General features: G+C 27.5%; 59 protein-coding genes and 1 pseudogene (1 of these 60 only partly in view). 1 reads left to right on the plus strand and 59 read right to left on the minus strand.

The genetic code is table 11. From position 1 onward, the window contains the following. The 11 genes from ABDZ60_RS14165 to ABDZ60_RS14215 all read right to left on the minus strand — a co-directional run. Positions 1-490 carry the 5' portion of a DedA family protein gene (locus ABDZ60_RS14165; protein ID WP_047000687.1) on the minus strand. 11 nt of this gene lie to the left of the window's left edge, so 490 of the gene's 501 nt are visible here — the first part of the coding sequence; its start codon is at positions 488-490; the stop codon falls past the left edge of the window. 105 nt (positions 491-595) lie between these two features. Beyond that, positions 596-1633 carry a M42 family metallopeptidase gene (locus tag ABDZ60_RS14170; protein ID WP_343778917.1) on the minus strand — a complete coding sequence of 346 codons (1038 nt, stop codon included), beginning with the start codon at positions 1631-1633 and terminating at the stop codon, positions 596-598. Between the two features lie 306 nt (positions 1634-1939). Further along, positions 1940-4243 carry a bifunctional glutamate--cysteine ligase GshA/glutathione synthetase GshB gene (gshAB, locus tag ABDZ60_RS14175; protein WP_343778919.1) on the minus strand — a complete coding sequence of 768 codons (2304 nt, stop codon included), beginning with the start codon at positions 4241-4243 and terminating at the stop codon, positions 1940-1942. Then, positions 4218-5555 carry an MATE family efflux transporter gene (locus ABDZ60_RS14180; RefSeq protein ID WP_343778921.1) on the minus strand — a complete coding sequence of 446 codons (1338 nt, stop codon included), beginning with the start codon at positions 5553-5555 and terminating at the stop codon, positions 4218-4220. The genes gshAB and ABDZ60_RS14180 overlap by 26 nt, the downstream gene beginning before the upstream one ends. A 19-nt stretch (positions 5556-5574) precedes the next feature. Continuing rightward, positions 5575-5892, minus strand: coding sequence for an ArsR/SmtB family transcription factor (locus ABDZ60_RS14185; protein WP_343778923.1), 318 nt, complete (start codon positions 5890-5892; stop codon positions 5575-5577). A 192-nt stretch (positions 5893-6084) separates the two neighbouring features. Continuing rightward, positions 6085-6888, minus strand: a complete 804-nt coding sequence (locus ABDZ60_RS14190; RefSeq protein WP_343778925.1) for a RelA/SpoT domain-containing protein — start codon at positions 6886-6888, stop codon at positions 6085-6087. 43 nt (positions 6889-6931) lie between these two features. Beyond that, positions 6932-8977: a YgiQ family radical SAM protein gene (locus ABDZ60_RS14195; RefSeq protein WP_343778927.1), complete on the minus strand. Its 2046-nt coding sequence runs from the start codon at positions 8975-8977 to the stop codon at positions 6932-6934. Between the two features lie 274 nt (positions 8978-9251). Next, positions 9252-10055, minus strand: a complete 804-nt coding sequence (locus ABDZ60_RS14200) for an ABC transporter permease (protein ID WP_343779283.1) — start codon at positions 10053-10055, stop codon at positions 9252-9254. After that, the gene (locus tag ABDZ60_RS14205; RefSeq protein WP_343778929.1) at positions 10027-10926 is read right to left on the minus strand and encodes an ATP-binding cassette domain-containing protein; all 900 of its coding nucleotides are present in this window, start codon (positions 10924-10926) and stop codon (positions 10027-10029) included. Before ABDZ60_RS14205 ends, ABDZ60_RS14200 begins: the two co-directional genes overlap by 29 nt. A gap of 152 nt (positions 10927-11078) precedes the next feature. Then, positions 11079-12635, minus strand: coding sequence for a HAMP domain-containing sensor histidine kinase (locus ABDZ60_RS14210; protein ID WP_343778931.1), 1557 nt, complete (start codon positions 12633-12635; stop codon positions 11079-11081). Continuing rightward, a complete protein-coding gene (locus ABDZ60_RS14215) occupies positions 12635-13303 on the minus strand; it encodes a response regulator transcription factor (protein WP_016206071.1) in 669 nt (222 codons plus the stop codon). Before ABDZ60_RS14215 ends, ABDZ60_RS14210 begins: the two co-directional genes overlap by 1 nt. Before the next feature lie 298 nt (positions 13304-13601). Between ABDZ60_RS14215 and ABDZ60_RS14220 the strand changes: the two genes are divergently transcribed. Next, positions 13602-13757 (plus strand): hypothetical protein, encoded by a 156-nt coding sequence (locus tag ABDZ60_RS14220; protein WP_016206072.1) that lies wholly within the window; start codon positions 13602-13604, stop codon positions 13755-13757. A 225-nt stretch (positions 13758-13982) separates the two neighbouring features. On the opposite strand, the gene ABDZ60_RS14225 is transcribed toward ABDZ60_RS14220, so the two are convergent. The 48 genes and pseudogenes from ABDZ60_RS14225 to ABDZ60_RS14455 all read right to left on the minus strand — a co-directional run bounded on the left by ABDZ60_RS14225 (position 13983) and on the right by ABDZ60_RS14455 (position 57636). Continuing rightward, positions 13983-15065 carry a hypothetical protein gene (locus ABDZ60_RS14225; RefSeq protein WP_343778934.1) on the minus strand — a complete coding sequence of 361 codons (1083 nt, stop codon included), beginning with the start codon at positions 15063-15065 and terminating at the stop codon, positions 13983-13985. Further along, on the minus strand, positions 15055-15549 hold the full coding sequence (locus ABDZ60_RS14230; protein WP_343778936.1) for an RNA polymerase sigma factor: 495 nt from the start codon (positions 15547-15549) through the stop codon (positions 15055-15057). Before ABDZ60_RS14230 ends, ABDZ60_RS14225 begins: the two co-directional genes overlap by 11 nt. A 219-nt stretch (positions 15550-15768) precedes the next feature. Then, positions 15769-16431 (minus strand): hypothetical protein, encoded by a 663-nt coding sequence (locus ABDZ60_RS14235; protein WP_016206075.1) that lies wholly within the window; start codon positions 16429-16431, stop codon positions 15769-15771. A 59-nt stretch (positions 16432-16490) separates the two neighbouring features. Further along, positions 16491-17120, minus strand: coding sequence for an HAD family hydrolase (locus ABDZ60_RS14240; protein WP_016206076.1), 630 nt, complete (start codon positions 17118-17120; stop codon positions 16491-16493). 13 nt (positions 17121-17133) lie between these two features. Next, positions 17134-19878, minus strand: coding sequence for a sigma 54-interacting transcriptional regulator (locus ABDZ60_RS14245; RefSeq protein ID WP_343778940.1), 2745 nt, complete (start codon positions 19876-19878; stop codon positions 17134-17136). 121 nt (positions 19879-19999) lie between these two features. After that, a complete protein-coding gene (locus ABDZ60_RS14250) occupies positions 20000-20968 on the minus strand; it encodes an SIS domain-containing protein (protein ID WP_343778942.1) in 969 nt (322 codons plus the stop codon). A gap of 65 nt (positions 20969-21033) precedes the next feature. Continuing rightward, entirely contained in the window at positions 21034-21864 is an 831-nt protein-coding gene (locus tag ABDZ60_RS14255) for a PTS system mannose/fructose/sorbose family transporter subunit IID (RefSeq protein WP_343778944.1), read from the minus strand. Positions 21865-21888: 24 nt separating this feature from the next. Beyond that, positions 21889-22656, minus strand: a complete 768-nt coding sequence (locus ABDZ60_RS14260) for a PTS mannose/fructose/sorbose/N-acetylgalactosamine transporter subunit IIC (protein ID WP_016206078.1) — start codon at positions 22654-22656, stop codon at positions 21889-21891. A gap of 24 nt (positions 22657-22680) precedes the next feature. Further along, entirely contained in the window at positions 22681-23151 is a 471-nt protein-coding gene (locus ABDZ60_RS14265) for a PTS sugar transporter subunit IIB (RefSeq protein WP_047000665.1), read from the minus strand. Then, positions 23148-23567, minus strand: coding sequence for a PTS sugar transporter subunit IIA (locus ABDZ60_RS14270; RefSeq protein ID WP_016206080.1), 420 nt, complete (start codon positions 23565-23567; stop codon positions 23148-23150). Before ABDZ60_RS14270 ends, ABDZ60_RS14265 begins: the two co-directional genes overlap by 4 nt. Before the next feature lie 265 nt (positions 23568-23832). Then, positions 23833-26679, minus strand: a complete 2847-nt coding sequence (locus tag ABDZ60_RS14275) for a VWA domain-containing protein (RefSeq protein WP_343778947.1) — start codon at positions 26677-26679, stop codon at positions 23833-23835. Between the two features lie 14 nt (positions 26680-26693). Beyond that, entirely contained in the window at positions 26694-28481 is a 1788-nt protein-coding gene (locus ABDZ60_RS14280) for a BatA domain-containing protein (RefSeq protein WP_343778949.1), read from the minus strand. 27 nt (positions 28482-28508) lie between these two features. After that, complete coding sequence (locus tag ABDZ60_RS14285; RefSeq protein ID WP_343778951.1) at positions 28509-29393, minus strand: DUF58 domain-containing protein; 885 nt, start codon at positions 29391-29393, stop codon at positions 28509-28511. A gap of 3 nt (positions 29394-29396) precedes the next feature. Further along, positions 29397-30380, minus strand: coding sequence for an AAA family ATPase (locus tag ABDZ60_RS14290; RefSeq protein WP_343778953.1), 984 nt, complete (start codon positions 30378-30380; stop codon positions 29397-29399). A gap of 12 nt (positions 30381-30392) precedes the next feature. Next, entirely contained in the window at positions 30393-31940 is a 1548-nt protein-coding gene (locus ABDZ60_RS14295; protein WP_343778955.1) for a pectinesterase, read from the minus strand. Positions 31941-31944: 4 nt separating this feature from the next. Further along, on the minus strand, positions 31945-32838 hold the full coding sequence (locus ABDZ60_RS14300) for an ABC transporter permease (protein WP_047000659.1): 894 nt from the start codon (positions 32836-32838) through the stop codon (positions 31945-31947). A gap of 15 nt (positions 32839-32853) precedes the next feature. Then, positions 32854-33777, minus strand: a complete 924-nt coding sequence (locus tag ABDZ60_RS14305) for an ABC transporter ATP-binding protein (RefSeq protein ID WP_343778958.1) — start codon at positions 33775-33777, stop codon at positions 32854-32856. Continuing rightward, positions 33777-36185 (minus strand): hypothetical protein, encoded by a 2409-nt coding sequence (locus ABDZ60_RS14310; RefSeq protein WP_343778960.1) that lies wholly within the window; start codon positions 36183-36185, stop codon positions 33777-33779. The genes ABDZ60_RS14305 and ABDZ60_RS14310 overlap by 1 nt, the downstream gene beginning before the upstream one ends. 593 nt (positions 36186-36778) lie before the next feature. Continuing rightward, the gene (locus ABDZ60_RS14315) at positions 36779-37291 is read right to left on the minus strand and encodes a hypothetical protein (RefSeq protein ID WP_047000656.1); all 513 of its coding nucleotides are present in this window, start codon (positions 37289-37291) and stop codon (positions 36779-36781) included. A gap of 155 nt (positions 37292-37446) precedes the next feature. After that, on the minus strand, positions 37447-37746 hold the full coding sequence (locus ABDZ60_RS14320; protein WP_343778963.1) for a hypothetical protein: 300 nt from the start codon (positions 37744-37746) through the stop codon (positions 37447-37449). 91 nt (positions 37747-37837) lie between these two features. Continuing rightward, positions 37838-38335: a zf-HC2 domain-containing protein gene (locus ABDZ60_RS14325; RefSeq protein ID WP_343778965.1), complete on the minus strand. Its 498-nt coding sequence runs from the start codon at positions 38333-38335 to the stop codon at positions 37838-37840. Positions 38336-38345: 10 nt separating this feature from the next. After that, positions 38346-38864: a zf-HC2 domain-containing protein gene (locus ABDZ60_RS14330; protein ID WP_047000653.1), complete on the minus strand. Its 519-nt coding sequence runs from the start codon at positions 38862-38864 to the stop codon at positions 38346-38348. Next, the gene (locus tag ABDZ60_RS14335; RefSeq protein WP_084820729.1) at positions 38854-39342 is read right to left on the minus strand and encodes an RNA polymerase sigma factor; all 489 of its coding nucleotides are present in this window, start codon (positions 39340-39342) and stop codon (positions 38854-38856) included. The genes ABDZ60_RS14330 and ABDZ60_RS14335 overlap by 11 nt, the downstream gene beginning before the upstream one ends. Positions 39343-39479: 137 nt before the next feature. Beyond that, the gene (locus ABDZ60_RS14340; RefSeq protein WP_242849795.1) at positions 39480-39764 is read right to left on the minus strand and encodes a hypothetical protein; all 285 of its coding nucleotides are present in this window, start codon (positions 39762-39764) and stop codon (positions 39480-39482) included. After that, on the minus strand, positions 39742-39876 hold the full coding sequence (locus ABDZ60_RS14345; RefSeq protein WP_343778968.1) for a hypothetical protein: 135 nt from the start codon (positions 39874-39876) through the stop codon (positions 39742-39744). Before ABDZ60_RS14345 ends, ABDZ60_RS14340 begins: the two co-directional genes overlap by 23 nt. Before the next feature lie 231 nt (positions 39877-40107). Then, a complete protein-coding gene (locus ABDZ60_RS18690) occupies positions 40108-40302 on the minus strand; it encodes a hypothetical protein (RefSeq protein WP_052953920.1) in 195 nt (64 codons plus the stop codon). 571 nt (positions 40303-40873) lie between these two features. Beyond that, entirely contained in the window at positions 40874-41098 is a 225-nt protein-coding gene (locus ABDZ60_RS14355; RefSeq protein ID WP_343778971.1) for a hypothetical protein, read from the minus strand. Between the two features lie 141 nt (positions 41099-41239). Further along, a pseudogene (locus tag ABDZ60_RS14360) lies at positions 41240-41697 on the minus strand (IS3 family transposase); the annotation flags it as partial. 168 nt (positions 41698-41865) lie between these two features. Further along, a complete protein-coding gene (locus ABDZ60_RS18695; RefSeq protein ID WP_486187735.1) occupies positions 41866-42147 on the minus strand; it encodes a transposase in 282 nt (93 codons plus the stop codon). Then, positions 42123-42797, minus strand: coding sequence for a helix-turn-helix domain-containing protein (locus ABDZ60_RS14365; protein WP_343778973.1), 675 nt, complete (start codon positions 42795-42797; stop codon positions 42123-42125). Before ABDZ60_RS14365 ends, ABDZ60_RS18695 begins: the two co-directional genes overlap by 25 nt. Before the next feature lie 33 nt (positions 42798-42830). After that, complete coding sequence (locus ABDZ60_RS14370) at positions 42831-43133, minus strand: hypothetical protein (protein ID WP_343778975.1); 303 nt, start codon at positions 43131-43133, stop codon at positions 42831-42833. Between the two features lie 526 nt (positions 43134-43659). Beyond that, the gene (locus ABDZ60_RS14375) at positions 43660-44097 is read right to left on the minus strand and encodes an HlyD family efflux transporter periplasmic adaptor subunit (protein ID WP_052953919.1); all 438 of its coding nucleotides are present in this window, start codon (positions 44095-44097) and stop codon (positions 43660-43662) included. Between the two features lie 2 nt (positions 44098-44099). Further along, on the minus strand, positions 44100-44285 hold the full coding sequence (locus tag ABDZ60_RS14380; RefSeq protein WP_343778978.1) for a hypothetical protein: 186 nt from the start codon (positions 44283-44285) through the stop codon (positions 44100-44102). 127 nt (positions 44286-44412) lie between these two features. Next, on the minus strand, positions 44413-44604 hold the full coding sequence (locus ABDZ60_RS14385; RefSeq protein WP_343778980.1) for a hypothetical protein: 192 nt from the start codon (positions 44602-44604) through the stop codon (positions 44413-44415). Positions 44605-44652: 48 nt separating this feature from the next. Next, complete coding sequence (locus ABDZ60_RS14390; protein WP_343778982.1) at positions 44653-45030, minus strand: hypothetical protein; 378 nt, start codon at positions 45028-45030, stop codon at positions 44653-44655. Between the two features lie 138 nt (positions 45031-45168). Next, a complete protein-coding gene (locus ABDZ60_RS14395) occupies positions 45169-46281 on the minus strand; it encodes an HlyD family secretion protein (RefSeq protein WP_343778984.1) in 1113 nt (370 codons plus the stop codon). Next, positions 46268-46765 (minus strand): hypothetical protein, encoded by a 498-nt coding sequence (locus ABDZ60_RS14400; protein ID WP_343778986.1) that lies wholly within the window; start codon positions 46763-46765, stop codon positions 46268-46270. The genes ABDZ60_RS14395 and ABDZ60_RS14400 overlap by 14 nt, the downstream gene beginning before the upstream one ends. Beyond that, entirely contained in the window at positions 46752-47921 is a 1170-nt protein-coding gene (locus ABDZ60_RS14405; protein ID WP_343779287.1) for a peptidase domain-containing ABC transporter, read from the minus strand. The genes ABDZ60_RS14400 and ABDZ60_RS14405 overlap by 14 nt, the downstream gene beginning before the upstream one ends. Before the next feature lie 10 nt (positions 47922-47931). After that, positions 47932-48609, minus strand: a complete 678-nt coding sequence (locus ABDZ60_RS14410; RefSeq protein WP_343779289.1) for an ABC transporter transmembrane domain-containing protein — start codon at positions 48607-48609, stop codon at positions 47932-47934. 27 nt (positions 48610-48636) lie between these two features. Next, positions 48637-49008, minus strand: a complete 372-nt coding sequence (locus ABDZ60_RS14415) for a cysteine peptidase family C39 domain-containing protein (RefSeq protein WP_343778988.1) — start codon at positions 49006-49008, stop codon at positions 48637-48639. Positions 49009-49144: 136 nt separating this feature from the next. Beyond that, entirely contained in the window at positions 49145-49840 is a 696-nt protein-coding gene (locus ABDZ60_RS14420) for a hypothetical protein (RefSeq protein ID WP_343778990.1), read from the minus strand. A 270-nt stretch (positions 49841-50110) separates the two neighbouring features. Beyond that, a complete protein-coding gene (locus tag ABDZ60_RS14425) occupies positions 50111-50821 on the minus strand; it encodes a LytR/AlgR family response regulator transcription factor (RefSeq protein WP_343778992.1) in 711 nt (236 codons plus the stop codon). 256 nt (positions 50822-51077) lie between these two features. Then, on the minus strand, positions 51078-51896 hold the full coding sequence (locus ABDZ60_RS14430) for an FAD binding domain-containing protein (protein WP_343778994.1): 819 nt from the start codon (positions 51894-51896) through the stop codon (positions 51078-51080). Beyond that, a complete protein-coding gene (locus ABDZ60_RS14435; protein ID WP_016206100.1) occupies positions 51890-52357 on the minus strand; it encodes a (2Fe-2S)-binding protein in 468 nt (155 codons plus the stop codon). The genes ABDZ60_RS14430 and ABDZ60_RS14435 overlap by 7 nt, the downstream gene beginning before the upstream one ends. Continuing rightward, complete coding sequence (locus tag ABDZ60_RS14440) at positions 52357-54471, minus strand: xanthine dehydrogenase family protein molybdopterin-binding subunit (protein ID WP_343778996.1); 2115 nt, start codon at positions 54469-54471, stop codon at positions 52357-52359. Before ABDZ60_RS14440 ends, ABDZ60_RS14435 begins: the two co-directional genes overlap by 1 nt. A gap of 180 nt (positions 54472-54651) precedes the next feature. Further along, the gene (locus ABDZ60_RS14445) at positions 54652-55575 is read right to left on the minus strand and encodes an NTP transferase domain-containing protein (RefSeq protein WP_343778998.1); all 924 of its coding nucleotides are present in this window, start codon (positions 55573-55575) and stop codon (positions 54652-54654) included. A 254-nt stretch (positions 55576-55829) separates the two neighbouring features. Next, positions 55830-56750, minus strand: coding sequence for a DUF2935 domain-containing protein (locus ABDZ60_RS14450; protein WP_343779000.1), 921 nt, complete (start codon positions 56748-56750; stop codon positions 55830-55832). A gap of 73 nt (positions 56751-56823) precedes the next feature. Then, the gene (locus tag ABDZ60_RS14455) at positions 56824-57636 is read right to left on the minus strand and encodes a dimethylarginine dimethylaminohydrolase family protein (protein ID WP_047001044.1); all 813 of its coding nucleotides are present in this window, start codon (positions 57634-57636) and stop codon (positions 56824-56826) included. Positions 57637-57671: the final 35 nt, after the last annotated feature.

Below are 57671 nucleotides of genomic sequence, written 5' to 3' on the forward strand. Positions count from 1 at the left end.
AATACCCAAAAGCATACCCTGCATATATAAATACCGCATTCCAAATAGCTATTCCTATTGTTGAATATATTGAAAATTTTATTATGTTCATTCTAAACATCCCAGCTACAAAAGGTATTAGAGTTCTTCCCACTGGAATTAACCTTGTTATTAAAACTCCTTTATCACCATAATTCTCTACATAAAAGCATACTTTATCAATAGATTTCCGAGATTTAGGAAATTTATTATACACTTTTGTTAATATAGGTCCTCCAAACCAATAAGATAGGGCAAATAAAATATAACTTGCTAAGGCTCCTGCTAAGATAGATATTCCTAAAGCTACAAAAAAATTTATTCCCGCCTTAGCAATTGCTATTCCTAGCGCAGGCATTATTATTGCTGCCCCTAATCCGGGGAAATTTAAATATTCTAAAAATATAACTACAAACAAAAATATTAATCCATATGTTGAGAAATATTCTATTATTATTTGTATCTTATCCATATTTATTTACACTCCAAATTTATATTTAATGAATGTTATTATACCCTATCTTTCTTAATATTAAATATAAAGATTCTTAATATTTACTTAACTCTATCTGTATATTTACTGAATTATATATCCAATAAGTAGTTTTATTGTATTTTCTAAAGCCTCATAGTGGGTTCTCTCCATTCCATGAGATGCATGAACTCCTGGTCCTATAAGTGCTCCTCTTATATCATTCCCACCTCTTAATGCAGCTCCAACATCTGAACCATAAAACGGATATATATCAACAGCATAACTTAATTTATTTTCTTTTGCTATATTTATCAAATTAGTTACCATATTATAGTCATAAGGTCCACCTGAATCCTTAGCACAAATTGATACATCATATTCTGTGCAAGTTAAATCATCACCAATACATCCCATATCTACAGCTATCATTTCAGTTATATCTTGTGGAATATATGATGAGCCATGACCAACCTCTTCATATGTTGAAATAAATATTTTAGTTTTATATTTAGGTATTACTTTTTCTCTGTTTAAGAATTCTAATAACCCCATCAATGCAGCTACGCTACCCTTATCGTCTATAAATCTTGATTTTATAAATCCACTTTCTGTTATAATTGTTTTTGTATCTATGAATATAAAATCTCCTGAACAAATTCCTAATTCTTCAACATCTTTTTTACATAAAACTCTTTCATCTATTCTAACTTCCATATTTTCTGGATCACGCTTTTTGTCCTTACTATCTGCATAAACATGAGCAGCTGGACTTGTACTTAAAAATGTTCCTGTATATATTTTTCCTTCTCTTGTTCTTATTTTACAATACTCACTATCTAAAGTTGCAGGTATTGGACCTCCAAGCAATGTAAACTTCAAAGTCCCATTATTAGTTATGGATCTCACCATTGCACCTAAAGTATCAACATGAGCAGAAAGTCCTATAACTTTCCCTTCTTGTTGACCTTCAATAGTAATTATTCCACAACCTTTATTTGTTCTTTCAAATTTATACTCAAAGCTTGTAGCTATTTCCTCAATAATATTCATAATATCAAAACAAAATCCAGTTGGACTATCAAATTCTAATATTCTCTTTGCTGTATTTAATACATATTCCTTATTAATCTTAAAACTCATATATTTACTCCTCCTCCATTAATTTTCTAAATCAATTTTATCATTATAATATTATTATTTCTATAACTTTAATATTTAATAAATCAATTTTATAAAATGCGAAGTAAGATAGTGAAAAGAGCCTTTAATACAATATATTTTGTACTAAAAGCTCTTTTGCTCTCTAAAACTCTTCAACGTTAACTATATAAATTTCTCCAACTGACAACTAACTAAACTGTTACTTTATCGAAGAAACTGTGCACTGTGAACCAACTAAACCTGTTCTCTTATTTAAAAGAAACTATATCTAATATAAGTTTTAGGCTAAATAAAATTTAATAACTCAAGTATTCCCTTGGCAATCTCTCTTTCTTCTCCTTTATATGGATATGAGTGAATATGAATAGCAGGATTAAAATTAAGCTCTATTATTGCATAATTTGAATTTTCATCTTTGTAGTCTTTTATCATCATATCAACACCACAAATATTAGCACCTACAGCTTTTGCTGAATTTACTGCTATATCCTTAAACTTTTTAGGTATTAAATCTGTATAGTCTATGCTATCTCCACCAGTACTAATATTAGAATTTTCTCTAAGATATACAATTTCATCCTTTTGAGGAATGTATTCAAAATCTTTATTTTCTTGCTTTAAAAATAACTTTACATTATTGTCTAAATTGATTTTTTCTAGTGGGGTTTTATATCCCTTACCTCTTAGTGAACTTTTATTCTTTTCTTCTACAAGTTTTGTTATAGTGCTTTTTCCATCTCCTATAACATTAGCTGGAACTCTGTGAAGTATTCCTGGAACTTCATCTCCAACAACTAAAAACCTATATTCTTTTCCCTCTATAAATTCTTCAACTAGAACTGTAGTATCATTTTCAAAAGCAATTTTAAAGGCTTCTTTAATATCTTCTTCTCCTGCTCCATCTTTAAATATAGATATTCCTATACCAAAATTTGTTGACTTAGGTTTAACAACTATTGATTTATTTACAAATTTATTAACACTTTCAAGTGCTTCATTTAGAGAAAAGAATTCAAAACCTGAAGGAACTTTAATATTATTTTTATTTAAGATTTCTTTTGTAACAACTTTATTTTCCATCATTAGAATTGTTATATAACTATCTTTAGAAGTTTTTGTTGCTTGTTTTACATATTCTATATGATTTCCTTTTTGTAATGAAATAAAATTTTCACTTCTATCTATTAAATCGACTTTTATACCTCTTTTTATGGCTTCTTTCATTAGTATTTGTGTTGATAATTCTAAATCCTCAAAACCTTCTAATTTAAACCTGTTTTTATAGGCATCTTCACGATATTCTTTTGCTAATTTAATATGTCCTTCTAAAAATCCTTCTTTCTTAACCATTTCTGAAAGTTTATATGCATAGGTTAATTTAGGATTTAATACCTTTTCTATCATGTTATCTACTACTTCTTCCTTACCTAAACATAACTCATTATTCATAACTCTGATTTCGCTTAATATCTCTAAAGCCCAGTCTTTCTTAGATATAGTCTTTCCATTTTTATTTAAAACCACATCCATTTGCCCATACATAGAAATTATATTTTGATTATTTTGAGCTTCTTGTTGCCAAGTTTCATAAGAACTTTCCTCTTTTATAAGTAAGTATATAGTGAATATATTTATAAAATTCAAGTCTTCTAAGGATATTCCAGCCTTACTAAATGGATTTATATCTATACTTCTTATTTCCAAGTAATTTATTCCATCATTTAATAAAGACTCTAAGAATTTTGTGTTATCTATTGCTTTTAATCTTATCTGTGTATATAACTCTTTATGACTATCTATAAGTTTATCATCTATAAATCTATTAACACTTGTAACATAATCTTTAACTGAACTGTAGTCTGGATATAAATCTATAGGATTTTTATATCCACATTCACTATTCCTATAAGATACTACTCCATCATTACTAAAACCATCTTTTGATACTTTATCTAAGTTTACTACGCACTTATCACCAAAGCTTTCATGCATTATAGTAGTTCCACCTAATAAATATATAAGAAGCCATCTATATCTTAAATAGTTTCTAACTACTTTTAAGTAAATATTATCTCTAAACTCTCTATAGTCTTCTTCTTTTCTCAAAAGTTTATATAAGTCCTTTATTAATTCTTCATTAAAGGAAAAATTATAATGTATTCCTGATATTAATTGTTTTTTCCCACCATATTTTTTTAGTAGCTTTTTTCTATAGTCACTTGCACCTTTCCCGTTACCACAATCTCCATAATCTGCAACTGGAATAAAATCATCTTCTGGAATACTGCATGGCATAGATTGAGGCCAAAGAAGTTCATCTTTTATTTCTAAAGCTGTAATATCATAAAGTAAATTTAAAAAACTATAGGTCTCTTCTACTGTATTTACGGTAGGAGTTATAAGCTCTATTTGACTTTCTGAAAAATCAGTTGTTATATATGGATGACTGATTTTACATTCAAATACTTTAGGATGCTTAGTTAATGCCAATTTCCCTTCTCTATCTATTCTAAGTGTTTCACGCTCTACCCCAAAATTTCCTTTTAATAATTTATTTTTATATTCAAGTGATTTGATCACATTTAACATCTTTGTACTCCTTCCATATTCTTAATTTATAAATCAAATAAGATATAACTCCTTTTAAAATACTTGAAATTGATATTGCTAGCCATATTCCATTTACATCAAAAAACCTTATTAGTATTAAAGCTATAGGTATCCTTAGTATTGTAAAAACTATACTTATTATTGCTGGGATTTTAGGTAATCCAAGGCCTGTAAAAACTCCATTCGATATCATTTCTATAGTTGAAAATATCTGAGATACTCCTATAATTCTTAGATAATTACTTGCAATATGAATAGTATTTTGTTCCCTAATAAATAATTTGACTAAAACTTCTGGAGTAAATATAAAAATTATTGTTATAAATAAAGAATATATAGCTCCAATACCTACTGATGTATTATATCCTTGATTTATTCTTCTAAATTGCTTTGCTCCATAATTTTGTCCTACAAAACTTGTTATGGCTCCATTTAATCCACCAATAACCATATAAATTATTGATTCTATTTGAAGTCCAATTTTTTGTGCAGCTATTGCCTCTGATCCAAATCCTCCAACTATCCTAGCTAAAATTATATTTATTAATGTAAATAAAATTCTTTGCATGGCCATTGGAGTCCCTAAAATTGTTATTTCTTTTATCTTTATTATATCTATTATATTTTCCTTATTTATTTTTAAAACTGTTTTTCCATTATATAAAAGTAATAGAAAAACTATTACTGTTCCTATTAAAGAAGCTATAGCAGCTCCACTTACTCCTAATTTTAAGCCATATATAAATATAGGATCTAAAATTATATTTACTACTATACCTATAATATTTATTATTAAAGCACTTTTATTATTTCCAAAACTATTAAAAATTCTAATAAATAAAGTATTAAAGAATGAAAAGAATAAAATTGGTCCATTTATAGCCAAATACTTATATGCTTCATTTTCCACTATAGGATTCCCTGTATTTAAAAATCCTATAAGATTTCTACCAAATATTAAAACTACAATACAATATATTAATGCAACAAACAAATTTAGAATTATGCCTGAAGATATATACTCCTTAACTTCATTTTCCTTTTTTTCACCTATTGCATGAGATACCTTTATTCCTGTACCTATTACAACAAAAGAGTTAATAGAATTACCAAGTCCAATAAAAAAACTCGCCGAACCTATACTTGCTACTGCATCACTCCCAAGATTTCCAACCCATATCATATCAATTATATTATATGCAAATTGTAGAAATGAACTTGCCATTATAGGAATTGCTAAAGTTATCAAAACATTAAGAACTTTCCCTTTTGTAAGATCTATCTTTTTCATATTTTCTCCTACTCTAAATTTATTCTGACTTTTTATTTACGCTACATATACATTTTTCTTTACTATTTAATATTATATTTAGAAATTTCATAAGATCATTACAAATTTCATTATCTAAGCTATAATATATCCAGGTTCCTTCTTTTCTACATTTTACTATTCCACAATCTATTAAAACTTTCATATGATGTGATAATGTTGGTTGAGTAAAATGAAAACTTTCTAATATTATGCAGGCACATTTTTCACCACTTGATAACATATCTATGATTTTTACTCTATTTATTTCTCCAAGAGCTTTAAATATTCTTATATTTTTTTCATAGTTTTTAATCATAGTAACCTCCTTATATAGATATGTGTCTATATATTAATCTTAAAATATATAGACACATATCTATATATATCATACTTAAATATAGATTATTATCTATATTTAGTCAATATAATTTCATTAATTGTATAATAAAATTATAAAATAAAAGTGATATTATATCTTTATATAAAAATATAATATCACTTTACCTTGCTACTTTTTACTTAAACTTTTTAGTTTATCTAGCTCTTCTTTTTGCTCTTCTATAACTTTTAAAAATTCTTCCTCTTTGTTAAACCATTCTTTACTAAGATCATTAATTAAAGATGCCATTTCATCAGCACTTCCTACAATTCTGTTAAATAAAAGAAGATTTGATTTTAATATTTCCGGTATTTCTATATGTGAGTATCTTAATCTATGATCTATTTCACCATATCCCTCTTCAAATATTGTTCTAACTTGAATTTCAGCTATAACTTTTTCATTAGTTGGATAAAACTCAACTAAATAATGAACAGATCTATATCCTGATATTCTTGATCTTACTTCAATATCTAGTTCTTCAAACTTCTTAGTATTATCCCCTTCTCTTACATTTGCAGTAACCTCAATAACCTTCCAAGTCTTAGTGATAAATTCATGAATATCTTGCCATTGATCTTTAAATATGTGTATAACCCTAATCCCAATTAAATCATTTATTTCATTTTTGTAATTTTCTAAAGTGAATTGAAAGTCATCACCATATTTTAGTTTTCTATCTTGAGTTTTTCTTATAACTTTTTCGATTAACCTATCTGGATCCTTTATTCGTGATTTTACGGAATGGATTGCCGGCTGAGATCGTAAAATATTAGATATAAAATCTGCTTGATTGTCATAAGACATCTCATAAGCTACAAAATCATTATAAATATCCTTTAAAACTTCAATATCTATACTGTTTTCTTTAATTATTTTTTCTATATATGGATATTTTAATATAAATTCATCTATTCTAAAACTCTTTTTCATTTACTTATTCTCCTTTGGCTATAGGATTATTATATATTTCAATTTATCTTCCTTGTCTACTAATACTCTTGCTATTTCTTGGACTAGATTTTTTCCCTTTAAACCCATCATGTTTATCTCTAGTAGTTAATTTTCCATTTGAAGTAAGTTTATTTTCTTTTGCATTTGATTTTACTCCGGACCTTGAGGAAGAGCTTGATTTTGAGTTTAACTTAGAGTTTGATTTTCTTGATTTTGAATTTACTTTAGATATTGATTCTTCTTTTTTCATTTTAGAAATATATCTATCAGCTTTCGATTTTATTAAGCACTTAGGACCATTTCCTATTAAATCTTCTCTTCCTGCTTTAACTAGAGCATCATGAACTAAATTATAGTTCTTAGGATTTTTAAATTGAAGAAGTGCTCTTTGCATAGCCTTTTCTTCTCTTGTCTTAGGAACATAAACATCTTCGCCAGTTATAGGATTTATACCTGTATAAAACATAGCAGTTGATAAAGTTCCTGGAGTTGGATAGAAATCTTGAACTTGCTCTGGTTGATATTTGGTATCTCTTAAATATTCAGCTAGTTCTATTGCTTCGTTTAATCCACTACCTGGATGGCTTGACATCAAGTACGGTATTAAATATTGTTCTTTTCCTAATTGCTTATTTATCTTAAAGAACTTTTCTCTAAACCTATCATAAGTATCACCCGATGGCTTACCCATATATTTTAAAGCATTAGGTGCAACATGTTCTGGTGCGACTTTTAACTGTCCACTAACATGATGCTCAACAAGTTCTCTAAAGAATGTATCGTCCCTATCTGCCATTATATAATCATATCTTAAGCCTGAACGAACAAAGGCCTTCTTTACTTTAGGAAGCTTTCTTATTTTTCTTAATAGTCCTAAGAATTCACTATGATCTACTATTAAGTTTTTACATGGCTTTGGAGTTAAACATTGTTTGCTCTTACATGCACCTATAGTAAGCTGAGTTTTACAAGCTGGCTTTCTAAAGTTTGCTGTTGGTCCTCCAACATCATGTATATATCCCTTAAAGTCTTTAAGATTTGTTATTTCAACCGCTTCATCTAATATAGATGATTCACTTCTACTTTGAACTGCTCTTCCTTGATGAAATGTAATTGCACAAAATGAACAGTTACCAAAGCATCCTCTTGAGCTTACTATACTAAATTTAACTTCTTCTAAAGCTGCAATTCCTCCAAATTCATCATATATAGGATGACATTCTTTAGTATAAGGAAGAGAATAAACCTTGTCTAATTCTTCTCTTGTAAGTGGCATCTCTGGAGTGTTACAAACTATATATCTATCTCCATGCTTCTGCACAAGAACTTTTCCTCTTACCGGATCTTGCTCTTCGTACTGTATTTTAAAAGCTTCAGCATATTTCATCTTATCCTTTGTAACTTCTTCTCTTGAAGGTAACAATTTATAATCACCATAAATTTCTTCTAATGAATCTATTGCATATGTAGTTCCATTTATATGTCTTATGTATTTTGCTTCAAATCCATCATTTAACGAATTTGCAACTTCTACAATTTGCTTTTCACTCATTCCATATATTAAAAGGTCAGCACCACTATCTATAAGTATTGAATTTCTTACGTTATTATCCCAATAATCATAGTGAGCTAATCTTCTTAAACTGGCTTCTAGGCCACCTATAACTATATCTATATTTTTATAAGCTTCTTTTATTTTATTACAATAAACTATTGTAGCTCTATCTGGTCTTGCACCCATTTTCCCACCTGGGGTATAAAGATCTTTATCTCTTTTTCTCTTACTTACAGTATAATGATTAACCATAGGGTCCATATTTCCACCATTAACTAAGAAAGCAAGCCTTGGTCTTCCAAGTTTCATAAAGTCATCTGTACTATGCCAATCCGGCTGTGGAATTATACCCACTTTGTATCCTGCACTTTCTAAAACTCTTGAAATAATTGCTGTTCCAAAACTATGATGATCTATATAAGCATCACCTGTAACTATAATAAAATCACATTGTTCCCATCCACGTTCTTGCATATCTTCTTTACTGATTGGTAAAAATCTGTTATTTGACATTTAAACACCCACTTTTTTAAAATTGACAATTGATACTTAAAGTTTTCGTATTACTCTTCTACATATCAATATTAACATTACGTCTAATGATTATAACATTTTAAATCAATTTAAGCATTTATTTTTTATATTTTATTAATCCACACAAAAAATAAATTATTAATCATTTATAAACAAATAATAAAAAAATAAAAAATGAAAGAATTAAGATTGCTCTCCATAACTCTTTCATTTCTCATATATAATTTTATTTCACAAAATTTAAAATTAACTTCTATTTACTTACTGAAATCTTATCCTTATGGATATATCTAGAATCCTTATTTATTGCTAAAAACATAATTATTGCTGCTATTGATGCAAGTAGAACTAAAGATTGTATATACGGCATAAAGTTATAGCTTCCTTTTTGCCAGAAATCAATAAAATCACCACATATATAAGTTGTTGGTAACAAATATGCAACTTTCATTAATAACTCTGGAAAATCTTTTGCTTGTACTCCAAACATTCCACTTAAAATCATTATTGCAAAATAAAGTAACATTGTTATAGAATAAGTTGGTCCAAACTTCTTAAAAAATAAAGATATCCCATGAGCCAATGCAAAAAATATTATAGCAAGAAAATATAGTGAGCCTATTAAAACTAATGCTGAAGAAAATGATGGAACCTGTATTTTTAATGTTAAAAAAGATACTATTCCATAAATAATTATAGCTACTGTCATAAAAATTAAATAAGCTAATATTTTAGATATAATCAAATCTTTTTCACGATATCCAAACAATCTAAAACGAAGAGGAATTCCTTTTTCAAGTTCTTGTGAAAAAGTTGCTGAATATGATACAAATACAGTAGCTAATGGAATCATTAAACTATTACTTATAAAAATACTCGTCATTATAACTTCTCTAAATTCTTCTGGAGATTTTGAAGAAATTATATTTCCTAAAAAAATTGACATAAATATTGGAAAAATAACTCCAAATACTATTGAAAATATATTTCCTACTAAATTCCTTAATTCATACTTAACTAAATTATATCTAACTAATTTTGCTTTCAAGAGTTTCACCATCCTTTTGATAAACTTCATTTTTGCTTTTAGCATTAATGCTCATTATTTCTATATCTGAATTGCTTCTTTTAAAGCTTATATCTTTTTCTATTAAGAGCTTTGATATTTCTAATTCTTCTTCTATACTAAAACTAGGAATTGCTATTAAATGCTTTGGAGACTTTATTCTTCTAAAATTCTTTGTAATTTCAATATTTTCACTTGTGTTAGATAAAGTTATAATTGAATTTCCACAATATTTTTTAAACAATTCTTCTTTACTTCCAAAATCAATAACTCTGCCACTTTCTAATATTAATATTTTATTAGTTAACTGTTCTAACTCTTCATAATAATGAGATACTATACAAATAGTTGTATTTTTATTTCTATACCATTCTTCAATTTTACTCATTAATTGCTGTCTTGTTTCAAAATCAAGTCCTGAAGTAACTTCATCAAAAAATACTAGTGGTGAATCTTGAATTAAAACCAATATTATAGTAAGTCTTTGTTTTTGCCCTCCTGAAAGTGCACTATACTTTTTATTTAAGCACTTATCAAAGTCGAAAAAATTAATTAACTCTTGTAACTTTTTATTCTTCTTAATTTTTGTATCTAAAACAGCTTCTATTATATGCTTAACTGCCATTGTCTCTACATAATTGTTGCTTTGCATATGTGCAGATATGTCCTCAGGCCTTATATTAGTATTGATAGATCCGTTATAATTAATAAGTCCTAAAATTGATTTAACTAAAGTAGTTTTTCCTGCACCATTTGAACCTATTATTCCAATTCTATCTCCTGCCTCAAATTTAATAGGAGATTTTATTAATAAAGCTACTTCTTTTCCATATTTAACTTCTAAGTTATTTATAGTAATCACTATTGCTCCCCCTTTGTCTTAATTTCTATACTCTAAGTATATTACCTTGGTATGAATTTCCTGTGAATTTAATATGCAAATGTTCTGTAGCTTTAATTCATGTTAATAGGAATTTATTAAAGATTATTCAAAGGGTAAGTTTTTATAAATTCCTAAAAATTAAAATATACTATTGCTTCTACTCCATTGCTTATATTATTAATTTCTATCTTATAACCTAATAAATTTGAATAATAATATGCTATATAAAGCCCTAAACCACTTCCCCTATTTTCTGAATTACTTGATACAAAAGCATCAAATATATTAGGCAAAAGTTCTTCATCTATATGAGCTCCATAATTTACCATTATAAGGCTGCCTTCATTTAAAGTTATTTTTATATTATTTTCTCTATCTGTGTATCTTACTGCATTTGCAATTAAATTATCTATAATCTTATACATTAAATGATAATCTGTATCTAAGTTTATATTCTTTAATTCTCTTTCTACATTTATAAATTTCTCTTTTATTTGGATTTCATGTTGAATTAATATTTCTTCTATTAAATCATTTATATTAATCATTTTCTTATTTATATCTTTATTATTAAGGTTTAATATTTCATCAATAATCTTTCTAATCGATTGGAGTTGAGCTTTAACTTTTGGCAAATATTCCTTTGTATTTTTATATTTTCCTACTTCATCTATCATTCCTTCTACAAGTAAAAGCGATGCAGCAACTGGTGTTTTTAATTGATGCGAAGATGCCCTTAAAAATACATCTTGTCTTTTATTTTCAGTAATCAATAATTTATTTTTTTCTTCTAAACTTTTAAAGCTTTCATTTAATTTAATATATAGTTCGTTTAATGTATTTCCTAAAACCGAAATTTCATCTTCTCCTTGAATTTCTATAGGATAAATATTATTTATGTTATTATTTTTTATAAATTCAGCATGATTAGCTAACCTTTTTATTGGAACTATTATTTTTCTTGAAAAATAATATGTTGAGAGCAATATTATTAATATAAGTACTGATACTATCATTGGTAAGCTTTGAAATACTATTGATGTAATTTCCTCTATCTTTGGAGTCATTACAGATAACAATGAAATTATAATATCTCCATTTCTTATTGTAATTGCAGAGTAAACTGTATAATAATTTATTCCATCAAAGCTATTAAATTCATAAATAATAGTATCATCTGAAGCAATACTCATTTTACTTGAATCCTCAGTAAATACATTAACATTATTACTTTTACTAAATTCAAATTTTACTGGTAATTCTTCAATAAATACTTTTTTATTGAAACTTTCTTTTAATGTATCCAAAACCTTAACATCATAATTTTCAAGTTCTTTAATTTCATCAATATTATTAGAATAATATCTAAACTCATCTATTAATTTAATTAAATTATTATCTTTAATGGTAAACTTTGCTGTTCCAAATCTATTAGCCGCATATACATTATCTCCACTTGATGGAATCATAAGACTTATTGTACCTGATGGATTAGGTGAGTATATACTATTATAATCCTTATTTTCAATATAGTTCTCTTGAATCTTCTTTATAGATTGATAATGACTTTTTCTCAAATGATCAATATATAATGAGGGTAACATAACCACAAAATAAATTATTATTAGTGATACAATTGTCCCTACAAGTATAGAACTATAAATAAAAGTCTTTTTAGATAAGTTCATCAAATATCCTCCTTGTTAAACTGGTATCCTACACCAATTACAGTCTTAATATAATTATGAGGTAGTTTTTTCCTTAAGTTTTTAACATGCGCATCTATTATTCTATCATTTGAAATATAATCTTCATTGAAAATTCTCATTATCAATTGTTCTCTATTAAAAACTCTATTAGGTTCTTTCATTAAAGTTTGTAATAATAAAAATTCACTTAATGTTAAATTTAAACTTTCGCTTTTATAATAAGCCTGATAAGTATTATCATCTATATAAAACTCAGTATCATCGTTATCAAATTTACCTTCTGTTAAACTCCTTCTCAAAACCGCTTCAATTCTCTTTAATAATAATAATGGAGAAAATGGTTTAATAACATAATCATCTGTCTTAAGGTTAAATGCTTTAAGTTGAGTTTGTTCATCTCCAAGTGCAGTTAACATAATTGTCGCCATATTCCTTTTGCTTTTATTTATATATTCAAGTACTTCTAAACCATTAACCTTAGGTACCATTATATCTAAAATAGCTAAATTGAAATCTTCATTTTTTAAAATTTCTAAGGCATCTTGTCCATTATTAACACAAGTAACCTCATAGCCTTGCATCTTCATATATTCAGTTGTAACCTCAAGTATATTTGGTTCATCCTCTAAAAATAAAATTTTAATCATGTCTATTCAATCCCCCAAAAAAATAAATTATATATTAATTATACAATAAATATATAATTTATTTATTGTTTGTTTTAATTTACCAATATAAAAACTATGGTAAATTATATCATTTCATAACTGAAGTTGTTACCTGTTCCCTGATAAATGTTACTTTATCTAAGAAACTGTGAACTTTGCCTTGTGCACTGTGAACTATATAAATTCTTTCAATTTTTCAATTTTATTTACTCTAATAATTTTCTATTAATTTTCTAATACTATATATGTAATCTATCTTATTTAGGAGGGAACATTTATGAAAAATGATAATAAAAGAACTCATTCAAAAGAAAATGTGCTAAGAAATGGGACAAAAACACAAAATCAATCTGCAAATAGTTCATATAACTTTACAATTAAGGAACCTGGAATAAATGAAAGTGGTGAAGAAGCAAAGAAAAGAGGCTTTTAGGTCCTAATGCACAATGACTACGTAATAGATAATTAAGTTGCAAACTTCTTTCGTAGTTTAAAAAAATAGTTAGTTTTGTTTTTATACAAAACTAACTATTTTTTTACAATCTTAATTTAGCATATGCAAATTTATTATAATTTTCATTTGGTCATCACGTGACTTTATTGCAAATTTAGATTTCCTAAGCCTACGTATATAATTTATTTTTATTACTATAATATTTTAATTCAATTTATTCCACATATTATTAAAGGATTCTTCATCTAATTTAAAAGCAAAATTTAATCCTGAATAGTATATATATCCACTTTTAAATAGTCTTATTTCTGCTTTTGTTCCATCTTTCATTTTCAAAAAAATAAATTTTTGACTTTCTTCATTTATATCAGCATAATCTTCTTCGCTTGAATAGTTACTTTCTTTATCAAACAATTCATTTCTTAAGCTTTCATCCTCTAGTGAATATGGTGTTCCTTTATACATAGAATCTATAAAACTATTTACTGTATCATCTATAGTAATTTCTTTTTCTTCTATTATTCCATTATTCCAGTTATTAAAGCTTTTCCATGTAGCACTCCCTAAGTTTTCTCTTATATTCATCATTCCAAAAACATAACTACCATCAGCTAATATAAAGTCATTTAAACATTCCCATAGATTAACATATTCTCCGTATTCATTTTTAGTATAGGTTATTAATCTAAAGCTTTCATCATAGCCCTTTGCTGTATAAACTTCATCACCTTCGCTTATGCTTGCAAAATCCTTTAAAGCTTCTAAATCTATATATCCTGCTGAAGTTCCATTATCCTGAATTTCACTCATTAGGTCCCATGTAACTCCTATTTTTTTATCTATTAATTCCTTCCCTATTTCCAAAGGAAACTCTACACTTTGGGTGGTATATATTCTTCCTTTATATACTAAAGTTGCTATCCTACAAGCTTGAATATTTGGATCAATTATTCCAAGTTGTTGTTTAGGCACATATATTCCATCTTTAATAGAATCTCCATTTATATTGTCATCAATTTTATTTTCTTTATTCTGATTTTCACCAATATTATTTAAATCATTATTTGCTAAAATATTTTTTAATCCTATTTTTTCTTTAGCAAAAATTAAAACTGAAAAAATTAATAAAGCTGCTACTATTGAAAATGCTAATTTATAACTAACCTTACTTTTTCGCATAACTTTAGACGCTTTATTATTTTTTACCTTATCTGATAAACTAAGTAAAACTTCTTTTCTTGGTTTAATTTTTTCATTGTCCTTTTTATAACTATCCTTAAAATTCAAAGCACTCATCTCCTTTTATTTTTTCCTTAAGCATATTTCTTGCTCTATGAAGCTGAGAACGTACTGTTGATTCTTTGATATTTAATATCTCTGCAATATTAGCTGTAGTCATATCTTCATAATAAAATAGATGTATAACTGTTCTATACTTAGTTGGTAAATCTAATACAAAGCCATATACTTCACTTTCTTCCTTTATTACTGCAACTATATTCTCATCTAAAGCTGTAGTCTTCTTAAACCAAGCTGATGTTAATAAATTCTTACTTAAATTTATAGTTAATTTTATTAACCAAGCTTTTATATGATTATAACTTTCAAAGTTAATATTGCAATTTATAAATTTTATAAATACATTTTGCATTATATCCTCGGCATCATGGACACTTTTGGTCCTTGAAATAGCTAATCTATATACTGTATTTGAATACTTTTCTATAACTCTCAAAATAAGTTCTTCCCTAGGTAAAGAAAACTCATTCATTTTCTCTCCCCCTTTCACCTTTAATACAATTTAACTCTTTAAAATGTTGCATAAATAAAATAATTTTTTATGTTTTAAATTTTATATTTTTATAGTTTACTACATTATGTTAATTACATTAATTTGGCTGCCACAAGGACAGCCAAATTAATGTAATTAATAATCAAAAAATTATTAATAAACAATTATTAGTTTAATTTTTATACGCTAGCAGATTCACTATCTTCTACTTCTATGATGTCTACTACTAGAAGATTGTCTTCTTCCATTATTTGAGTTAGCATTAGCATTATTATTTGCATTACCACCATTCATGGAATTAAAAAGCATTGCTAATGGGTCCATTTGAGCATTGCTATTATTATTTTGAGAGAAATTATTTGCGCTATTTGTATTACTTGAACCATTTCCATTCATTAGCATACTAATTAATTGATTCATATCTACAGTTCCATTATTTGAGTTTCTTTGCTGAGTTCCTGATTGACCTTGATTCATCCCATTCATTAAAGCAGCAAGTGGATTGTTAGCATTGGAATTATTATTAATATTATTCATTCCACCTCTATTTTGATTTAGCATATTTAATCCATTACCACCCATTAGCATACCTAACAATTGATTAATTCCATTTCCTTGCTGATTCATGGGATTATTCATAGGGTTATTTCCCCTATTCATTCCTCCCATTCCATTCATCAGCATAGATAATGGATTATTAGCTCCATTCATTTGGTTTTGGCCTCCCATCATGGAGCCCATTAACATATTCATAAGTGGATTTCCTCCGCCTAGTCCACCTAAAGGATTTCCTCCTCCCATATTAGGCATTCCCATTCCGCCACCCATAAGACCTTTAAAAAGCATGTCCATCATTTGCATATGGCTTTCTCCTATTAAATTATTGTTACTATATAAGTATTTTATATTAACTTGTTTTGCTACAAGTATTTTATTATTTCATCTAAATCTGATATTGTGTATGTTGCCTTTGATTGGTCTAAATCGTAATCTTTTTGTTTTACTCCTACTACTTCTAAGCCAGCTGATACTGCTGAGGCTATTCCTAATGTTGAATCTTCTATAGCTAATGCTTCTTTAGGTAATATATTTAAAGCTTCAATAGACTTAATATATATTTCTGGATTTGGCTTACTCTCAGTACATTCCTCTCCACTTATTACGAAATCTATATATTCAGTTATCTCACATTCATTCATCATTCTTAATATTTCTTTTTTTTCTGATGATGAAGCAATAGCAACTTTTATATTTTTATCTCTTAGATTTTTAATTATATATTTAACTGATTTATTCATGACTTTTTTAAAATTAATTTTATTTATCTCTCTATACTTTTTATATTCTTCTCTTAATCTTTCTCTTTTATTTTTATCATCAATAATAAGCTTTTCCCATATCATACTATCACTTAATCCAATAAAATCAGTGAAATTTCTAGTTCCTGGTTCAATTCCAATACTATCAAAAAATTTCATTCTTCTTAAAAAATAAGCATATTCACTATCAATTAAAACACCATCCATATCAAAAATAACAGCCTTTTTCAATATTTATCCCCCTTTAATAATTAAATACTATATCATGAACTAATCTAATTTCTAAATCTGAAATATTTATACTGTATTCCTTTTGTACTTCTAAAAAGGAATATTTAATAATATCAACTTTCTCTTTTTGTTTATCTAAAAACTCTTGAATATCTAACTGTTCATCTAGTTTTTCTTTTCTTAAAATTCTCTCTATCATACAACTACAATGAAGATACAATAGGAATCTTATGTTATTAGATAACTTAATATCTAGTTTTTCTTCCATTTTATCTACTGCTTGTTCTATAGATTTTAATACTTTTTCAACATCTAATATTGTTAAATTTCCTATTATTTTCTTTATTGAAAAATTAAATAATATGTCCTTTTTTAATTTATCTTCATCGATTTCGAAGTTTTTCTTTAATATATTAATAAAATCTTGAATTTCTTCTCCACTAATTAATTGATCCAATCCAATATACTTAACTCCATCTATTTTAGGATCTGCTGTACCTATAATTGCAAGAACATCGTAAATTTGAAATGGCATTTCTTTTTGTTTATTTTTTTGTAGCTTATGATAATCATATGGAATAATTGCAAATGAATCTTTTGTTTCATTTAAGCTTTTATAAAGTATATCTTGTATTTGAACGGCACTCCCCATTCCAGTATAACAACATGTTAATATAGCCCTCTTCTTATTTCTATTTGGATATACTAGTTTCTTATTAATTTTTATATCCTTTAATATTTCATCATTTATTTCATTAATATTTTTTTCTTGTAATAATAAGCTACCTATCTCTAATACTATAGGTGTTGATACATAATCTATTATTAATATAGGTCCCTTTATTTTATCTTTTAGTCTATTAGTTAAGTCAGAAAGAGAGCCCATGTCTACTAATAAAATCAATCCATTTTCAGTATTATAATTATCAATAAACTCTATAACCTTATTTTCAATATCATCTATTGTTGTATCTATAGGCATATCTATTGCTTGGAAAAAATTCTTCTTTAACATTCTATTTGCAACATTTGCTATACTACTTGCTGTAGAATACCCATGAGCTAAAATTATACTGTTTACTTTATTTTTTATTTTAGGCATTTCTGTACTATTTAGATAAAATGTTATAAATATCAAATCTTCATCTAAAAATCTATAATCTAGATATTTGCTTAAGTTGTTTAACATAAGTTTTGCTAACCATAGAGAATTTTCCATATGAGTTCCAATAAACAAAAGTAATTTAGCTTTTACACTATTCCAATCTGGATGATTAATTAATATTTCACTTTCACCCTTAAAATATAAAAGATTTGCAATAGATAATATTTTATTTCCATCTTGATTAAATCCGTAGTTTTCTTCAAGATATTTGAAGGTATATCTTATATTAAATGTTAGTACTGAAAACAAACTTTGCTCTTTAGTAAATCCAGAATTGAAAACAAGATCATCTAATAATATATTTACATTGTTTGTCATTTTATTTATAAAGTGTTCCCTTGTTATATTATTTTTTTCTAATTGCTTAAACTCTTCTATAAATTGGAAGTATGTTGTAGCAATACTCTTTTGTTCATTACTACTTACATTTAATAGTTCAGGACATTCGAAATCATATAATCTATCTTGATATTTGTTAGTAAAATTATAACTATCTTTAATTCTATCTTGACATTCAATAGGTAAATCAGTAGTTTTTACTTTTATTACGTCTTCAGTTCTCATTCTTGCATAACTACTTCCACAGCTATATTTAACAATATTTCTTATTTTTCCTACATTTCCTTCATAGCTACTTGAAAGCAGAAATGAAATAACATTTTTAGATACTTTTATAGTCTTTTTTAATATTTCACTTTCTATTAGAAAAAAGCTATCGATTAAATTAAGCCTTTCTTGTTGAGGCCTTTCCATAAAACTTGGAATATTAACTATGACAGGTAACCTACGGATAAATGTTGGTAAAAAAGTAGATTGTATTGATTCTGTTGTGGCAAAAATTAATCTTACCCTTGATGTTTTCTTTATACTATTATCACCTATAGGCGAATATTCTCCTGAATCCATAAAAGTAAATAGCTTTTCTTGTCCCTCTTCTGTTAATCTGTGGACTTCATCAAGAAATAACACTCCTCCATCAGCACTTTCAAGAAGTCCTTTTTTATCCTTATCTGCACCAGTGAAAGTGCCTTTAATATATCCAAATAATAAACTAGATAGTAACTCAGGGTTATGATAATATTGAGCACAATTTAATGATATAAATTTTGATTTTTTATCTATTAACTTTTCATTAATACAATAATCATATATACATTTAGCTAAATAAGTTTTTCCAGACCCACTTGGCCCTAAAAGCATTATAGGTAATCCATTGCTTGGATATAAGGATGCTGTTTTTATTTGTTCTATTTGCTCTTTTAAGCTTCCTCTCGCTCCTATAATATTACTTAATATATCCTTATTACATGTTGTTCCTTTATCTTCTTCAAAAAGTTCCTCTAATGATTCGTATTCATTTAAACCTGCTTTAAAATATAGAGTAGAAAAGGTTTCTTTATCTAAAAAAATAACAGGATATTCCTTAACCTTAATAATATTTCCTTCTTTTACTTCTTTATTAAGATAACTACTTACAGTACTCCTACTTAAATTAATTTTTTCTGCTATATTATTTGCTGAAAATAAATTTAGATTATCTTTATTAAATTTTTTAGTTAACTCTTTTAAATAACTAGATATATCTATTTTCAATTACAAATCCACCTCTTTTCCTATAAGAATGTAAATATTATAATAATTTTATACTATTTTGTATTATTTAAAAAGCAAAGAAATCATATATATTTGATTTCTTTGCTAAATTAAATTTATCTTAATATTCTAACTTCCACATATATCTTCTCTTTGTTAATGGATGTTGACGTGCTTCTGACAACTCCTCAGCGTATACACGGAATACTGCTGTAAGTATCATAGGATTAAAATAATCAATTACAGTTTTAGGAATAACAGCTGATAATCCATAATCTAAAGCATCTACAACTGTTGCTTTAGCTTCAAAACGTTCTAAGAAAGTTAATGCACGTGAATCAATCTTACGAGTTCTACCATCATTCATCAATAATATAAATGGAACATTTTTGTCTACTATTTCAAATGGTCCATGGAAAAATTCTCCTGAATGGAATGTTCCTGAATTAATCCATTGCATTTCCATCATTAAGCAAATTGATGTAGAATAAGCTACTTCATGAGTTGCTCCACTACTCATAACATATATTACTGGAGAATCTTTATATTCATTTGCAAATTTCTTTGCATCTAGTATTGCTGATTTTGCTGCTGTATCTGCTAAATCATATATCTTACTAAAAGCTAATTGCATATCTTCATAGTTATCATAACCTTCAAATTGTTGTAATATCTCAACTGCTAATTCTAAAGCAAATCCCATTTTTTCTAATTTTGCTGAATAGCTTTCTGCAAATCTATGATATACTACATAATCAGCATCCTTTGTAAGGGGTGAGTCTACAGTCTTAGTTAAGCTGATTACGTGAGCTCCTAATTCTTTAGCTCTTGCATTAGCTTGTACAGTTTCTGGAGTTGTTCCTCCTAATGATGCTGTAATTACTATAGATTTATCATTTACAGCTTCTGGAGTTGCATAGTTAAATTCATTAGCTGTATAGTGGCTAACTCTTAACTCCTTAGCATTTCCATCTAAAAAATATTTTGCTGGGTATAAATCTGCTTTTGATGCTCCGCAGCCTACAAAAATTACACTCTTTATTTCACCTTGTTTTTCTTTTATTCCTTGGATAATTTCTTTTGGATTCATTATATTTTCCTCCTACTTATTAACTAGATTTTATTTATATTAATTTATTTTTAATATCATAAATTTTATTTAAAAATTCCTAATACACTAAGAATTATTCCACCTATTATACTGATACTAAGAATCCATCCTGTAGAGACTTTTTTCTTTAGCAGCCAATACATGAAGAAAGTTAATCCTAATGGTATGATTCCAGGAATAATTCCATTTAAAATATCTTGTAATATTAATTTCTCTCCAAATTTTATTGGTGTAGTTATTCCAATCATACTTGCCATCATAGATCCTATAACCATTAATCCTACTATAGAACATATATACATAACCTTATCCATAAGGCCTTCATTATAAAGTTTGCTTAAATACTTATTTCCCATTAAGTATCCAATCTTTCCTCCATAATAAGTAACTAAATATGATGGTATGAATGATATTATCATGGCTAAGATAGGTCCTAGTATGTTTCCTTCTCTTGCTAAGTTTATTCCAAGCCCAAAAGCTAAAACACGTATAGTTCCCTGGAAAAATGAATCTCCTACACCTGATAAAGGCCCCATCAAAGAAGTCTTCATTGCATTAATAGCCTCTGGATTAAAATTTTCTCTATCTTCATAATATTGTTCTTCCATAGCTGAACTTAACCCTAATGCAAAAGCACTTGTTTGAGGTGTACAATTATAAAATGCCATATGTCTTTTATAAGCTTCCTTCTTTAATTCTTCATCTTTAGGATCTTTGTATATTTCATCTAATATTGGGGCAATTCCATATAAAAATCCCATATTCATTTGTCTTTCATAGTTCCATGAAGCTTGTATATTCCAAGAACGCCAAAAGAATTTTCTATATTTCCATTTATTTTTATCTTTTTCTTTTAATACATTTTTATCTTGCATATTCCTTTCCCCCCTCAAATAAACTTATAAATCTAAAGCATCTAATTCATCTTCTTGCTTATTTTTCTTAAATTTGAATTCTGACAATATAAACGCAAGTGTACATGCAAATATAGCTATACCTGTAACGCTTAATCCAGAGTATGCAGTAGCAAAAAATCCTATTAATAAGAATGGTAACATCTTTGTTGAAAGCATTGTATTTAGAAGTAATGCAAAACCATATGCTGGTAATATTTTACTTGCTAGAGTCAATCCGCTAGTTAACCATTCAGGAATCGTATCAACAATACTTTTAACTAAATCTGTTCCAAAATATATTGCTAAAAATATAGGTATAAAATACATTAATGAATATAATATAGGCCCTAATACAATATGAACCCTATATGCTTTTTTATATTCACCTTTTTCGATTAGTGAATCAGCTGTATGAGTTAAATTAGAAAGAATAGTTCTTAATAAAATTCCAATCATTTGACCTAGTATAGCAATTGGAATAGCAATTGTTAGTGCTGTTTCTGCATCTGTATTTGATAAAATTGCAAATGCTGTTGCTATTATAGAGCCCATATTCATGTCTGGTGGTGCAGCAGCTCCTATATTTACTAACCCTAATGAAATCAATTCGAGAGATGCTCCAACCATTAACCCCTTTTGCATATCTCCTAAAACAATTCCCACTAATGTACTTACAATCAGTGGCCTTTCAAAATTAAGTCTTCCTAAAAGTCTTGAATCTAAAATACAAAAAACACCAATAAAACCTAGTAATACAGATTTAAGTAACATTTTATAACCTCCCTCTATTTAAATTTAAATTTTAGATAACAAATCTTCTTTTCTTGAAGTAGGTACTTGTTGCATATATAAATTTATTCCCATGTTTTTTAATTTAACTGAATCATTTAATTCATCTTCATTAAGAAAAATTGCATTGCTATATTGTTTTGAATTATCTTTTTTAGCAATTCCACCGTAATTTATTTCTTTAATTTTATTGTAACCTTCACAAAACTTTAGTACTGAATTTGTACCACCAAATATAAACATTATATTTTCATTTAATTTTTCTACTTTTGGCATTTTAGACAAAGCTTCTTCTACAGAAAAAATATTTAATTTTACCCCTGATGGTTTGGTTAAATTTAGTGACATCTTTTTCAATTCATCTTTGGCTGCATTATTATCTACTATTATGATTCTTGAAATACTTAAGCTTTTTGTCCATGCAAAAACTACTTGTCCATGAAGTAACCTATGGTCTATTCTAACTAGTTTTATCATAAATCTTCCTCCTTTCTATCTATAAATTTGTTTAGTAACTTATTACAATTTATAATTGCACTCTGACTATCTTTAATAAATTCATCTAATAATTCATCTGAAATATTATCTGTTGTTGCTATAGAAATAACTAAAGGTAAATTCATTCCTGATATTAAATTTATTTTTGAATACTTCTTCATTAAATCCATAATTTCATTGTTTACACTTCCGCCAAAGATATCTGTTAAAATATAAATTTTATTGATATCATAGTTTTCTATAATTACTTCTTCAATTAAATCTCTTATACTAGTTTCCTCGTCTCTATATGAAGAAAAAACCTTTATTGACTCTGTATTTCCTATAATCATGTTTAAAGTATCTTTCATTCCTTTTGCTAATTCACCATGACTTGCTAAAATTATTTGATTCATATTTCTGCCTCCTTTACTCATTAATTTATTAAGCAATATATATGCCAAAGTTTATTTAAGCTTCATATCCCTTATATTTACTATATTTATATCTTTAATTACTATTGTTTCAACACTTTAAATCATACTAATAAAAGTGTTATGCAAAAGTGTTGTATATTTTGAGTAAAAAAAGACCATATAAAGTCATCTTTACAATGGCACTTTATATGATCCTTAAATTTCATTTAACTATATAACTAATCTTCTGTAATAATCTATATATTTATATTTTCTTTCTATCGCTCTTTTTCTTAAGAAGAGCACTTGTATCTAATGAGTCTTTCTTTGGAACTTCCTTCTCTAACTTTTTCTTTGGTTTTTTACTTTCTTTATCTTTAATTTCATTTTTCTTAGCTGAATTTTGATTCTCAGCTTCAGCGCTAGATTTAATTTTAAGCTTGTTTTGTTCTTTAGCATCTACTGCTGATATATTATTTCCTTTGATAGCTTTACTTTCTACTTTCACAGAATTATTATTTTTAGCTATTTTTTCTTTTTTAACCTTATCTTTTCTCTTTTTAAAGAATCTAACTAAATCTATATTTAGCCTTCTATAAACTATATCAAGCATAAATAATAAAATACTTATTATTATTAATGGAGTTGTTAAGTTTATCTTTTTATATTCTCTTTGAAGCTTTCCTTCAAAAACTTCCTCTGGCTTATTTATGAAACTTCCCTTTGTTTCTTTAATTACTACATCTAACTTTTCTCCATTAGTATTAAATTTATATTCATCTGAGTATTGAAGAGCAAATGCGCCTTTATAGTTGTTTTTTATTTCTCCACTTTCTTCTTCTCTTATGCTGAAATTATAAAATCCTAATGAACTTAGTGGAATATTAGCCTGAAATTTCCCTGGTTCAACTTGGCTTAATTCAAATTCCCCTTCCTCTCCATTTTCCCCATTATATATCCCTTTAACCTTTGCATCCTTAGATATCTTATCATTATAAAACTCTACTTTTGCTTCATTTCCTTCTTGGCTGATATTAAGCTTTCCTTCTTCTCCATACTTTGGAATCGTAAAGTAAACCATATTTTTTATAAGTTGCGGTCCATACTCCCACGCCAAATAATTTTTACTCCACTGCCCACTAACATCTGAAGTAAAACTTACTGTTCTTCCTATTCCATATTGCATTGCAGCTAAAATTGGCTCATCATGATTAGAACTTAATATTTCAACTGCATTCTCTTTTATAGATGTTCCTATATATCCAAGTAAGCTTGGAATTCCATCTGACGTTTTTACTCCAGCTAATATTTCGTGATTACTTAATATCTTAGGAGTAAACTCTTCATTTATTATATAGGTCCCTGCTGATAAAAGAACTTCCTTTGCAAATATTCTTGGAATATCAGTATATATATCTGTATAATAACTTCTTCCCTTTCCTATTGAAGCAAGCTGATTTAAAAGATCTGCATTAGCGCCTTCACCAACGGCCACCGTTGAAAGAGTAATATTATTATCATTAAAGTTCTTAAGAAGATTAGCATAGTTATCAAATCCATATCCATCTTGACCATCTGTTAATAATATTGTGTGTTTTATCTTTGCGCTACTTTGCATTTGCATATTATAACCTTGTTCAAGGGCTGGATAAATTGATGTTCCTCCTCTTATTTGAATTCCTGATATAAGCTCCCTTATAGCTTCTTTATCTCCAACCTTTTGAAGAGGTACTACCTCATCGTAAGTATCATCAAAAGCTATTACTGATATCTCATCTACTTCTCTTAAATTTTCTAATGCCTTCATCGCAGCTTCCTTAGCCAAAGTTAGTTTACTAACTCCACCTCCCTCAGCACTCATACTACCTGATTTATCTATTATTAAATTAATACTTATTGAAGGAACTTCGTTTTTCCCTCTCTTATCCATATAAACTGGTAATACTTTTTCAAGTGAAGTATCTTTATATCCTCCAAGAGCATAAGAATCCTCACCACCAAAGGTTATTAATCCCCCACCATAATCTTTTACATAAGCTTCTATATTATCCATAAATCCATTACTTAAATCGTCTCTATGAACATCATTTAAAACTATTGATTTATATTCAAGTAATTCATTTAAAGTACTTGGTGATGCACTTGGTGATATTTTCTTAATATTAGCACCTGAGTTTACTAATATTTCTTCTAATGCCTTTGAATCGCCCTTAACTCCATTAATAAGAAGAATATTAGGCTTATCCATTACATTTGTAAAAGTACTAAATTCATTATTAACTTTGTTTTTATCTCCATCTGCTTCTATTAGCACTCTATATCCCTTAAACCCACCTGAACTTTGCTTGTCTTTAAATACAAAGGAGTTTTTCCCTTTTTGTATTTGTACCTGTTGTTCTCCAACTTTGTTCCTACCTGAAAATAATGTAAGTTTTGCCTTTGTTGCATAATTTGATTTTATATCAATAGAAACCGAAAATTCCTCCCCTACAGATATATTATCTGGTACCTTTACATTATCAACGTAGATTTCATCACCTTTTTCACCAGTAATTTTATAAACTTTAAAATCTATTTTTTGCTCATTTATTAAGGGGATGGATTTTAATATATCTCCTTGATTTTCCTCACCATCAGTTATTAAAACTATTCTTTTAGAACCGCCTCTTTCAAATAATCCTAAAGCACTTTCTACTGCTTCTTGAATATTTGTTGCTGTTAAAACCGGCTTTTCATCTATTGATTTATATTCCTTTTTCTTATTTAATACCTTATCAATCTTCGAGTTATCACCAAATAAAACTACTCCTGCTTTATTTCCTCTTGGCATTGACTCTATAGCTGTAGATATAAAATCCTTTCCTGATTCTTCAAAATCACCTGCACTTTCTGATACATCCAGTAAAAATACAGTTGATATATTTCTCCCCTTTAAATTTATAGTTATATTTCCAAATGCTAATATTAAAAGTATAAATATTACTACTCTACTTATAAATACTGCAATTTCATTTTTACTCCATGGTTTATATTTTTTAAAGCTATAATACATAAAGGCAAAAATAATTGGAATCAATATTAAAAAGTATAAATTTCCTATTTCTATTTTCATCTCTTCTTTGCCTCCTAATTTCCTCTCTTATACATAATCCATTCAAAAGCTACTACTGAAATAGCCAATATTATAAGTAATGGAGCAAGATTTAAACCCCTTCTCAAATCAGCTTTTGCATTACTTATATTCTCACTTTCACCAATATTATTTACATTAGTATTACTTTCCTTTTCTGATGGAAAGTTAACTGAAAATAGCTCTTTTTTTTCTAAAACATTTAATTTATAAACTCCAAGTTCCCTATCCTCTTTTATCTCATCACCAGATTTTATTTCTAATGTACTACCGCCTGGATATGTTAAAGTGATATTATTATCTAAAGATAGACCTTTAGCTATTATCTTTTCTCCAGCTTTAAAATTACTCTTATAAACCATTCCACTTGATATTAAATTTTCTCCAAGTTCATACATTAATATAGGAAATTCCTTTTTAAGTGCAAAATCACTATTATGAAGATCAAATGATAAAGCCGCTATTTTCCTTCCATCAATTTCTCCCTTGAATCCGATATAATTGTCATCTATATTTAAGAAGCCTCTTCCATAGTAAGGAATTTCTATAGAATTATACTTAGCAGCAGTAAATGTTGTATCTTCTAAGTACTTTGAAAGTTCTCCTATAACAGCTTTAGCCTCTCCCCCTTCTCCACCTGAAACAACCTTAAAGAATTCATTGGAGCTTGGATTAATAAACAATATACTTCCTTTAGACGGCATTATATCTGGAGTAACATTATCAAATACATATAAATCATATTCATCTGCACTTGTTAAATTTGATGCATCATTAGTTTTATATACTTCCGTATTTTCAATACTCCCAAAAGCTCTTTCTAAAAATACATTTTGTTCTGTAACTATAAGAATCTTATTTACCTTTTTCTTTCCCACTACATGGTTATAAGTATTGTCTCCAGAAATCATATCTTTTCTAGATAATTCTCCCTTTAATACTTCACCATTTATCTTAGGAAAGTCAAAAGTTAAAGTTTTATTTTCTCCTTCTTGCAATTGCAAACTTTCGACAGCTACAAGTTCTTCTCCATCATAAAGAGAAAAATCGCCTTCATAAGCTCCCGTTCCTCTATTTGTTATAGTTGCTATAACTCTTACCTTATCCTCTAAAAACTTATGAGATACATTATCCACAGATGCATTTATTCCTGAGTTAGCTAATGATATAACCTTTCCATTAACATCACCTAATGAAAATTCTTTATCTGTAAAAGCTATAACTTCGTATTCTTCTTCAATTCCTTGGCCTATTGCTTTTATAAATGATAAAGTATCATTTATGTCTCCAGTATTATAACTTTGAGGTATTGAATCAATTATTTCATTAGAGGCTTCTTTATTAAAATCTCCATTTTGAAGTAAATTACTACTTCCATCAAAGCTTATTATAAAAGCATTAGTATCATCCTTTGTTGATTGTAAAAACTCTTTTGCTAAATTCTTACTTTCATCTAACCTGGTATTACTGCCATATTCTGCACTCATGCTTGCAGTATTATCTAATACTAAAATAATATTTTTATAACTCTTGCCTCCAAAGTTTAAAAAAGGTCTCATTAAACTAAAAATAAGGGCAATCAATGTTATTATTTGAAGTAGTAACATAATATTTTTTCTTAGCTTTTCCCATGGTGTGTTTGCTCTAGTATTTTTATATACTTCATTCCACAAAAGTGTTGAAGATATAACCTCTTCTTTATACTTTCTTTTCAATATATAAAGCATTATTAAAAGAGGAATTGTTATTAATAAGAATAAGGGCCAAAAATTTGTAAATCCCATGACTTCCTCCTTTTATTGGATTGTGCCTTAATACAATACTCTTTTCTTGCTAAATTCACCTAATATAATATCTTCAATTTCCATAGATGAATTTACGCTTATAAATTTACCACCATATTTTCTTGTAATATCCTCAATAGATTTTTTATAAGACTTTAAAGTGTTTTTATACTCTTTTATAAGACTTGGAGTCAGACTCATTTTTACATTTTCACTTGTTTCACTGTCTATAAAAGTAATTTCATTATTAAACTCTGGATTAATTTCTTCATTTGATAGTATTTGAACTAAGATTATATCTTGTTTTTTAAATGCTAAATACTTAAGAGCATCTTCTAAATCTTTTAATCCTTCATTATTTAAAAAATCAGATACAACTATAGATACACCTCTTGGAGTTAATGGTCTCTTCTTTATACTGCTTGTAAGATCTGTTTTACCATCAAATTCAATATTTTCTAATTCTCTTAGTATTCTTTGAAAGGCCTTGTTCCCAGCTGCTGATTTTATACTTTGTATATCACCACTATCCATAGTGCTTATATTTACTCTATCTAGATTATTTAAGACAATATAACTTAAAGCCGCAACTACTTTTAATGCAGTATCTTTTTTGTTCTCATTTCCATAATCCATTGATTTACTTTTATCAACAAAGAAATTAAAAACCCCTTCTCTTTCTTCCATAAAAACTTTTACAAAAAACTTATCGAATCTACCATATGCATTCCAATCTATTCGTCTAAAATCATCACCTGGAGCATATTCTCTATAATCTGAAAATTCTACAGAAACTCCCTTTGCTTTTGACTTTCTTCCCCCTTGTGTCCCTGAGGAAAGCTTAAAATTTATATGCATATTTATTTTATTTAGCTTTTTAAAAAAGTCCTCATTAAATATCCTTTCACTCATTTATTACACAACCTTTAAATCTTCTAGTATCTTATCTATAATACTTTCTTCGGTTAAACCTTCAGTTATAGCATCAAAGTTTAATATTATTCTGTGTCTTAAAATAGGATAAGCTAATGCTTTTATATCATCAAAGGATACATTTAATCGCCCTTCCATAACAGCCCTTACTTTTGCTCCGCTGATAATACCTTGTGCTGCTCTTGGGCTAGCTCCTGCTTCTACGTATTTCTTAACAAATTCTGAGGTTTCTGGAATTTCAGGATGAGTTGCTAATATAAGCTTTAATGCAAATTCCTTAACTGCTTCTGCTAGCTTTATTTCTCTAATTATTTCTCTTATCTTTAATATTTCATCACCTTCAAGAACAGCATCAAATTGAACTTTATTGTTTGTTAATGTTAAATCCATAATTTCTTTAAGCTCCTGAAGATTTGGAAAATCTACATTTAACTTAAATAAAAATCTATCTAATTGTGCTTCTGGAAGTGGATATGTTCCTTCTTGCTCTATTGGATTTTGAGTTGCAAGCACCATAAATGGCTTTGACATTTCATAAGTTGTCTTACCAACTGTTACTGTTTTTTCTCCCATAGCTTCAAGTAATGCAGATTGAGTTTTAGGAGTTGCTCTATTTATTTCATCTGCCAATAGTAAGTTCGTAAATACTGGTCCTTTTTCAAATTTAAATAAAGTTTTATCATTTTCTTTAACTACTATATTTGTTCCAACTACGTCTGCTGGCATTAAGTCTGGTGTAAACTGTATTCTAGAAAAACTTAAATTCAACACTTTTCCTATTGTTTTTACTAATTGAGTTTTTCCCATTCCAGGCATACCCTCTAAAAGTACATTACCATCTGCAAAAATAGCAACTAAAACATTTCTAATTATATCCTTTTGTCCTATAATTCCTTTTGCTATTTCTTCCTCACATCTTTTTATTTTCGTTGAAACCTCTATCATTTCTTTTTCGCTTATTTCCATCTTTCTCACCTCTTAGTTTAATCCTTCAAAATAATCCTTTATAAGATTCTTTAAACTTTCTGGAAGATTACTATTATTTGCACCTTCTAATGCACTATTAGTATAATCTCCTATTACTTTATCGTAATTTATTTTATTCCCATCTAAATTGAATCCATTTTCTGTTTCTATAGTTTGAGAATTTCCATCTTGATTTTTGTTTCCAGTTAGATTCTCATCATTACCAACTTCTCGTCCTGGAATATATATTTGCTCTCCTTTTTTATTATCTAAATCATTTTTATTACCTTCATTGTTCCCTGTATCCCAGCCTGTTCCTCCTTGGCCATTTCCACTTCCATTACCATTTCCTTGACCACCTTGACCTTGGCCTTCTCCTTGCCCTTCTCCTTCTCCAGAACCTTCCCCTTCTCCAGATCCTTCTCCACTTTTATCTCCAGGCTTATTTCCACTGCTATTATTTTGTGAATTTTGAATTGCATCCTTTAGACTTTCTGCATCAAGTTTCCCATCTAAAACTGAATTTGAAGCCTCACTTAGCGCTTCTGCAAGATTTTCATCATCCATGCTATTAGCAGCATTTGCAAGAGCTTTTGATAAATTATTTAATTCACTACTACTCATATTCCCAAGGGATTTCTTTAACTTTCCTAAGGCCTTTTCTAGAGCTTCCTTATCCTTGGATAATATTGCATCAGAAAGTTCCTTTCCCTCTTTCTTTTTCATAAGCTCATTAACTAATTTATTTAAATCTTTCTTTGCACTTTCTTCTTTATCTTTATTAAACTCATCTAGTAGGTTTTTCTGAGTTTTTTCTATAACCGCTTTACTTTTATCACTCTTTGCCTCATTCTTTTTATCTTCTAACTTTTTTTCCATTCTTTCTAAAGTCTTATTTACATCAAGCTTCTTTTCACTTTCCTTTAATTCCTTTTTTGCATCTTCCAATATCTTTTTTATAGCTTCTTTTTCTTCTTCAGTTAACTCTTCTGATTTCTCAACTAATTTCTTTTCCTCTTCAATCTTTTTAATAAATTCTTGTTGATATTTATTGAATTCCCTAATTGAATTAGCTTCCTTTTTAGCTGAAGTATCTATAAATGATGTTATAGAACATATTATTATTAATCCTATAACCATAAGAATTTGTTTTTTATCTATACTTATCTTTAAATTATTTTTTATATTAAAACTTTTAATATAAGATACAGTATCATTTTTTTGAGCAATTGAAATACTATCTTCTTCATTTATTAATTCTAAAGAAGTTGTAACTCTTTCTTTTAACCCTTTTGAGTCAACTATTAAAGCTACTTTCTTTTTATCTGGTGATTTTATAAAACCATATATTATTATTGAAATTAGTCCTACAGCTAAAACACCAAATGAAACTTCTTCAACATATGGAAATGTTATAAATAAAGATATTAACAGTAAACATAAGATTAAGCATAGTAGGTATTTTAACCCTACTATGCTTAAATTTATTATAAAGTTCGCTTTAATTCTTTTGGATGCCTTTTTTATAAAGGTTAATATTTCATTATTTAAAGAATTCATAGCTCTACTCCTTTACACTTTTATTTGCCTTAATCTTTACCTTCTTGCTTCTTTTTCTATTTAGAGGATTTAGTCTTCTTGATGCTAAGTATAGCAATATTATGCTTCCTACACTTTGAATCCCTATTGAAATATATTCTGTATATTTTGAAATCCCTAATTCTGCTATCATATAAGGGAAATTATTTCCAAGGCCTACTTGATTGGATAGCATACTTATAAATCCAAGTGCTGGACTTAAATAAGCTATAGGCGATATACTTGGTCGATTAATAGATGGTCCTCCACTCATTCTCATCATAGCAATAATCCAAATTATATAAGCTATAACTATTGTCCCTACAAATAGAAATAATACTATTGCATAAGTTAATGCAGTTGCTACCTTAGATGTTTTTACATAACTAGAAATAAAAACACCAATTGATCCAACAAATATTGTGTTTATTATGAATGATAAAACTAATACAAATATATTACTTATCTTTACTCCACCTATCAATGAACATATGGAATATAATGGTATTGTACAAACTATTAACATTATTACTTTAAGAGAAGAAGCTAATAGTTTCCCAATTATAATCTGAAATGAACTTAACCTAGTTGATAATAAAATATCTAATGTTTGTTTTTCTCTTTCTGAACATATTGAAGTTGATGTTAATGATGGTACTATAAACATTAAAAGTACAGCTTGAGCTATTGCCATTCCTATATATAATGTTACTGATCCTTGCATATTTAATCCACTTGCATATACTTCTTTACTATAAGAATTATAAAAAAGTAGTGTTCCTATTGATAAAATAGCTATATAAATAAATAGCATAATTGTAAATCTTGGTGTTCTTACAGTTAACTTACTTTCATTTCTTAAAACTGGATTCACTCTCATTTTCATCTCCCCCTTCTAATTATTATCCTCTGTTATTTGTATAAATACATCTTCTAAATTACCTATTGCCTTAGCAAAACCTATAACAGACACATCTTGTGTAACTAAAGCTTTTAGTATTTTCTTAGCTTCTTCATCTCCTCCAGTTACACTTGCTGTAATTTTGTTTCCATCTATTGAAATGTCTTTAACATCTGGCATTTGCTTTAAAACTTCTATTGCTTTTTCTGGCTCTTCTATAACAGTGATATTAATAGGGGCTGTACCTGATGCTCTAAGCATAACCTCTTCAACAGTTCCTTCGCATACTATAGACCCATTTTTTATTATTCCTATTCTAGTACATATTTCCCCAAGTTCAGATAGTATATGAGATGATACTATTATTGTCTTTCCCATCTCCTTAAGATTTTTTAATATCCCCTTCATTTCAAATCTTGCTCTTGGATCCATACCTGAAGCTGGTTCATCTAGTATTAATAATTCTGGATTATGAACTAAACATCTTGCCAGACATAATCTTTGTTTCATTCCTCTTGATAAACCATCTACATTTGCATCATACTTATCTTGTAAATTAACAAGTTCTAATAAATCCATAGATAACTTTCTAGCTTCTTCACCAACAATTCCATATATTGAAGCATAAAATTCTAGGTACTCTATGGCTCTTAAATTATCATAAACTCCAAAGAAGTCTGGCATATATCCTATTTTATCCTTTAAAGCTTTATTGTTTTTTATTGCATCTATTCCATCTACATAAACTTCTCCACTGTCCGGGGAAAGTAAGCCAGAAACTATTTTCATTGTAGTACTTTTTCCTGCTCCATTTGGACCTATAAATCCAAATATCTCACCTTTTTCTATTTCTAAGTTTAATCCATTTAATGCCTTAAACTTACCATAGGATTTTTCAAGGTTTTTTATAACTAGCATTATTTTTCCCTCCCCTTAACTGTTATTTTAGGAACCATTGATTGACCTTTCATGTCATCAACAGTTACCTTTATTTTCACTGTGTTGTTATCAATATAATCTTCTATATTTTTTATCTTTTCATAGCCTTGAGATAATGTTATCTTTTCATAACCCTTAGTCTTATAGTTATATATATGCTTTTCTCCATTTTCTCCGCCATTATATCCATATCTATCAACACCAGATTTTACTATAACTTCTGTAACATCAATATTGTTATCAATCTTATAATCAAATACTATTTCCCCTTGTCCATAGATATATCCATTATATTCATCTAAATGGACATTAGCTGATGAATTAACTGAATCAACTTTATATGAAAAATATCCGTCAGGGAAATTTAAAGTTCCATCCTTACTCTTAAAATCTATATTGACATCTTGGACTATTGCTGTTGTATCAAATTTTGATACAGATTTTTTACCAAAATTCATTCCATATTCTATAGGTAAGTCAGTAATTGCAACTAATTTTATTTGATTGCTTGAAGTTATTTCATCAGAAACTACTGTTAGTAAATTGGAATTTCTTAATATATTCTTGTACTCTTCCTTCTTTAAATCACCTTTACTATTCCACCTTGCATCATAATATTTTTGACTTAGTGTATCTGCATAAGCTTGAAGACTAAATGCTCCCGAAACTGATGCTCCTTCTATCGTCTTTTCCTCTCCTTTACTTAATGCTCCTAAATCCCATACATTTTGACCTACAACTAAAATTAACTTATTTATTTGTATATCTAAATTATTTTTTACAGATCCATTTAAATTCCCATCAGATAAATTAAAACTTGAATCAATTTTAGGCACAACTTGTTCTTTTCCTATAACTTCAAATGTCTTAATATCAAGTGCATCATTATCTTCAAATGTAAAATAAGAATTATTTCCTTTATAAGTAGTTTTCACTCTTAATCTATCTTGTATTTCTTCTTCTGGATTTCCATAGTAATACATATCATCTGTCATATAGCTCATAGTTAAGTCTTCTGGTTTTTCTATACTTACATCATCCTTATATTTTGTTCCTATTCCTATATATCCTTTTGCTATTCCTTTACCATCCTTATCTACTGAAACTATATTATTTTGATTTAAAATTACATCATTCACTCTTGTTGATGACCCTATAAAGTAAATAACTAAAGCAAATATAACTGAAATTACTGGTACAGCTATCCAAGTTAAATCTCTTTTATTTAGCTTCTTTAAAACTATATAAAGTACAATTCCTATAATTAATGCATAGCAAGCAAATACTACTATTAAAGGAGTTGTTCCTACTATTTCATTTGTTGGAATAGTTTTTATAAGTTCTCTAGATCTATAATATCCTTGACCTATATATCCGCCATTCATATTCTTATCAAAAATGCTATTTGCTGCATCTGTAAGAATTAGACTTAAAAATTTACTTGCATCCTTTGATGATATTAATGGTTCTAAACCTAAATCAAAAGTTGTTATTAATATTTGTCCCTTACCTTTTTCAATAGAATATACTAAATCCTTTTCTGATGTTTTATTTTTTATTTGGGAATCTTTAACTTCTAAATTAGAAGTTATAAGCTTTAAGTTCTCCTCTACTAAGGTTATATTTTCTTCTTTAGCTCCATTAGACTTTATTTGTAGAAAATCTTTATCTATACCCCCTACAGTTTTAGCTTCATTTGCTCCTGTTCCTAATACTAAAGTTCCACCTTTATTAATCCATGAATTTATTGCAGTGTACTGCTCCTTTTTTAAATTAGACATATTATAATTATTTATTATAATTGCATCTAATCCATCTATGTTTAAATTATTTTCACCTATTATGTTTTCATCTAGATATACACTTTCAATTGTTCCTTCAAATCCTCTACTTGAATCAAACTTTACATTACCAACATATCCAAGTGAAGTAGCGTCATCAGTTAATATTCCAACAAACATATTGGTTTCTGTTACTCTTCCACTTGATACTAATGTTTTCTTTTGTTCTAAAACCTTTCCATTTTCAATAATATTAACTGTCATCTTACTTGAATTTTCTAATACTTTTACAGGTATTATAACTTTACTAGTTTCACCTTTAGTTAATGAAACTTCTTTACTGTAAGCATCATAAGTTCTTGCATTAGAACTAGCTACTCTTATTTCTACTTCACCTGTAAAATCCTTTTTTAAGCTATTAACTTCTACTGTTACAGGTATATATTTCATAGCCCTATACTTACCTTGAATTCCATAACTAACTTTTATCTCATAGTTCTCTGAACTATCGGCTTTAGCCTTTACTTCCAAAGAAGTAAAAAATAAACTAGTTATTACTAATACTAAAATAGTAGTTATTGCACTTTTTTTATAAAACCACTTCATCATTATTCCCCCTAGGTTTCAATTAACAATTAATTATTATTTTTATTGAAATTTATCTATATTAATAATTGTACCCTATTTAGTATAAATTTCCCTTAACAAATTCTTAAAAATTCCTTATTTTTAACAAATTTAGTAAAAAAGCCAGTATCCTTTATTGAATACTGACTTTTAGCTATTATTTAATTTTTTATATGAATATAATTACTAACTATTACTGACCTGAGATTTATTAAAATATGAAACTATAAACAAAGAAGAAATTCTGAAAGCAATATCTCTAATATTAAAAATTTTCTTCTTAAGTATTATAAAATCAATAATATCTCTATTCAAATAGCTCTTATTAACATAATCATAAATGTTCCATTTCGTCTCTGTCTATTTCTACATAGCTATTTAGTAATTGTAAAGCATATTCTCTTTTTCACAGGAATACTCCTCTACTTTACATATTTATCTGAAAAGAACTTTTATCATTTGTAAATGTCTAGCACAAATTAATTAGCACTATTATATTTTAAAGAAAAGAGTCAATGAAAATAGCTATTCTTAGCTTCATTTACTCTTTTTCCCTTTTAGAATATATGTCTTTAATCCTTATCCCTTTTAGTCCATATTATTTTTCGATCCTCTACTCCATAAATTTTAATCTTTTTGAATTGATTAATCAATTTTGATATATTAAAGATACTAAGTGAAACTACTACTAAAAATAGAATACCTATAAGATAATTTTTATTTGATTCAAAAAAAAGATATAAAAAGAAAAGTGACATAATGACTGCAATTGTAATAAGAATACAGTTAGATATTAAACATGTCTTTTTCCACTTTCTATAATGTGAATTTAAAATAAAATATCTATAATCTTCAGAACCGGTAACTTCTAGTTTATTATTTATTGTTATTATTGAATTCTCAACTGCTTTTACTTCAATGGCAACAGGGATATGGAATGATCTTGGATCCGGAATTAACAGATCCAAAAGCGAAGCTAATAGTATTAGCCAAGTTTTGTCCTCAAATATACTATTAAAAAATAGAACTTTCTGATCTTCTTTAATATAAACATAATTATCTGCTTTACAATTGACGCTAAACATAAAAACATCTCCTTCTTTTATATCAGAATAACTATATTCCTTTTGCAGAGACTTCATAATATTATGTTTTATAATTTTATTTTCATAAAATATCGTATATTTATTTAAGCTATAAATAAATACTAATATTAAAGAAAGTAAAATAGAATAAAAAATTATAGAACATCTTTTATTTTTTCCCTATAAACTAAATATCTTCTACTAATATTATTAATGATTCTACAGGGAATCATTAATAATATTATCGCTGGAATTAAGGAGCATACTGTATTCTCTAATATCTTCATTGTTATTAATAAATAATTGTAGTTAAAGTTTTTAATAAAACTTTCAATTACATAAGTTACTCCAATAACGTATAAAGATAATAATATTACTGTTAAAATTAAAATTCCTAGTCTCTTAAAAAATTCTCCTATTGATCTTGCTTCGAAAAGCAAATTGTATTGATACATAAATAACCTCTGTTCAAAATGTATATTTTGTTAAATAAAACTCTTCCAAGATATTATTAATTTATAGTATTGTAAAACTTTAAAATAACTTTTAATAATATATTAAGTTTTTTATATAAATATATATAGAATTTAATAACCACATACTACATATAATTATGGGAACAACAAGGATTTTTTTATGTGTTTTCTTTAGATATACAATACTAAATATTAACCCAAACAATGGAGCAATAAATTTTATTATTATTGCAATAATAATAAAGGCAAAAAATATTAAGGTTAAAATTCCCTCTTCAATATTTTTATCAGTATTAAGTATTAATGCCACAGAGGAAATTGCTGTAACTATTGATAATAATATTAATATAATTAAAAATCTTTTATTAACTTTTTTTAGATAATTAATTTTCACCTTATCTACATTATTTATACTAAGATTAGAACTTATTACTTCGTATTCTTCCCTACATTTACTGCAAACATCAATATGATCTTTCACTAATTCCTTTCCTTCTTTACTTAAGACATTTTCAATATAATTAGGTAATAAATCTTTAATTATTTCACACGATGCTATATGTTTCATTTTACCCCTCCTACCAAAAATTTAATAAATCTATATATCTATATAGCAAACTGATTATTAAATATATAACTATAATTACTAAAGATATAAAAAATGTATTTGAAACATTATAACTATTACTACCATATGAAGCTTTCTTCCATATCCAACAAAATAATAACGCCATCATTGGAATAAAATAAATACCTATATTTAATACTACCATTAAAATAATTTCTTCAGTAGAAATTCTATACAAACCAATTTGAATGTCTTTACACATCATTGATAAACTTACACAAGCTGCACTTATTATTATTAATGAAATGAATAATAATATAATTTTTAATTTAAATTTTCTAATTGTATCTATTTCACTACTTTTTTCATTAGAATTATTAACATTGCGTATTCTATAATATTCTTTTTTACAAGCATCACATTCTTTTAAATGTTGTTTAATGCAAGCATTCGTTTCTTTGCTTTCAACTTCATCAACATATATAGGTAATAAATCCCTAATTATGGTGCAAGATAATTTATTCTCCATCTTCTAACCTCCTAATAAGCTTAGATTTACCTCTATAAAATGTAACTCTAGCCCAATTTTCTGACTTCCCTAATATCTCACTAATCTCCTTAAAGCTTAAATCTCCTGTTAATCTAAGATAAATAACTTCTTTATACGGATTCTCTAAAGATTGTATTATCTTATATATACTTTTCTTATTCTCATTTGATATAACTAATTCTTCTGTAGAATCACCCTTAATTTGAATATTTTCATCATATGAAACATTTATTGTTTTTCCTCTTTTCTCCCATTCTTGAAATAGAATATGCTTAGCTATTTGACAAAGCCATACTGAAATTTTACACTTTCCGTTATATTTATGAATTGATTTAATTGCCCTTAAGAAAGTTTCCTGTGTTAATTCTTCAGATAAACTCGCATCTTTTGTATAACTAAGTAAAAAACCATATACAATCTTAGAATTCTCTTTATATATTTCACCAATAGTAAGCAATGCTTCACCTCCCATAATATATATCCTATTTTTCGTAAATCCGTTACAAAATAAGAAAAAAGTATTTCTCTATGGTGAATTAACTTCATAATCAAGAAATACTTTTTAAATTAAGTTTAATATTATTTATAATTTAATTAGAATGTATTCCATATTGCATTATAAATACTTTCTCTAGATGCTGAATCACCGCCATCTGCTATATCTATTGGATTTGCATGACTTCTTAAATAACTTAATAAAGGTGCTCCAACAATAGGACCAAGAATTGCTAATGTAGCAGGTGAAGCATAATATATTACTGCATGTGCATATATCTCTTTAGCGATTTGATACTTTGTCATAAGTCTAACTTGATAACTTCTTATTAAAACATCTGCCTTACTTAGGCAAGTATCTTTATTTAAATATGATGTTGACATAGCTAGACTTACCCCCCCCCCCATCAACATATTCCATTTCATCTCTGTCTATTTCTACATAGCTATTTGGTAATTGTAAAGCATACTCTCTTTTTAATACAAATATACTCATTTTATTCTCCTCCATTTTATACATATATATTTAAAAGAACTTTTAATCCTTGTAAATCTTTCACATAAAATTAATTAATTCGCGCGCTTTTCATGTTTAATTTACCATATTAAAATTTCTTTTAATGCAAAGTAACTAACTAAATTTAATTCCTATTAATTCTAAAATATATTTCATCCTTAAAGGAAACTCCTCCTCAATTCTTCGGATGAGTAACTTCAAGGTACTAAATCATAGATTTAGACTTTCAGTCACTTTTCCTGATATTGTTCCATATTCTGATTGCAATAAGCCTCCTATGACTAAAGATACTTCATCTTCTACATGTATTCTTGGTCGATCACTTGAAGGTAACATAGTTTCTATTATTAATTCTTCTTCTTTACTTGTTATAGTTCCTATTAAGCTTCCTCCTTGTAGTACCATTCCAGAAGTTAATGGCGTATTTAAATGAATAACTCCACTTTTTTGAGCAACTACTTTATATTGTTCTTTTCCTTTTTCTAAGGCTTCCTTTTGTGCTACTAATTTTGATAATTCTAACTGATATTGATTTTTTTCACTTGTAAACTCTGAAATAGTTTTATAGTAGTGCTCATCAGATTTATCTTTTGTGTTTTAGCATATTCTTCAATTTGTTTATCTTCATAGCCTTGATTCTTTATCTATATTAAATTCTTTTCTTCCTATATATGACGCATTTAATTTATTGTAAAATTCGCTTTCTATTTCATCATTTCTATCAAAGTAGCTTGTTTCATAATAATTCCTCCAAAATCTTTTTATAGTATATCATTCCAAAACTACCTACTATCCCCTAATAATTTTAATACTATGCTATAACAATTCCACTTATTATAACCTTCTCATATTTTTGTTACAATACATATATTTCTTCGGTTGCTATAATAAATTTAACTTCTTGTTAATCATTTTTATTGATTTAAGCAATTTATATACTCTATACTATATATTATTATAAACTCTTTCTTTAACTCTAATTCTCCTTCTTCTTGCTTTTGATATTAATTATTATTCCAATTAGTAATATTAAAATACCAAATATTAAACCTGTAGAGCTTACATTAGTTACATAAGATTTTAATATAGAATTTACTATTAAAACAACACCAATACTTATAACGAAAGGTCCTAAAAATTTCATTTTAAAATCTAGCTCCTTCATAACTATGCATTGGATACGGATTATATTCAGTTTCATAATGCCCCGATACATATCTTGTAATATAACCATCACCATCTGTATCTAATGCTTTAGCACCAGACCAACTTCCAATAACTGAGACAGAACCCTGTAAAATGAACTGCCCCCTGTCAAGTAGACAGGATAAATAATATAAATTTATGCTGCTAGTGTGTGGCTTCTATATTCAGTAGGAGCCATGCCTTTTAACTTTTTCTGTAATCTTTTTGTATTATAAAATTCTATATAGTTAATAATAGCTTGTTCAAGATCTTCAAATTCATCAAATTTTTGTAGGTAATACATTTCAACTTTTAGAGTTCCCCAAAAAGCCTCCATAGGGCCATTATCAATACATTTACCAACTCTAGACATGCTTTGTATTGCTTCAATTTTATCTAGCTTACGTTTGAAATTTTTAGATGTATATTGGAATCCGCGATCACTATGAAATAGTGGCTTTGCGGTCGGATTAGTTTCAATAGCTTTATCTAAAGTATCAAAGACTAATTTATTGTTGTTAGCCTTACCTAAAACATAAGAAATAATGCTATTATCAGCAAGATCTAATATTGCAAATAGGCCTTAGTTCCGTTACTTAACTTGAATTCAGTAACATCAGTTAACCATTTTTCATTAGGCTTTGTAGCTATAAACTTTCTGCTTAATATATTTTCAGCTGTAATTTGTGGAGTACTTTGAATATATCTTTTCCTTTTTCTCCTAATGACAGCAGTAAGTTTTACAGAGCTCATAAGTCTATATATACGCTTATGATTATAGTTTTAGTTTAGTATTTTATTTATATTTAACGTTATTCGGCGATAGCCATAAATACCTTTAACTTCTTCATATAATTTAATAATTTTATCTAGAATTAATTTGTTTTCTTTATCTCTTTCAGTTTCGCTTCTGTTAACCCACTTATAATAAGAAGCACGTCCTACTTCAGCACATTTACATAGTTCAGTTATTGAATATCCTAATTCATGTAATTCATTGATTGCAATATATTTGACAGTAGATGAAACAGTATATTTATCTACCTCCTTTCTATCTCTTCTAATTTTTTTAAGTAGTCATTCTCCATTTTTAATCGTTTATTTTCAGCTTCTAAAAGCTTTAATTGTACAGCAAATTTTTCAGATTCACTTAATTCTTCAACAGGCTTATTTTTACCGCGTCTATCGACTAGCGCGTCATGTCCATTTTTATTGTATTTCTTTACCCAAGTATAAACTTGTTGATATGAAACATTGAATTTATTAGCAGTTAAATTATAATCGTTAGCGTTAGCAATACAAAACGATACTATTTCAATTCTTTCTTTGTAAGTTGTTTTTCTTCCGTTGGTCATAATACGATCCCCTTTATTGTGAGATTTAATCTTATTATTCCCATTATACTTTCTTATCCATCGCTTTAAAATCCCTCTATCTAAAATTTGATATTTTTTACAAATATCAAACATAGTATATTCACCTTTAAAATAATCATCAATAGCCATTTTTTTAAGATCAGCGCTATAATACTTATTTTTAGATTTAGTTATTAAACCGTCTGGACCAAAAACTCGATATTTTCTTACCCACTCTTCAAAAGTAGCTTTACTTACATTTGCTCTTGTATATGAGCCTGATATGCTAAATCTTCCTTCTAAATAATCTTCTACAATCTTAATTTTAATTTCTGGTGATACTTTAACTCTTCTCCCCATAAATAAATACTCCCTTCATAAGCACAGTTTTTATTATTTAAACTGTCTACTATAAAGGGAGCATATCAAAACGTATTCTAGGATTTTCTGTTTTGTAATCACCAAAATTGCAGTTCCTCCTGTTATAGCACTTATCGCTACACTAAGTGCTAGACTTGAAATACCCACAGCAGTTGCATAAGCACCTACTGAAATACGTATTGTTTGTGCTGGAACCCAAGTTTGACGGCTTGATCTATATCCACCATCAACATACTCCATCTCCCCCCTATCAATATCTACATAACTACATGGCATTTGTAATGCGTATTCTCTTTTTAATACAAAAGTACTCATTTCTTCTCCTCCATTTTTATACATATATTTATTTTAAAAGAATTTTAGAATCCTGTAAATAATTAACAAACAATTATATAATTCGCGCGCTATGTTTATTAAATATTACTTTATCTAATCTTCTTTTAATGCAAAGTAATTAACTAAATTTAGTTCCTATAAGTTCTAAAATGTATTTCATCTTTAAAGGAAACTCCTCCTCAATACTTCAGATGAGTAAGTTCAATTAGCTAAATCAAAGATTTAGAATTTTACTTATCTTTTCATACTTAACCCTTGTTTCAGTTACCATACCTATTGTTAAGTTAACCTTTTCTCCCTTAGAATCTTCTAAATAAGTTTTATCTGGTTTGACTTTAACTTTAAAAAATGCATTTCCTAGCTTTTTTAATGAAACTCATCTTACAGATGAGAAAGTTCCAGTTTCCAAATCAAAGATTTGGACTGTCACTTTTTGTTGCATCTTCAATTTTTGTATAGGAAACTCCTCCTCATATCTTCGGATGAGTAACTTCAAGGAGCTAAATCATAGATTTAGACTTTCAGTGACTTTTCCTGATATTGTTCCATATTCAGATTGAAGCAAACCACCTACGACTAAAGATACTTCATCTCCTACATGTATTCTTGATCTATCAGTTGAAGGTAGCATAGTTTCTATTATTAATTCTTCTTCTTTACTTGTTATAGTTCTTATTAAGCTTCCTCCTTGAAGTACCATTCCTGAAGTTAACGGAGCGTTTAGATGAATAACTCCTCCTTTTTGATCAACTACTTTATATTGTTCTTTTCCTTTTTCTAAGGCTTCCTTTTGAGCTACTAATTTAGATAACTCTAACTCATATTGATTTTTTTCACTTGTAAACTCTGAAATAGTTTTATAATACTGCTCATCAGATTTATTTTCTGAAACTACAACACCTTGTCCTTTTACCATATAGGTTTTTACTGATTTATTTGCCAAAATTAATGCTTATTCTTGCCATTGCATACTATGGTCCATCTTGTTATCCACTTTCTAATAACTTTATATACTAAATTGTCTAAATACTTACGCATGATTTCAAGAACTTTGTACCAATACTTTTCCTTAAACTTTTCATATTTATCTATTGATATTTCTTTTACTGTTATTTTTTCATTTACAATCATCATCTCATTAATTATATCAAGTTATCTATAGGTTCCAAATCTATAATATCCTATAAATTAAAAAGCTCCAGTTTCCAAATTAAATATTTAGAGACTGGAACCTTTTCTTTATATTCGTAAATGCTTGCTACTTAAACTTTGCAAAGTCTTCTGCATACAAGCTTATATGCCCGCAATTCAAACATAAATATTTTTTTATCTTTAAACTTTTAGGGCTAACCTCTATCTTCTTTGGAATTTCTATTGCTGTAAATGCCCCTTTTGTTACTATTTCTATTTCCTTTATATCTTCTGATTTACAAACACTACATATTTTCATAGTATATCCCTTCTAATTTATCGATTTAAAAACCGTATTAATATAACTTTACCATAATCCAAATAAAGCTCCATCACTAGTAAAATTAGCAGAAAAACCATTACCGTTATTTTTCCATTTAAGAGCTGCTATTGCTGATGCAGATGCTGCTAAAGCTGCCGCAACAACTCCAAAGGGAATTGCTGCTGGTAAAGTTACTATGCCTGCTGCTGCTAATTCTGCTGCTAACCAAGCCCCTGCGGACCCTGCCCCTATTGCTATTAAAAGTCCGTCTGTTTCCCTACTATTGAACCAAATTGAAAATCCATACCACTTTCCACTAACAAGTATCCCTCCATCAACATACTCCATCTCATCTCTGTCAACATCTACATAGCTATTTGGTAATTGTAATTCATATTTTCTGTTTAGTACAAAAGCACTCATTTTCTCTCCTCCATTTTTATACATATATTTATTTTAAAAGAATTTTAGAATCTTGTAAACAATTAACAAACAATTATATAATTCGCGCGCTATGTCTGCTAAAATTTATCTTTCTAATCTTCTTTTAATGCAAAGTAATTAACTAAATTTAACACCTATCAATTCTAAAATGTATTTCATATAAGTTATTTTTTCATACTTAACCCTTGTTTCAGTTACCATACCTATAGTTAAGTTAACTTTTTCTCCTTTAGAATCTTCTAAATAAGTTTTATCTGGTTTAACTTTAACTTTAAAAAATACATTTCCTTTTTCGTTGTCTATAGTTGCATCTTCATCTATACTTGTTACTTTTCCTGCTATTGTTCCATATTCAGATTGAAGTAAACCACCTACAACTAAAGATACTTCATCTCCTACGTGTATTCTTGGCCTATCACTTGAAGGTAACATAGTTTCTACAGTTAGTTCTTCTTCCTTACTTGTTATAGTTCCTATTAAACTTCCTCCTTGAAGCACCATTCCTGATGTTAAAGGAGTATTTAAATGTATTACTCCATTTTTTTGAGCAACTACTTCATATTGACTTTTTCCCTTTTCTAAGGCTTCTTTTTGTGCTATTAATTTTGATGCTTCTAATTCATATTGATTTTTTTCATTTGTAAATTCTGAAATTGTTTTAAAATAATGTTCATCCGATTTATTTTTTTGAGTTTTGCTAAATTCTTCAATTTGTTTTTCTTCATATCCTTGGTCTTTTAATGCTTGCACATCTACATAAAATTCTTTTCTTGCTATATAAGCTGCATTTAATTTATTATAAAATTCACTTTCTTCCTCATTATATCTATCAAAATAATTTGTTCCATTTGTTGCATTTTCTTCTGCTATGCTTAAAAGTTCTATTCTTCTGCTATAGCTGTTTATTTGTGCATTTATTTGTTCTAATTGAAGTTCTGATTCTATACCATTAGTTGTAAATAACACATCTCCTTCTTTAACTTCACTTCCTTCACTTATAAAAACATCTTTTATTTCTCCTGAAGTCTTAGTCATAATATGAGATTTATTTTCTGAAACTACTAACCCTTGCCCTTTTACCACATATGTTTTTACTGATTTATTTGCCCAAATTAATGCTGCAACTATTAATGCTGTAACTATTAAAATAATATAATTCATAAATGCTGGTGGCTTTCTATCATAAAGGATTTTACTATCAGTAATTTCATTTAAGTTATATACTTTCAAGTAAATCTCCACCTTTCAAAGCTTCCATAAATACATCTGCTACTATATTTTCTTCTTCTTGTTTTACAAATACAGTATAAGAATCTCCCTTTAATTTAATATTATTTTCAAAGGCATATACTCCAAGCTTTTGATATGCAAATTGTAAATTTTCTTCTTTTTCTGTAAATCTAGCAAAAAGACAATTAGTTACCCTTAACTGTGACTTTAATTCATAGGGTTTTTCAACATTATTAATTGGATTTTTTAATTGAACCATTAGCTTTATTATTACTTTAACTTGTCCACTTTCATCTACTTCTACTGTAGAATAATTTATCGCTGGTCCTATAGTTGAGTTTCCCTTAGATTTAATATAACTATCCATCATATAGCTAATTTTATTTATATCGATTAATTCATTTTCACTTACTTCTCTAATTAATACATTATTAAGCTTTAAGGTTTTATTTTCTCTTAAAACTATTTTTTCAATTGTACTCATATTCCTCACCCTCTTCTATAAAATCTGCTTCTATATTTTTCTCTATATCCAAGTTATCTTTATATATAATTTCTTTTTCTTCTATTGAACCAACTTGGCTTATATAAAGCTTATAATAATATCCTTTTTTCTTTAATAAACTTTCATGGTCTCCTTCTTCTACAATTTTCCCCTTATCCATAACATAAATTATGTCACAGATTCTTATAGTTGAAAGTCTATGGGCTATCATTAGCATTGTAATGTTTTTGCCCTTTTTAAATAAGGTATCAAATATCTTTGCTTCACTTATAAAGTCTAAGTTACTTGTTGCTTCATCTAGTATTAAGAAACTTGGCTTTTTAATTAAAGCTCTTGCCATTGCAATTCTTTGTTTTTCTCCACCAGAAAGTCCTCCTCCTGCTTCTTCTAAGAAGGTATCATACTTACCTGGAAGCTTTTCTATAAAATCCTTACAACCTGCATTTTCACAAGCACTCTTTATTTCTTCATAAGTTGCATTGCCTCTACCTAAAGTTATATTTTCTCGTATAGAACCTGAAAACAATTCAACATTTTGAGGAACATAAGCTATATTTTCTCTTAAATTATATACGTCTAATTCTTCTATTTTATATCCATTAATATTTATTTTCCCTTCTTCAGGTGTATAGTACTTTAATAAAAGCTTAGATATAGTTGTTTTACCACTTCCTGACTCTCCAACTAAAGCTACATTTTTACCCTTAGGAATTTTTATACTAACATTCCTTAAAACTGGAGCCCTGCTACCATATCTAAAGGTAATATTATTTAATTCTATATCTCCATCTATTTTCTCTATTTTAACTTTATCTGTTTCACTTTCTTCTTGTTCTTTATCTACTTCATAGATTTCTACAATTCTTTTTAATGATATACTAGCTTCTTGAATACTTAATTGTAATCCTATAAGTCTACCTATTGGGTCCATAAAATATCCTGATAGTGTTGAAAATGCCATAAGACTACCTAAGGTAATATCTCCATTCATAATCATTCTTGCACCAATATACATAATAACTAGATTTCCCACAGTAGATACTGCTCCTGAAATTGATCCTTGAATATTTGATAAAACCCCTTCTTTAAAGGATATCTTTAGATTTTTAATATATTCAGTTTCTAATTTTTCAATGCTTTTTTCTTCAGCAGCATGAACCCTTTATAGTTTCTATTCCTTTCAAGCTTTCTATAATATGACTATTTAATCTTGCACTAGCTTCCATTTGTTCTAAGTTTATTTTCTTATATGGAGCCTTAAATATATAAATTAAAGCAGCACTAATTATAGTTAAAACTAAAATAACAATAAAAAGCTTTTCATTCATTACATAAAGTATTGAAGCTGATACAACTGCAAGTACAATATCCATAATTAGTGATAATGATACTGACGTTAATATATCTTTTATTGTAAAGGCATCACTAAATCTCGTAAGTATATCTCCTACCTTTCTTGAAGCAAAAAACTTCATAGGTAGTTTATATACATGCTTGAAATATCCAAGTAGCAATGGAATATCTATCTTTTGAGATAAATAAAGTAACATATGCTGTCTTATTGCACCTAAACCTATTTGAGTTATTGCTAAAAGCAAAAATCCTATAACAAATATATTTAATTGATTTTTTAAACTATATGGAAGTATTTCATCCATAAGTATTTTATTAAAAAAGGCAGATGCTATTCCTAGTATAGTAAGTATTGCTGAAGTTATAATACTATATGCAAATAATGCTTTTTGAGGTAATAATAATTGTATAAACTTAGAAAGTATTCCTTGTCCTTTTACCTTACCTACATTAAATTCATTATTAGGTATTAATAGTAATAATACTCCATCAAAGCTTTAAAAAAATTCATCAACGCTCTTTTTTACTTTTCCATTAGCCGGATCTAATATTGTTACTTCTTCCTTTTTAATTTTATGTATAATTACAAAATGGCTTAATCCTTCTTTTGTAATAACATGAGCAACTGCAGGGAGTGTAAATTTTTCTTTAAACCCTTCCTTATCAACCCTAATTGCCTTAGTATCAAACCCTAGCTTTTTTGCCCCATCTTCTAAGCCTAATAAGGTTGTCCCCTTTATATCAGTTCCAAGTATATCTCTTAACTTTGTTATAGTTATTTCTTTTTTATAGTACATACAAACTGTTGCAAGACAAGCTGCAGCACAATCTGTTATGTCATGCTGTTTGACTAAGTATCTATATCTCATCAAGACCTTCCCCCTTTTATTGTAATATTATAATTTATTTTACAATTTTATACTTATATTTGGATTTAAACGTAAAAAATAAGACTTAAAAGGAATTTTTTATATAAATTATTCCTTTTAAGTCTTATTTTTCATCTTAATATATTAACTTATTAATTAAATCAGCTAAACTTTTATCTATCTTATTGCTCAAATTACCATAATATAAATTTCCTTGGTAATCCATGATACATCCTATAAATTCCGAATCTTGGGTATTTAAGTAATTTGCATAAATATAATAAATTTTATTTGCCTTATCAAAATCTTCTTTATTATATTTAATTTCTCCATATCTTTCTTCTAACTTTATTAAAATATCTTTGTCAATTTGTATATCTTCCATTTCTTTAGCATTGACTCCACACAAAGCAAATCTAGAGTATTTTTCAAAAGCTTCATTAGCTAAATTAGCATTTTCTAAAAATTCTGATTTTGCATAAAACCTCGAATCATCTCCTAAAGTTCTTATATGTGTATTGCTAGAATCTGTTTTATCAGTAACTATTTTATGGTTCATAAAAAGATAAATAATGAAATTCATATTCTTAGGCTCTACCGTCCCCACAGGGTTACTATTTAACTCATCTGAAAACTTAAATTTTGATGGAAAATATATAGAATCTTGAAATTCTAGTGGCCCATATTCAATGCTACTTGTTAGCATTTTTGCTACTATTTTTTTGCTATTAAATCTTCCTTCTTTGTTGTAATTGAAGCTAATAACTACAGCTATACAAATAACTATAGCTATTATAGCTATATAAATTATTCCTTTTTTATTTTTCTTCATTTTTCTAAACCCTCTTTCTACATATATTTGTTTTAGAATAATTTTAAATTATAAAAAACTAAATAATTTATTCACTATGTTCATTTATTTTATTATATATAACTTCTAATTAAGTAAATTCTAATTTATAATATTATACTAAATAATTATATTTATATGTGGGCTTTATATTTAAATGCAAAAAATAAAGATTAAAAGGAATTGTTTAAATAACTTCTTCCTTTTAAATCTAATTTTTTCTATTTTTCTATTTTTTTATTTTACTAATTATTATTTTATTCCCTCAATATTATCTTTATAATTATAACTTAAGTCAGCTTTTTCATTATAATTTTTAAAACTTATCTCCCATAATTTTGGTTTTACTTTTCTTATTTCCTTTAAATAGTCTAAGTTTACTGCAAATGACTTATGCGTTCTTATAATATTTTTATAGTTTATTTCAGTGATTAGTTTTTCTAGTCCATTTGATTTTATATTGTATTTTCCAACTCTAGTATGCATAATACATTTTTTTAAATAATATTCTATAAATAATATTTCTTTCTTATTAATATTTATTTCTATTCCATCTCTAGTCTTAAAATTAGTATAATTTTCATTAGTTACTTTATTCTTATGTCTTAAAAATTTATCAATTATTTTGACTACATCATCTATATGATATGGTTTTGTTATAAAGTCATGACAATTAACTTTTTTTAAGGCATCTATTATATATCCAATTTGCCCACTTATAAACACTATTGGGGATAATTCATATTTTACAATTTTTCTAATATTTTCTGCTAATTCTAATCCTGAAATTCCTTTCAATTTAATGTCTAGAAAAAATATATCTATATCTACTTTTTCTATAATTCTCATTGATTCTTTGGCAGATTCTGCTTCATATACCCGCACATCAATGTACTTCATTTCTACAATCTTTTTAAAATAAGTACTCTGAATTAAGTCATCCTCAACTAGTAATATATTCATAAGGCCTCCTTTAAACTGTATATTTATAAATATTTTATATTTTTGTATACTATATATATTATATGTTATATTTTCCTCATTTATAAATATATAGATATAGCTGAGGTTTTTATTCATCTTTGAAGCAAAATATCCTCTCCAAGATGAATAGGTTTAAAATTCATCTTATCAAGGATATTTTAGCTTTTTTTGATTTTGAATTTAACATATATTATTTATTTAAATACATAATTAAATTTATATATTAATAAGTTTTCTAAATTCCATTGCTTTTAAGAAAGTCTTTAAGTAAATTCATGCACACTGTTTTTCTATAATCTGCTGAAACTCTCCCTCTAATAGGAACAATAGCCTTATCGTAAGCTGATAAGTATTCTTCCTTTATATTTTTTACTTCTTCAATAGTTTTACCTATAAGCATTTCATCAATATCTGCTCTTCTTAATATAACATCACTAACTGCACCAAAAGCTGTACTACAGTTATTTATTTTATTATTATTAATATCAAGAATTCCTGCAAAAGATACCCTAGAAATTGCTAATGCATTTCTTGGACCTACTTTTGTAAAGTAATAGTTATCAAGCCCTGTCTTTTTCATAATAATTTCAACTAATATCTCATCAGATTGAAGGGCTGTTTTCTTTCTTCCTAAGAAAAATTCATTAATAGGGATTATTCGCTCTCCTTTATTACTTGCAAGCTTTAACTTTGAGTCTGTAGCAACAAATATTAATGCGCTATCGCCCTTTGGTGAACCATTACATATATTTCCTCCAACAGTTCCAAAATTTCTTATTGCTGGTGCCGCAATTTGTGAAACTGCTTCTTTCAAAATTTTAGGCGTTAGATTACTTTCAATTATATCTGTAAAAGTACAAGCTGCTCCAATATAGATATATTCATCATCTTCTACAATTTTTTTTAGTTCAGGTATTTTATTAAGAAATAAATATGTTGCATCTTCTTTTGATTCAATCATTAAATCTGTACCACCACTATATGGAGTAACTTCTTCTCTTGCAAGTATATCTAAAGCATCTTTTAAGGAGCTTACATTATATCCGTTTACCATAATCCTTTTCCCTCCTTAGCTGCAATACCAATAGCATTAACTATAGCATTATAACCAGTACACCTACAAAGATTTCCTGATATTCCATCACGAATTTCCTCTTCTGTTGGATTTGGATTCTTAGCTAATATACATTCTGATGCAAGTATCATACCTGGAATACAAAATCCACATTGTACTGCACTAACTGATGCATATGCCTTATCTAAAACTTTATATCTCTCTGTTTCACTATACCCCTCAATAGTTGTTACTGTACTTCCATCTATACTTCCCATAGCTACCATACAACTATTAGCTAATCTTCCATCAAGAATAACTGAGCAAGCTCCACATTCTCCTTCTTTACATCCACATTTTACCCCTGTAATACTTAAATCATTTCTAAGTACATCAAGTAAGCGTTCATTACCTTTTGCATTTGAAGTCACTTCTTTTCCATTAAGAATAAATTTTATCATTATTTAAGCACCTCCTGTAAAACTTTCATAGTATCTTCTGCTGTAAATGGAATCTTATTAACATCTGTATTAATAGCATTTTCAAGCGCTTGTATATATGCTGCTGCTGGACCAACAGTTGGAAGCTCACCAGCACCTTTTGCTCCAAATGGACCTTCAATATATGGATTATTCATGACTTCTGTTATAAGATTTGGAACGTCTACTGCTGTTGGTATTATATAATCACTGAAGCTATTATTACGTATTCTACCTTCTGAATTGTATGATATATTTTCCATAGATGCATAACCAATTCCTTGTAAAAATCCGCCTTGCATTTGTCCTTGTATTATATTCATATCAATAGGCACTCCAACATCATATACTCCCCAAGCTCCAAGTACTTTTTGAGTAGCAGTAAGTGTATCAACCTCTACTTCTATAACGTTTACTCCCCAAGCATAATCTGGGTAAGCATCACCTCTGAATTTTTCAATACTAAATGGTATTAAGAAATCAGGATGAACATAATGCTCTTCTATTAATTGTTGCTCTCCAGATTTCCATTCTTTCTTAAGTCTTTCCGCAGCACGTCTAAGCAATTCTCCAACTACCATCAAAGAACGGCTTGCTGCTGTTGGACCTGAATCTGGAACTTGATCGGTATCAGGGTTTTCTACGATTACTCTTTCATTAGGAATTCCAAGAGTCTTTGCAACTATCTTGCTAAAAGTTGTTTTAATTCCTTGTCCCATATCTGTATTAGCAGTTAATATTTCTACAGTATCATCTGAATTTTTTCTTAACTTAGCAACAGCTTTAATTAAATCTCTCTCTCCACTTCCAGTGAAACCGCATCCATGGAAAAATAGAGACATTCCAATTCCCTTACGATATCTTCCTGTTTGATTTTTATATAACTTAGTTTTATTACGATAATCAGTAATAGTATCTATTCTATCAATCATTTCTGGCAAAGGCACATGGAAATGATATTTGCCACTAGTTGAAGTTGCATCACCTTGCTTAACAATATGTTGTGCTTTGAATTTAAGTGAATCCTTTCCCAATTTCTTTGCAACATGATCCATCATCATTTCTACAGCAAAAAATGTTTGAGGAGCTCCAAATCCACGGAATGCACCATTAGGAATAGTATTGGTTTTCACAGCTCGTCCAGCAACACATAAATTTTCTATATTATATACACCACTTGAGCATATTAATCCTCTTTGTAACACTACAGGAGTAAGTGTAGTATATGCGCCACTATTATACATAACATCGATATCCATTCCAGTAACTTTTCCATCTTTAACTGCAACTTTATAAGTAGATAAAGAAGGATGTCTCTTAGAAGTAAATTCCATATCTTCTCTTCTATCAAATACAACTTTTACTGGTTTATTAACCTTTTGGGCTGCTACTGCTGTTTGACAGGCAAGTATTGATGGATAACCCTCTTTACCTCCAAAACCTCCACCAGTAACATCTTGAATTACTTGTATATCTTTTTCCTCATACCCCAAGGCCATAGCAATTGCTCTATAAATATAATATGGACATTGCATTGAACCTCTAACAACCATACGTCCATTATTAGGGTAAGCAATCATCCCTTGGGTTTCAAGGTAAGCTTGTTCTTGATGACCAGTTTGAAAAGTTTCTATAAAAACGTTATCAGCTTCTTTTAACGTCTTTTGAATATCACCCTTTTCATAATTATAATTAAAGAATATAGTATCAGATTTTTGCATATCTAAAATAGGCTCTAATTCTTCATATACAACAATAATTTCATTTAGTATTCTTTCAACTTCTTTTAAATTTTCCCCTACAACCATTAAAATTGGATCGCCAATATACTCTACTGTATCTTCTGCAAAAACTGGAGTATCATCAAGCACAATATGAACTTTATTTTTACCAGTTACATCATTTTTATCTACAATGAAATACCCTTCTGGTAAATCTGGTTTAATGATATTAATTATACGAGCTTTGGCTTTTGACGATCTAAGTATCCTTCCATATAGCATATCTTCCATTTTATGATCATCAACATACATCGCACGCCCACTTACTTTAGCATCATGATCTTTTTTCTTTATAGACTCACTTATATTTCCCATAATACCCTCCCATATATTTAAATTTTTATTTAGTGATTACCCAATATAATACTATTAGTATTCAAGGTAAAGATAAAACCTCCAACATTATAATAATTTAGTAATTATTTACTATCTTAATTATAAAACAGAGGTTGTAAATCATCAAATTCTTTCTAAAAAGAACTTGCTTTATATAATTTAAAATTTAAAACATTTACTAAATTCACTTTGTGCATATTTGCGAACATTATCTTCAAACTTTTGATATTTTTCTAAAAATTCGATTCCTTCTTTTGTTAATAAAGTTTTTCCACCATTTTTCCCACCATGCTGCCTTTGAACAACTGAATAACCTAGCTCTTCTTCTAATTTGTTTATCATATTCCATGCCTTACCATATGATAATGCAATATGATTACATGCACTTCTTACAGAATGCTTTTCTTGAATTAATAATAAAAGTAACTTTGTCCTTGAATTAAAAAATAGTGTTTCATTTTCAATACTTATTCTAACAAAAGGATGTAATATATTTTGATTATGTTCTTTTAAAAGTTCATCTAGTTTTTCAATATCATCTGTATTGCGAAATATTCCTTCATCTTCTACATTCATCCAATATCTTTCAACTCCAATATTATTAATAGCACCTCTCAGCCCCATATCACCATTATATTTTAAAATTTTAGGTATTAAATCACATGCTATTAATAAAGGATGTCCAGATTTTCCGTTATATGATGGTGAAACCAGTTTTTCTTCTAATTCTATCATTTTTTGAATAGTTTTTGGAGTAAACATAGGAATATTACCTGGGCTAAAAATTACCTGTTCACACTTATCTTGTAAAAAACTTAAACCTATTTTTACAGAATCAAGCATTTCTGAGCCTTCATAATTTTCATTTTTTAAAAATATAACTCCATAATCAGCTAAGTCATGCTCGATCTTTTCTGATTCATGTCCTGTAACTACTACAATTGGTGAGATTCCAACTTGTTGAAATGTTAACACTACCCTCTTTATTACAGTAATAGAGCCTATCTTTAATAATGGCTTTTCTGATATTCTCTTTGCTGCAACTATTACTCCACCTGTAGTTTTCTTTATTTCTTTCCTCATACCTATACCCCTATTATTCAATTAACAATTCGTAATTCACAGTTTAGGATGAAACTACTGTGTAGTTTCTAAGACTGATATAATAATTTCTTCATTCTTTCATTTTCTCATCATTAATTTTGTTTTGAAAAATATTACAGCTTCTATATACTAATTTTATATATCACCACAGTAATTTTCAAGAGATTTATATAATTCTTCGTTTTTAGGTATTTTTATATACACTGTTTATTTTTATTTTAAATATGTTTTTATTATTTTAGACGTTTATTTTCATATTTTTTTAATAATCGTATATAATGATTAGCTTCTCTTAATACATGGTCAGCTAAAAGCGGTAATATTATTGATTTTATCTTACATTCTTCTATTCCTTCAACACCAGCTTCCTTGAAATCTCTTAATTTCTTTGTCTCCTTCAAAGTATTTTCTGTTAAATCTAATATACTAGATTCATTCATATTCTTTGCTTCTTCAATTAAATCATTATATATCTTTACAAAATTATTTGATGAGTTTATTAAATTGCCTTCTGATGGATCAAGTAATCCTCTAATAAATAATGCATGCTCCATCATAATATGATTCCAAAATAACTGAGTTTCTTTTATATTTTTTTCCTTAATGTCTTCATTATTCTCAATTGAATATATATATGAACGATATAATTTTGCTTCATGTATTAAATGTTCAACAAATGTAGGATAATTTGAAGAGAAAAGCATACAACTTAGTATCTCATCTAAAATCCTGCTTTTAAAATCTATAAAATCATCTAGTAATTTTATAACTCTACTATTAAATTTTCTTATGTTATTTATTGTTCTTTCATTTATTTCATTATTTTTAGATTTTATCTTTGACTGCATATCAGTTATTTTTGGGTTTATTTCTATACCTGTATAATATTGTGTTTTATTTTCAGCATTTAATGTATATTCAGTATAAAGTTCTTTGGATTCTAATATATCTTCTTTAACTATCCCTTTGCTTAATTTAATTATATCTATCAGATATTTTTCAAATTGTACTTTATATTCATCTGCTTCTTTTGAAAGTTTAGTATTCTTTTGTGGAAATCCTGCTTCTAAAAAAATAGCATGATCCCTCATAATCTTTGTGTAAAATAAATGTAGTTCTAGAGATAAATCAACATATTTTTCACGACTTAACATATAATCACTCCATAAAATTTTATTATATTATATTCATGAAATATGTTTTTGTTAATATAAATAATACTTTATATTACTCTCTCAAGGTAAACATACATGAGCATCCTAAACTTCCTTTTGCTTTTATTATTTCACCATAATCTATAAATTCTACTTCATATCCTTCTTTTTTTAAATATTCAGTAACATTTCTATTACTGCTTAATATCTTTTTATTACCTAAATATATATAATTAGTTCCTAATTCATCTGCATCTTTCTTTGATATTTCGTATAAGTTTTTTATATATTTTTCTATTACCTTTTTATCATAAATATAAGGTGATATAACTGCACTTCCCTTATCTAAAATATTAAATACACAATCTAAATGTATTTTACTCGTATCAAAGTATATAGGAATTACTTTATATTTGAAATTCATATTTATCAATACTTCTTGAAGTTCATTTGCAGCTTCTATTGTTGTTCTGTCACTTATTCCTACGAAAATAACATTATCATATTTAATTATATCCCCACCTTCCATAATATTACTCATTTCATAATGCTTAATGTTATTTTCTTTCACAAAAGATTTAAAAGAATCCGTTTCAATTTTCCTGTCATTTTCTTTCATATTACTTATAAATAATACATCATTTATTACAAATCCAATATCTTGGGTAAACACTTGTTGAGTCGCATTTTTATTAATATCAATAAAATATAAGCTTATATTATTTTTGCTTAATGTATTTATAAATTTATTATATTGGCTATAAAGTAAATCATAATTTATTTTGTTATAATACTCACTGCTTTTATTATTTATTTTAAAATTTACTGGATAGCAAATTATGCATGATTTTAAAGTCCCATATTGGCTTACATTATATATTTTCATCAACTAATTTCCCCTTTATATTTATAAAATTTATT

This window comes from Clostridium sartagoforme, assembly GCF_039521405.1.
GTDB classification, from domain to species: Bacteria; Bacillota; Clostridia; order Clostridiales; family Clostridiaceae; genus Clostridium; species Clostridium sartagoforme.

Bases quoted from the DNA above. Each gene is read 5' to 3' on its own strand.
- ABDZ60_RS14355 (WP_343778971.1), bottom strand. From the start codon at position 41,098: ATGAAACTGAATATAATCCGTATCCAATGCATAGTTATGAAGGAGCTA.
- ABDZ60_RS14270 (WP_016206080.1), bottom strand. From the start codon at position 23,567: ATGAATCAAATAATTTTAGCAAGTCATGGTGAATTAGCAAAAGGAATG.
- ABDZ60_RS14280 (WP_343778949.1), bottom strand. From the start codon at position 28,481: ATGGGATTTACAAATTTTTGGCCCTTATTCTTATTAATAACAATTCCT.
- ABDZ60_RS14305 (WP_343778958.1), bottom strand. From the start codon at position 33,777: ATGCTAGTTATAAAAAACCTTGAAAAATCCTATGGTAAGTTTAAGGCA.
- ABDZ60_RS14435 (WP_016206100.1), bottom strand. From the start codon at position 52,357: ATGATAAAATTTATTCTTAATGGAAAAGAAGTGACTTCAAATGCAAAA.
- ABDZ60_RS14420 (WP_343778990.1), bottom strand. From the start codon at position 49,840: ATGAAGAAAAATAAAAAAGGAATAATTTATATAGCTATAATAGCTATA.
- ABDZ60_RS14365 (WP_343778973.1), bottom strand. From the start codon at position 42,797: ATGGGGAGAAGAGTTAAAGTATCACCAGAAATTAAAATTAAGATTGTA.
- ABDZ60_RS14455 (WP_047001044.1), bottom strand. From the start codon at position 57,636: ATGAAAATATATAATGTAAGCCAATATGGGACTTTAAAATCATGCATA.
- ABDZ60_RS14190 (WP_343778925.1), bottom strand. From the start codon at position 6,888: ATGAAAAAGAGTTTTAGAATAGATGAATTTATATTAAAATATCCATAT.
- ABDZ60_RS14380 (WP_343778978.1), bottom strand. From the start codon at position 44,285: ATGATTGTAAATGAAAAAATAACAGTAAAAGAAATATCAATAGATAAA.
- ABDZ60_RS14340 (WP_242849795.1), bottom strand. From the start codon at position 39,764: ATGTCAACATCATATTTAAATAAAGATACTTGCCTAAGTAAGGCAGAT.
- ABDZ60_RS14390 (WP_343778982.1), bottom strand. From the start codon at position 45,030: ATGAGTGCTTTTGTACTAAACAGAAAATATGAATTACAATTACCAAAT.
- ABDZ60_RS14300 (WP_047000659.1), bottom strand. From the start codon at position 32,838: ATGAGAGTGAATCCAGTTTTAAGAAATGAAAGTAAGTTAACTGTAAGA.
- ABDZ60_RS14325 (WP_343778965.1), bottom strand. From the start codon at position 38,335: ATGAAACATATAGCATCGTGTGAAATAATTAAAGATTTATTACCTAAT.
- ABDZ60_RS14215 (WP_016206071.1), bottom strand. From the start codon at position 13,303: ATGATTAAAATTTTATTTTTAGAGGATGAACCAAATATACTTGAGGTT.
- ABDZ60_RS14425 (WP_343778992.1), bottom strand. From the start codon at position 50,821: ATGAATATATTACTAGTTGAGGATGACTTAATTCAGAGTACTTATTTT.
- ABDZ60_RS14255 (WP_343778944.1), bottom strand. From the start codon at position 21,864: ATGCAAGATAAAAATGTATTAAAAGAAAAAGATAAAAATAAATGGAAA.
- ABDZ60_RS14220 (WP_016206072.1), top strand. From the start codon at position 13,602: ATGAAAAATGATAATAAAAGAACTCATTCAAAAGAAAATGTGCTAAGA.
- ABDZ60_RS14170 (WP_343778917.1), bottom strand. From the start codon at position 1,633: ATGAGTTTTAAGATTAATAAGGAATATGTATTAAATACAGCAAAGAGA.
- ABDZ60_RS14445 (WP_343778998.1), bottom strand. From the start codon at position 55,575: ATGAGGAAAGAAATAAAGAAAACTACAGGTGGAGTAATAGTTGCAGCA.
- ABDZ60_RS14370 (WP_343778975.1), bottom strand. From the start codon at position 43,133: ATGAGTACTTTTGTATTAAAAAGAGAATACGCATTACAAATGCCATGT.
- ABDZ60_RS14430 (WP_343778994.1), bottom strand. From the start codon at position 51,896: ATGGTAAACGGATATAATGTAAGCTCCTTAAAAGATGCTTTAGATATA.
- ABDZ60_RS14330 (WP_047000653.1), bottom strand. From the start codon at position 38,864: ATGGAGAATAAATTATCTTGCACCATAATTAGGGATTTATTACCTATA.
- ABDZ60_RS14185 (WP_343778923.1), bottom strand. From the start codon at position 5,892: ATGATTAAAAACTATGAAAAAAATATAAGAATATTTAAAGCTCTTGGA.
- ABDZ60_RS18690 (WP_052953920.1), bottom strand. From the start codon at position 40,302: ATGGTACTACAAGGAGGAAGCTTAATAGGAACTATAACAAGTAAAGAA.
- ABDZ60_RS14385 (WP_343778980.1), bottom strand. From the start codon at position 44,604: ATGAAAATATGTAGTGTTTGTAAATCAGAAGATATAAAGGAAATAGAA.
- ABDZ60_RS14195 (WP_343778927.1), bottom strand. From the start codon at position 8,977: ATGTCAAATAACAGATTTTTACCAATCAGTAAAGAAGATATGCAAGAA.
- ABDZ60_RS14345 (WP_343778968.1), bottom strand. From the start codon at position 39,876: ATGAGTATATTTGTATTAAAAAGAGAGTATGCTTTACAATTACCAAAT.
- ABDZ60_RS14180 (WP_343778921.1), bottom strand. From the start codon at position 5,555: ATGAAAAAGATAGATCTTACAAAAGGGAAAGTTCTTAATGTTTTGATA.
- ABDZ60_RS14400 (WP_343778986.1), bottom strand. From the start codon at position 46,765: ATGAGTACAATTGAAAAAATAGTTTTAAGAGAAAATAAAACCTTAAAG.
- ABDZ60_RS14250 (WP_343778942.1), bottom strand. From the start codon at position 20,968: ATGAATCCAAAAGAAATTATCCAAGGAATAAAAGAAAAACAAGGTGAA.
- ABDZ60_RS14275 (WP_343778947.1), bottom strand. From the start codon at position 26,679: ATGAAAATAGAAATAGGAAATTTATACTTTTTAATATTGATTCCAATT.
- ABDZ60_RS14230 (WP_343778936.1), bottom strand. From the start codon at position 15,549: ATGAATGAGTTTTCTTTACCTAGGGAAGAACTTATTTTGAGAGTTATA.
- ABDZ60_RS14320 (WP_343778963.1), bottom strand. From the start codon at position 37,746: ATGTATCAATACAATTTGCTTTTCGAAGCAAGATCAATAGGAGAATTT.
- gshAB (WP_343778919.1), bottom strand. From the start codon at position 4,243: ATGTTAAATGTGATCAAATCACTTGAATATAAAAATAAATTATTAAAA.
- ABDZ60_RS14440 (WP_343778996.1), bottom strand. From the start codon at position 54,471: ATGGGAAATATAAGTGAGTCTATAAAGAAAAAAGATCATGATGCTAAA.
- ABDZ60_RS14290 (WP_343778953.1), bottom strand. From the start codon at position 30,380: ATGGAAATAAGCGAAAAAGAAATGATAGAGGTTTCAACGAAAATAAAA.
- ABDZ60_RS14210 (WP_343778931.1), bottom strand. From the start codon at position 12,635: ATGAACTTATCTAAAAAGACTTTTATTTATAGTTCTATACTTGTAGGG.
- ABDZ60_RS14265 (WP_047000665.1), bottom strand. From the start codon at position 23,151: ATGATAAAACTAGTTAGAATAGACCATAGGTTACTTCATGGACAAGTA.
- ABDZ60_RS14260 (WP_016206078.1), bottom strand. From the start codon at position 22,656: ATGTTACTTAAATCTGTATTACTAGGTTTTATTGGTGTTTTTTGTATT.
- ABDZ60_RS14285 (WP_343778951.1), bottom strand. From the start codon at position 29,393: ATGAGTGAAAGGATATTTAATGAGGACTTTTTTAAAAAGCTAAATAAA.
- ABDZ60_RS14315 (WP_047000656.1), bottom strand. From the start codon at position 37,291: ATGTTTAGCGTCAATTGTAAAGCAGATAATTATGTTTATATTAAAGAA.
- ABDZ60_RS14310 (WP_343778960.1), bottom strand. From the start codon at position 36,185: ATGAAGTGGTTTTATAAAAAAAGTGCAATAACTACTATTTTAGTATTA.
- ABDZ60_RS14295 (WP_343778955.1), bottom strand. From the start codon at position 31,940: ATGAATTCTTTAAATAATGAAATATTAACCTTTATAAAAAAGGCATCC.
- ABDZ60_RS14450 (WP_343779000.1), bottom strand. From the start codon at position 56,750: ATGTTAAGTCGTGAAAAATATGTTGATTTATCTCTAGAACTACATTTA.
- ABDZ60_RS14415 (WP_343778988.1), bottom strand. From the start codon at position 49,008: ATGAGATATAGATACTTAGTCAAACAGCATGACATAACAGATTGTGCT.
- ABDZ60_RS14235 (WP_016206075.1), bottom strand. From the start codon at position 16,431: ATGCAAATGATGGACATGCTTTTTAAAGGTCTTATGGGTGGCGGAATG.